This is a genomic window from Winogradskyella aurantia (assembly GCF_002266855.1).
In the GTDB taxonomy this organism is placed as follows: domain Bacteria; phylum Bacteroidota; class Bacteroidia; order Flavobacteriales; family Flavobacteriaceae; genus Winogradskyella; species Winogradskyella aurantia.
Window position 1 is genome coordinate 230687 of sequence record NZ_NGJN01000005.1, and the last position, 57671, is coordinate 288357.

General features: G+C 38.2%; 51 protein-coding genes (2 of these 51 running past the window's edge). 20 read left to right on the forward strand and 31 right to left on the reverse strand.

The window, feature by feature from the left end; all coding sequences use genetic code 11:
* Together CA834_RS10710 and CA834_RS10715 are read right to left on the reverse strand one after the other, a co-directional pair.
* Window positions 1–686 carry the 5' portion of a glycosyltransferase family 2 protein gene (locus CA834_RS10710; RefSeq protein WP_094968693.1) on the reverse strand. 265 nt of this gene lie to the left of the window's left edge, so the window shows 686 of its 951 coding nt (coding positions 1–686); the start codon lies at window positions 684–686; the stop codon falls past the left edge of the window.
* A gap of 44 nt (window positions 687–730) precedes the next feature.
* Window positions 731–1261 (reverse strand): DUF4199 domain-containing protein, encoded by a 531-nt coding sequence (locus CA834_RS10715; protein WP_094968694.1) that lies wholly within the window; start codon window positions 1259–1261, stop codon window positions 731–733.
* 158 nt (window positions 1262–1419) lie between these two features.
* Between CA834_RS10715 and CA834_RS10720 the strand changes: the two genes are divergently transcribed.
* Complete coding sequence (locus tag CA834_RS10720; RefSeq protein WP_094968695.1) at window positions 1420–1671, forward strand: type B 50S ribosomal protein L31; 252 nt, start codon at window positions 1420–1422, stop codon at window positions 1669–1671.
* 104 nt (window positions 1672–1775) lie between these two features.
* Window positions 1776–2951, forward strand: coding sequence for a GlmU family protein (locus CA834_RS10725; protein ID WP_094968696.1), 1176 nt, complete (start codon window positions 1776–1778; stop codon window positions 2949–2951).
* A 43-nt stretch (window positions 2952–2994) separates the two neighbouring features.
* Here the strand turns inward: CA834_RS10725 and CA834_RS10730 are convergent, their stop codons facing one another.
* Complete coding sequence (locus CA834_RS10730) at window positions 2995–4623, reverse strand: ABC transporter substrate-binding protein (RefSeq protein ID WP_094968697.1); 1629 nt, start codon at window positions 4621–4623, stop codon at window positions 2995–2997.
* Between the two features lie 45 nt (window positions 4624–4668).
* On the opposite strand from CA834_RS10730, the gene mtaB reads away from it, so the two are divergent.
* Complete coding sequence (mtaB, locus tag CA834_RS10735) at window positions 4669–6015, forward strand: tRNA (N(6)-L-threonylcarbamoyladenosine(37)-C(2))-methylthiotransferase MtaB (protein ID WP_094968698.1); 1347 nt, start codon at window positions 4669–4671, stop codon at window positions 6013–6015.
* 59 nt (window positions 6016–6074) lie between these two features.
* On the opposite strand, the gene CA834_RS10740 is transcribed toward mtaB, so the two are convergent.
* Entirely contained in the window at window positions 6075–6371 is a 297-nt protein-coding gene (locus CA834_RS10740) for an N-acetyltransferase (RefSeq protein ID WP_094968699.1), read from the reverse strand.
* A 184-nt stretch (window positions 6372–6555) separates the two neighbouring features.
* Here CA834_RS10740 and CA834_RS10745 point away from each other — a divergent pair, with 184 nt between their 5' ends.
* From CA834_RS10745 to cls, 3 genes are read left to right on the forward strand one after another with little or no spacing between them, the layout of a single operon-like run.
* Window positions 6556–7224, forward strand: coding sequence for an alpha/beta hydrolase family protein (locus tag CA834_RS10745; protein WP_094968700.1), 669 nt, complete (start codon window positions 6556–6558; stop codon window positions 7222–7224).
* 42 nt (window positions 7225–7266) lie between these two features.
* A complete protein-coding gene (locus tag CA834_RS10750; protein WP_094968701.1) occupies window positions 7267–8202 on the forward strand; it encodes a lytic transglycosylase domain-containing protein in 936 nt (311 codons plus the stop codon).
* Between the two features lie 4 nt (window positions 8203–8206).
* Window positions 8207–9655, forward strand: coding sequence for a cardiolipin synthase (cls, locus tag CA834_RS10755; RefSeq protein ID WP_094968702.1), 1449 nt, complete (start codon window positions 8207–8209; stop codon window positions 9653–9655).
* 9 nt (window positions 9656–9664) lie between these two features.
* On the opposite strand, the gene CA834_RS10760 is transcribed toward cls, so the two are convergent.
* Window positions 9665–10243 carry a tetratricopeptide repeat protein gene (locus CA834_RS10760; RefSeq protein WP_094968703.1) on the reverse strand — a complete coding sequence of 193 codons (579 nt, stop codon included), beginning with the start codon at window positions 10241–10243 and terminating at the stop codon, window positions 9665–9667.
* A gap of 155 nt (window positions 10244–10398) precedes the next feature.
* Between CA834_RS10760 and rpmH the strand changes: the two genes are divergently transcribed.
* The 3 genes from rpmH to CA834_RS10775 all read left to right on the forward strand — a co-directional run bounded on the left by rpmH (window position 10399) and on the right by CA834_RS10775 (window position 14454).
* Window positions 10399–10560, forward strand: a complete 162-nt coding sequence (gene rpmH / locus CA834_RS10765) for a 50S ribosomal protein L34 (protein ID WP_094968704.1) — start codon at window positions 10399–10401, stop codon at window positions 10558–10560.
* 97 nt (window positions 10561–10657) lie between these two features.
* The gene (gene carB / locus CA834_RS10770; protein ID WP_094968705.1) at window positions 10658–13510 is read left to right on the forward strand and encodes a carbamoyl-phosphate synthase large subunit; all 2853 of its coding nucleotides are present in this window, start codon (window positions 10658–10660) and stop codon (window positions 13508–13510) included.
* A 71-nt stretch (window positions 13511–13581) separates the two neighbouring features.
* Window positions 13582–14454, forward strand: coding sequence for a T9SS type A sorting domain-containing protein (locus CA834_RS10775; RefSeq protein ID WP_094968706.1), 873 nt, complete (start codon window positions 13582–13584; stop codon window positions 14452–14454).
* A 52-nt stretch (window positions 14455–14506) separates the two neighbouring features.
* On the opposite strand, the gene CA834_RS10780 is transcribed toward CA834_RS10775, so the two are convergent.
* The 8 genes from CA834_RS10780 to CA834_RS10815 form a co-directional block, all read right to left on the reverse strand.
* Entirely contained in the window at window positions 14507–15043 is a 537-nt protein-coding gene (locus tag CA834_RS10780; protein ID WP_094968707.1) for an acyl-CoA thioesterase, read from the reverse strand.
* On the reverse strand, window positions 15036–15752 hold the full coding sequence (locus CA834_RS10785; protein WP_094968708.1) for a DUF3307 domain-containing protein: 717 nt from the start codon (window positions 15750–15752) through the stop codon (window positions 15036–15038). The genes CA834_RS10780 and CA834_RS10785 overlap by 8 nt, the downstream gene beginning before the upstream one ends.
* A complete protein-coding gene (locus CA834_RS10790; protein ID WP_094968709.1) occupies window positions 15749–16381 on the reverse strand; it encodes a SatD family protein in 633 nt (210 codons plus the stop codon). Before CA834_RS10790 ends, CA834_RS10785 begins: the two co-directional genes overlap by 4 nt.
* Before the next feature lie 103 nt (window positions 16382–16484).
* Window positions 16485–17804, reverse strand: a complete 1320-nt coding sequence (rmuC, locus tag CA834_RS10795) for a DNA recombination protein RmuC (RefSeq protein ID WP_094968710.1) — start codon at window positions 17802–17804, stop codon at window positions 16485–16487.
* 76 nt (window positions 17805–17880) lie between these two features.
* Complete coding sequence (locus CA834_RS10800) at window positions 17881–18675, reverse strand: ABC transporter ATP-binding protein (protein ID WP_094968711.1); 795 nt, start codon at window positions 18673–18675, stop codon at window positions 17881–17883.
* Window positions 18675–19703: a FecCD family ABC transporter permease gene (locus CA834_RS10805; RefSeq protein ID WP_094968712.1), complete on the reverse strand. Its 1029-nt coding sequence runs from the start codon at window positions 19701–19703 to the stop codon at window positions 18675–18677. Before CA834_RS10805 ends, CA834_RS10800 begins: the two co-directional genes overlap by 1 nt.
* A complete protein-coding gene (locus CA834_RS10810) occupies window positions 19704–20840 on the reverse strand; it encodes an ABC transporter substrate-binding protein (protein WP_094968713.1) in 1137 nt (378 codons plus the stop codon). It lies immediately after the preceding gene.
* A gap of 380 nt (window positions 20841–21220) precedes the next feature.
* Window positions 21221–22642 (reverse strand): S41 family peptidase, encoded by a 1422-nt coding sequence (locus CA834_RS10815; protein WP_094968714.1) that lies wholly within the window; start codon window positions 22640–22642, stop codon window positions 21221–21223.
* A 158-nt stretch (window positions 22643–22800) separates the two neighbouring features.
* Here CA834_RS10815 and CA834_RS10820 point away from each other — a divergent pair, with 158 nt between their 5' ends.
* The 4 genes from CA834_RS10820 to CA834_RS10835 are packed head-to-tail and all read left to right on the forward strand — an operon-like array spanning window position 22801 to window position 24951.
* Window positions 22801–23310, forward strand: coding sequence for an RNA polymerase sigma factor (locus CA834_RS10820; RefSeq protein ID WP_094968715.1), 510 nt, complete (start codon window positions 22801–22803; stop codon window positions 23308–23310).
* A complete protein-coding gene (locus CA834_RS10825) occupies window positions 23297–23785 on the forward strand; it encodes a hypothetical protein (RefSeq protein WP_094968716.1) in 489 nt (162 codons plus the stop codon). Before CA834_RS10820 ends, CA834_RS10825 begins: the two co-directional genes overlap by 14 nt.
* A gap of 28 nt (window positions 23786–23813) precedes the next feature.
* Window positions 23814–24389 carry a DUF4252 domain-containing protein gene (locus CA834_RS10830; RefSeq protein ID WP_094968717.1) on the forward strand — a complete coding sequence of 192 codons (576 nt, stop codon included), beginning with the start codon at window positions 23814–23816 and terminating at the stop codon, window positions 24387–24389.
* 16 nt (window positions 24390–24405) lie between these two features.
* A complete protein-coding gene (locus CA834_RS10835) occupies window positions 24406–24951 on the forward strand; it encodes a DUF4252 domain-containing protein (protein ID WP_094968718.1) in 546 nt (181 codons plus the stop codon).
* Between the two features lie 20 nt (window positions 24952–24971).
* Here CA834_RS10835 and CA834_RS10840 read toward each other — a convergent pair whose 3' ends face one another.
* From CA834_RS10840 to CA834_RS10850, 3 genes are all read right to left on the reverse strand, one after another.
* The gene (locus CA834_RS10840; RefSeq protein ID WP_206186871.1) at window positions 24972–25190 is read right to left on the reverse strand and encodes a hypothetical protein; all 219 of its coding nucleotides are present in this window, start codon (window positions 25188–25190) and stop codon (window positions 24972–24974) included.
* A 5-nt stretch (window positions 25191–25195) separates the two neighbouring features.
* Entirely contained in the window at window positions 25196–26539 is a 1344-nt protein-coding gene (gene purB, locus CA834_RS10845) for an adenylosuccinate lyase (RefSeq protein WP_094968720.1), read from the reverse strand.
* Between the two features lie 97 nt (window positions 26540–26636).
* Complete coding sequence (locus CA834_RS10850; RefSeq protein ID WP_094968721.1) at window positions 26637–27197, reverse strand: adenylosuccinate lyase; 561 nt, start codon at window positions 27195–27197, stop codon at window positions 26637–26639.
* 42 nt (window positions 27198–27239) lie between these two features.
* Here CA834_RS10850 and CA834_RS10855 point away from each other — a divergent pair, with 42 nt between their 5' ends.
* From CA834_RS10855 to CA834_RS10870, 4 genes are all read left to right on the forward strand, one after another.
* The gene (locus CA834_RS10855) at window positions 27240–27719 is read left to right on the forward strand and encodes a heme-binding domain-containing protein (RefSeq protein ID WP_094968722.1); all 480 of its coding nucleotides are present in this window, start codon (window positions 27240–27242) and stop codon (window positions 27717–27719) included.
* Window positions 27720–27811: 92 nt separating this feature from the next.
* On the forward strand, window positions 27812–29041 hold the full coding sequence (locus CA834_RS10860) for a glycosyltransferase family 4 protein (protein ID WP_094968723.1): 1230 nt from the start codon (window positions 27812–27814) through the stop codon (window positions 29039–29041).
* Window positions 29042–29142: 101 nt separating this feature from the next.
* Window positions 29143–29592 carry a hypothetical protein gene (locus tag CA834_RS10865; RefSeq protein ID WP_133085491.1) on the forward strand — a complete coding sequence of 150 codons (450 nt, stop codon included), beginning with the start codon at window positions 29143–29145 and terminating at the stop codon, window positions 29590–29592.
* On the forward strand, window positions 29592–29795 hold the full coding sequence (locus CA834_RS10870; protein ID WP_094968725.1) for a helix-turn-helix transcriptional regulator: 204 nt from the start codon (window positions 29592–29594) through the stop codon (window positions 29793–29795). The genes CA834_RS10865 and CA834_RS10870 overlap by 1 nt, the downstream gene beginning before the upstream one ends.
* An 8-nt stretch (window positions 29796–29803) precedes the next feature.
* Here CA834_RS10870 and CA834_RS10875 read toward each other — a convergent pair whose 3' ends face one another.
* Window positions 29804–30475 carry an SIR2 family NAD-dependent protein deacylase gene (locus CA834_RS10875; protein WP_094968726.1) on the reverse strand — a complete coding sequence of 224 codons (672 nt, stop codon included), beginning with the start codon at window positions 30473–30475 and terminating at the stop codon, window positions 29804–29806.
* A gap of 124 nt (window positions 30476–30599) precedes the next feature.
* On the opposite strand from CA834_RS10875, the gene CA834_RS10880 reads away from it, so the two are divergent.
* Window positions 30600–31256 (forward strand): TrmH family RNA methyltransferase, encoded by a 657-nt coding sequence (locus CA834_RS10880; RefSeq protein WP_094968727.1) that lies wholly within the window; start codon window positions 30600–30602, stop codon window positions 31254–31256.
* A 75-nt stretch (window positions 31257–31331) separates the two neighbouring features.
* Here CA834_RS10880 and CA834_RS10885 read toward each other — a convergent pair whose 3' ends face one another.
* Together CA834_RS10885 and CA834_RS10890 are read right to left on the reverse strand one after the other, a co-directional pair.
* The gene (locus CA834_RS10885) at window positions 31332–32129 is read right to left on the reverse strand and encodes a carboxypeptidase-like regulatory domain-containing protein (RefSeq protein WP_094968728.1); all 798 of its coding nucleotides are present in this window, start codon (window positions 32127–32129) and stop codon (window positions 31332–31334) included.
* A 122-nt stretch (window positions 32130–32251) separates the two neighbouring features.
* The gene (locus CA834_RS10890) at window positions 32252–34000 is read right to left on the reverse strand and encodes a DEAD/DEAH box helicase (RefSeq protein WP_094968729.1); all 1749 of its coding nucleotides are present in this window, start codon (window positions 33998–34000) and stop codon (window positions 32252–32254) included.
* A gap of 368 nt (window positions 34001–34368) precedes the next feature.
* Here CA834_RS10890 and katG point away from each other — a divergent pair, with 368 nt between their 5' ends.
* Entirely contained in the window at window positions 34369–36627 is a 2259-nt protein-coding gene (katG, locus tag CA834_RS10895) for a catalase/peroxidase HPI (RefSeq protein ID WP_094968730.1), read from the forward strand.
* Window positions 36628–37282: 655 nt separating this feature from the next.
* Entirely contained in the window at window positions 37283–42769 is a 5487-nt protein-coding gene (locus tag CA834_RS10900; RefSeq protein ID WP_094968731.1) for a T9SS type A sorting domain-containing protein, read from the forward strand.
* A gap of 241 nt (window positions 42770–43010) precedes the next feature.
* Here CA834_RS10900 and CA834_RS10905 read toward each other — a convergent pair whose 3' ends face one another.
* From CA834_RS10905 to CA834_RS10960, 12 genes are all read right to left on the reverse strand, one after another.
* Window positions 43011–46148 (reverse strand): WD40/YVTN/BNR-like repeat-containing protein, encoded by a 3138-nt coding sequence (locus CA834_RS10905; RefSeq protein WP_094968732.1) that lies wholly within the window; start codon window positions 46146–46148, stop codon window positions 43011–43013.
* Between the two features lie 123 nt (window positions 46149–46271).
* Window positions 46272–48467 carry a heavy metal translocating P-type ATPase gene (locus CA834_RS10910; protein ID WP_094968733.1) on the reverse strand — a complete coding sequence of 732 codons (2196 nt, stop codon included), beginning with the start codon at window positions 48465–48467 and terminating at the stop codon, window positions 46272–46274.
* Between the two features lie 276 nt (window positions 48468–48743).
* The gene (locus CA834_RS10915) at window positions 48744–49418 is read right to left on the reverse strand and encodes a hypothetical protein (RefSeq protein WP_094968734.1); all 675 of its coding nucleotides are present in this window, start codon (window positions 49416–49418) and stop codon (window positions 48744–48746) included.
* A gap of 290 nt (window positions 49419–49708) precedes the next feature.
* Complete coding sequence (locus tag CA834_RS10920) at window positions 49709–50836, reverse strand: DUF6920 family protein (RefSeq protein ID WP_094968735.1); 1128 nt, start codon at window positions 50834–50836, stop codon at window positions 49709–49711.
* A gap of 336 nt (window positions 50837–51172) precedes the next feature.
* Window positions 51173–52204: an acetamidase/formamidase family protein gene (locus CA834_RS10925; RefSeq protein ID WP_094968736.1), complete on the reverse strand. Its 1032-nt coding sequence runs from the start codon at window positions 52202–52204 to the stop codon at window positions 51173–51175.
* A complete protein-coding gene (locus tag CA834_RS10930; protein WP_094968737.1) occupies window positions 52201–52632 on the reverse strand; it encodes a lipocalin-like domain-containing protein in 432 nt (143 codons plus the stop codon). Before CA834_RS10930 ends, CA834_RS10925 begins: the two co-directional genes overlap by 4 nt.
* Window positions 52633–52845: 213 nt before the next feature.
* Complete coding sequence (locus tag CA834_RS10935) at window positions 52846–53556, reverse strand: membrane or secreted protein (RefSeq protein ID WP_094968738.1); 711 nt, start codon at window positions 53554–53556, stop codon at window positions 52846–52848.
* Window positions 53557–53617: 61 nt separating this feature from the next.
* Window positions 53618–54091: a DUF2306 domain-containing protein gene (locus CA834_RS10940; protein ID WP_094968739.1), complete on the reverse strand. Its 474-nt coding sequence runs from the start codon at window positions 54089–54091 to the stop codon at window positions 53618–53620.
* Between the two features lie 190 nt (window positions 54092–54281).
* Window positions 54282–55043, reverse strand: coding sequence for an SDR family NAD(P)-dependent oxidoreductase (locus CA834_RS10945; RefSeq protein WP_094968740.1), 762 nt, complete (start codon window positions 55041–55043; stop codon window positions 54282–54284).
* A 277-nt stretch (window positions 55044–55320) separates the two neighbouring features.
* Window positions 55321–55749, reverse strand: a complete 429-nt coding sequence (locus tag CA834_RS10950) for a hypothetical protein (RefSeq protein WP_094968741.1) — start codon at window positions 55747–55749, stop codon at window positions 55321–55323.
* Window positions 55750–56023: 274 nt separating this feature from the next.
* The gene (locus tag CA834_RS10955) at window positions 56024–57004 is read right to left on the reverse strand and encodes a glycosyl hydrolase 53 family protein (protein ID WP_094968742.1); all 981 of its coding nucleotides are present in this window, start codon (window positions 57002–57004) and stop codon (window positions 56024–56026) included.
* A 307-nt stretch (window positions 57005–57311) separates the two neighbouring features.
* A protein-coding gene (locus CA834_RS10960; RefSeq protein WP_094968743.1) for an N-formylglutamate amidohydrolase crosses the window boundary here: on the reverse strand, window positions 57312–57671 show its 3' portion. The gene runs 318 nt beyond the window's last position; 360 of the gene's 678 nt are visible here — the last part of the coding sequence; the start codon falls outside the window, past its right edge — the gene reads right to left on this strand; its stop codon occupies window positions 57312–57314.

The following is a 57671-nucleotide window of genomic DNA, read 5'->3' on the forward strand; positions in this document are numbered from 1 at the left end:
CCAAATCTTGATACGAACCAAATGGTAATCAAATCGAGGAAACCATTTAAAAAGCGATTCATCCCAAATTTAGTTTTACCATATTTTCGGGCTTGATGCTGTACCACTTTTTCAGTAATCTTCGTAAATCCTGCATTCTTCGCAAGAACAGGTAGGTAACGGTGCATTTCGCCATATACATCTATATGCTTAACTACAGTACTGTTATATGCTTTTAATCCGCAGTTAAAGTCGTGTAATTTAACTCCAGAAGTACGTCTTGCTGCCCAATTGAATAGTTTGGAGGGCAGATTTTTTGTTATTATTGAATCGTAGCGCTTTTTTTTCCAACCCGAAACTAAATCATAGTCCTCTTTGGTAATCATTTCGTAAAGTTCAGGGATTTCCTCAGGATTATCCTGTAAGTCGGCATCCATAGTAATTATAACATTACCTGTTGCTTGAGCAAAACCAGCATGTAAGGCTTGGGATTTTCCAAAGTTTTTTAAAAACCGAATACCTTTAACTTTAGGGTCTTTTTTAGAGAGTGCTTCAATGATATCCCATGAATTATCCGTGCTTCCATCATCTATAAAAATAATCTCATAGGAAAACGAATGAGATTGCATCACAGATACAATCCAATGGTGTAGTTCCTTTAAAGATTCGTCTTCGTTGAGTAGTGGTATAACTACTGATATATCCATAGCGGTGCCATCCTGATAGTTGATGTCAAAAATAACTAAATTATTTAAGCCGCATCAGGATCCTTTTTTTTCATAATAAGGGCAATTAAAAGTCCAACAATAGCGTAAAACAAAAACTGCCAAGCAAGGGATTTTAATAAGTTGACAACCGCAAACTGATTTGTGTTTTCCATTTCGGTTATCGCCATATCAATGGTTTCCTGCGGGGTTCCAAAATTCTCCATCATTGATACAGTGGCTTCTATGCTGGCCTGTTTTACAAGTTCTGCAGCTTCAGGGTCAACCACATTAAAAATCAAAATACTCACAACAGTGCTAATTAGTATGCCAACAACAATGGTTGTAAACCAAGCTGTGAAGGCTTCTTTAAATGAAATAAAACCATTTAGAATACTCTTGGCCTTAGCCGTTGATACAATGCCAATGACAATGATTAGTATAAATAATATGATTCCCAACCACCATTTTGTCAGGATTTCAATATTAACAGCATAGCCAATGATGGTGAAAGAGGAGAGGATGAGCCCAAGATAGAGACCGTATTGTATAGCAGATGATTTTAAGCTATTTTCCATTTTTATTTGATTTTTGGTTAGATCTAGTAAGTTAGTAATTAAAGATAATTAATTGTTACAGATATTAGGAAAATAATTAATACTAAATAATTGCAATTTTCATAAAAATACTTAAATTTGCACCTCGAAAAAATCGAATTTTATTAAAGCATTTAGTGATGAAAGCAGGAATACATCCAGAAAATTTTAGAGTAGTGGCGTTCAAGGATATGTCTAATGATGATGTATTTTTATCTAAATCTACTGCAGAGACAGGCGAAACCATTGAGGTTGATGGTGTGGAGTACCCCTTAGTAAAACTTGAAATTTCCAGAACGTCTCATCCTTATTATACAGGTAAATCTAAATTGGTTGATACCGCTGGTCGTATCGATAAATTTAAAAACAAATACGCTAAGTTTAAGAAATAATCGAACTTACAACGCAATTAAAAAGCCTTTCTCTTACCAGAAAGGCTTTTTTGTTTTAGGCTTTTAACCTACTTTTGATGGTGTAATTATATCTTCTTGCTCTTATGAATTATATCTTATTTGATGGTCCCTATCGCAATAACCTGTTACCTTTCACCTTTACAAGGCCTGTTGCAGACATAAGGGTCGGTATCCTCACTATTCGGCAAAAGTGGGAATCTCATCTTGAACTGACTACAACGACAGTGACAGAGGATTATTTGTCAGAAAAGTTTCCCATGGTTGAAATGGAAGAAAATATAATGATTAACGCTTGTTTCCTTCCTAATTTAGAGGTGGTGGCACAGCTTAAAATCCTTAAACAAAATCAAGCCTTGTTTAAAGATGAGGACGTGATTGCATTTTATGTGAAAGAAGGTGAAGAGGTCAGTGATTTTTCAACTTTTGAAGCTATAGAGTTCGAGGGTGATATTCTTAAAATAGAGCATACCTGGGATATTTTCGCAAAGAATGGAGAAGCTATTGCCGAAGACTTCGATTTAATTACAGCAGGCAGAACTTCGGAACCGATTCCTACTTCCGTTAATGTTCTCAATGCTGAAAATATTTTTATTGAGAAAGGTGCACAATTGAATTTTGCGACCTTAAATGCCAGTAACGGGCCAATTTATATAGGTAAAAATGCTGAAATAATGGAAGGGTCTGTTGTAAGAGGACCATTTGCCCTTTGTGATAGTGCCGTTTTAAAACTTGCTACTAAAATTTATGGCCCAACCACAGTAGGACCTTTCAGTAAAGTTGGCGGTGAGGTCAATAACGCCGTTATTTTTGGCTATTCCAATAAAGGGCATGACGGTTTTCTTGGAAATTCTGTTATAGGCGAGTGGTGTAATCTTGGTGCCGACACTAATAATAGTAATCTTAAAAACAATTATGCCGAAGTGCGTTTGTGGGATTATGACACGCAAGGTTTTGCTAAAACAGGTTTGCAGTTTTGTGGCCTTATGATGGGAGATCACAGCAAGTGTGGTATCAATACCATGTTTAATACAGGTACGGTTGTAGGGGTCAGTGCAAATATCTTTGGAAGTGGTTTTCCTAGGAATTTTGTACCTAGCTTTTCGTGGGGTGGCAGCAAAGGGTTTGTAACCTATAAAACCAGCAAGGCCTTTGAGGTCGCAGAGGTCGTTATGTCTAGGCGTCATGAAGTATTTACTGACCAGGACAAAGCCATTTTAGAACAGGTTTTTGAAGACACAAAATCCTTTAGGAGAGAATAAAGATTCTGAAATGAGATACAACTAAAAACTCGTCTCTCCTGGTTTATTTCTCCATTTTAGATTTAGTCACCGATTTTAATTCTAGAAGATTTGTGGCGTTTATACCTAAGCCGTTCACATTATTTCTAGTAAATCTCACCACCTCATCATAAAATAGCGGTACAATAGGAGCTGAAGTCATTACCAAAGAATCCATTTTCATATACAATTTAGCACGTATGTCTGGGTCGGTGACCAAATAGGAGGCTTTATATAAAGAGTCAAATACTTGATTTTTGTAATGTGTGTAATTTGGACCATTAGGTGCAAAATTCTTACTGTAGTACAGCGATAAATAGTTTTCTGCATCAGGATAATCCGCAACCCAACTCGCACGGAAAAAGTCCAACTGGCCGTTGGCTTTGGCGTCCTTTAAACTTGAAGCGGGAATGACATCTACATTAACCTTTAGCCCTATCTTTTGAAGCTCCCTTTGAATAAACTCGCAAAAGCTCAAATAATTGCTTGTAGTTGTCAAGGTTATTTCGGGCGTTTCTATCCCTGTTTCCATTTTAAAATCACTAATTAAGGCCTTGGCCTTTTCTGGGTGATACTTGTATCCAATAGAGTCTTTAAACCCAGGTAATCCTTTTGGAATAAAGCCACCGTTAGCAGGTATTCCAATGCCATTTCGTAAATAAGTCATCATTTTCAAACGGTCAAACCCCATGTTTATAGCTTGTCTAAGTTTAAGGGACTGAAGTTCATTTATATCAGTTTCCATAAAAAAGCCAAGATATTCCGTATTGAGATATGGGCCGCGTATCATGCGCACATCTTTACTGTAAAGCGGTCTCAACTTCCCATTTGCCGTGAGAATCTCATCTTTATAAGAAGCATCTAAACCTGAAACAAAATCAATGTTTCCTTGGGCAAACTGTAAAAACTCACTTTGCTTATCGGGTAAAAATGTTACGGATACAGCCTCCAAATACGGAAGAGCGTGTCCATTTTGGTCTTCTTCAAAATAGTTGTGATGTCGTCTAAAAACTAGTTTAATATTTTCCTCCCATCTTTTGAATTTAAAAGGACCCGTTCCTATGGGATTTGACCTAAAATTATTACCGTAATGCTCAACTATCTCCTTTGGCACCACTGAACAATATTTCATAGTCAATAAACCTAAAAATGCGGGAAATGGTTGTTTTAATTTTATCTGAAACGTAGAGTCATTTAAGGCTGAATAACGATTTACCTTATTCAACACCCAACTTCCCGGTGAAGCTAACTTTTTATCCCTTAGGCGATTAAAGCTATACACAAAATCTGAGGCCTTAACCTGTCTAGTAGAATCCTTTCCGAATAGGTGATGTTCATGAAAAAAAACATCCTTCCGCAACTTGAATGTATAGGTTGTCGCACTATCTGATATGGACCAACTTTTGGCTATACAAGGTCGAACCTTAAGTGCGGTATCCATTTGTACCAAGCCATTAAATAGCTGATGAGTCGCCCAAATATCTGCTAAATCTTTAGAAAAAGCAGGATCTAATGAGCTAATGTTTTTATGTTCGTTGTACCTAAAGACTAAATGGTCTTTTTCACTCTTGGACTTTGAGCTACACGATGCTATTAGAAGTAGGCCAATACACCCAATTACTAATCTGATTGATACATCAATAGGTTTTCGCATATAACGAATATGTTGTAAATTTGCCACCTTGGTAAAAATACAAGAATGGAGCCAACAAAAAAAGTCGCATTTTATACCTTAGGTTGCAAGCTTAACTTCTCCGAAACTTCCACTATAGCACGAGGGTTTGAGACTGAGGGTTTTAATCGTGTGGACTTTAAGGACAGGGCTGATATATACGTTATAAATACGTGCTCTGTTACCGAAAATGCGGATAAGCGCTTTAAGACCATAGTAAAGCAAGCCCAAAGAAATAATCCGAATGCCATTGTCGCGGCTATAGGCTGTTATGCTCAGCTTAAGCCTCAAGATCTGGCAGATGTTCATGGAGTTGATTTAGTTTTAGGTGCTACAGAGAAATTCAATGTCAATTATTATATCAATGAGCTTTTAAATACTCCTGATCGGAATACTAGTGGTGGAAAGGTTCATTCTTGTTCTATTGAAGATGCCGATTTCTATGTGGGCAGTTATTCTATAGGTGACAGAACAAGGGCATTTTTAAAAGTCCAGGATGGATGCGATTATAAGTGCACGTATTGCACTATACCTTTAGCAAGGGGTATTTCACGAAGTGATACCATGGAAAACGTGTTGACCAATGCACGAGAGATTTCTGAAAAGGGTATTAAGGAAATAGTACTTACCGGTGTTAATATTGGCGATTACGGGAAAGGCGAGTTCGGAAATAAAAAGCATGAGCACACTTTTTCAGACTTAGTGACTGAATTAGATAAGGTTGAAGGTATTGAGCGCTTGCGAATTTCATCAATTGAACCCAATCTTCTCAAGAATGAGACGATAGAATTGGTTGCTCAATCACGTGCCTTTGTTCCACATTTTCACATACCCTTACAAAGTGGCAGTAACTATATCCTTAGAAAGATGAAACGGCGTTATAGGCGTGAATTATATGTGGATCGCGTTACTAAAATCAAGGAGGTCATGCCTCACGCTTGTATTGGCGTGGATGTTATAGTTGGCTTTCCAGGGGAAACAGATGAATTATTCTTGGAAACGTACAACTTTTTGAATGCTTTAGATATTTCCTATCTGCATGTTTTTACTTATTCAGAGCGCGACAATACCGAAGCTGCGGAAATGGACGGGATTGTGCCCAAAGCCGTTAGGGCTAAACGGAGTAAAATGCTGCGAGGACTCTCAGCTAAAAAAAGACGGGCTTTTTATGAGAAGCAATTAAATACGACTCGCAGGGTTCTTTTTGAAGGCGAAAATAAGGGAGGTTATATTCACGGATTTACAGAGAATTACGTGAAAGTAAAAACGCCTTGGAATCCAGAACTGGTCAATACGCTTCATACAATAACCTTAAGCACTATTGATGATGACGGTTTGGTGAGGTTCGACTTTAGAAAAAAAATGGTCTCCTAAAAATAAAAAACCCGTAATCCTCTGGGTTACGGGTTTCAAAATTCTATTTCCTTTTCAAATTATATTCTTATACCTACAGGTAACATTCTTTTATACTTTCTATTGCTTCGTACAAATTTGGCTATTTGAGGACTCGTTGGGACTACACTTATATTCCTTTCTTTTATATTATCAAAAACCATAGCTAAAAATTCTTTTTCAAAATCCTCAGACTGTATAGTATCTGGAATGACCATTTTTGTTAGAAAAATTTTACGCTCTTGTAGAGAATATTCTATGACGGCCATATCATTGTCAACCTTTAATTCAAATTGTCTTAAAAAATCATTGTCAATCAATTCAGCTGTTTCTGTCATAATTTATAGTTTTAATACGTTAAGGGATGGCGTGTAGATACTGCGTTTTACAGATTAGCGCTTTGCAAAGGTACAAAAAAATAAGCAAACAGCTTGTTTACAAGTGTTAAAACCTGTTGGTATTGCTCGGTTATCCCTTATCTTTACCTCAAATTACGAGAGCTTAAAGCATTTCTTTTTTAAAATGGAAAATGAAATCACCCATGTTTATTTAATGCCGGGTATGGCCGCTAATCCATCTATTTTTGAATATATACATTTGCCAGAAGACCGCTATAAAATTCATTGGTTGGAATGGCAAATCCCAAAAAAAAATGAAAGTTTCAGGGCCTATGCGAAACGGATGTGTTTATGTATTGAGTTTGAACAAGTGGTTTTATTAGGGGTTTCATTTGGAGGTATGCTAGTGCAAGAGATGTCAAAATATTTAACGGTCAAAAAACTTATTGTTGTTTCGAGTGTCAAATCCTATCACGAGTTACCTAAGCGACTAAAACTATTGAAATATACCAAAGCCTATAAAATACTCCCTACCCAATGGGTCGCAAATATTGACTTACTCGCTAAATACGCGTTTGGGGAAACCATTAAAAAGCGTGTTGATCTTTATAAAAAGTATCTCTCGGTAACGGACAAAACGTATTTAGATTGGGCCATAGAGCAGATCGTGTGTTGGGAGCAGGATAAGCCTATACCAGGTGCAATTTACATCCATGGCGATAAGGATTTGGTTTTTCCGAACTCTTGTGAAGGCAACTGTATTGTTATAAAGGGAGGTACGCACATTATGATACTTAATAAGTATAAATGGTTCAATGAAAATTTACCCAAGTTAATAGAATCCTCAATTTGAAAGAATTAATAAGATTACTTACATTTAAAAAAAATTAAAGCCATGCAAGCATTAAAGAATATATTAGCAATTGTAGGTCTGATTTCTATTTCAGGTCTATTCATTTTCTCTGTTCAAAAAGCACCATCAGATGAAACTTTAGGAAAGGAGAAGCCTTTGGTTAACGATTACAACGTCTATGCCTTAGAGATGCCTGAAGGGCTTAATTTTGCAGGTGAATCAGTGCCTGTAAAAGATCCTGATATCTATGAGCGTATGGACAGGGAGTTACTTGTAAATACCTACTGGCAGTCAAACGGACTTTTAATGTTTAAGCGCGCCCAGAAATACTTTCCGATTATTGAGCCTATTTTAAAGGAAAATGGTGTTCCAGATGATTTTAAATATTTGGCGGTTATTGAAAGTGGTTTAACGAATGCTGTTTCACCAGCCGGGGCTCGAGGGTTTTGGCAAATAATGAAAGCAACAGGTAGGGAAAATGGACTTGAAATAAATGATAACGTAGATGAGCGTTATAATTTGGAAATGGCAACGAAAGTAGCTTGTGACTATTTAAAGGGAGCTAAAGAAAAATTTGGAAGCTGGACCCTTGCTGCAGCTTCCTATAATGCTGGTGTAGCCGGTATTTCCAATCGACTGGAGGACCAAAACGTCAGTGATTATTACGATTTATTGTTGGGAGAGGAGACCGGTCGCTATATTTTTAGAATTGTAGCACTTAAGGAAATACTTTCTAACCCTTCTAAATATGGCTTTAATTTTAATAAAGATCATTTGTATCAACCCATCCCATCTTTCAAAGTTGAAGTGGATTCAGCGGTTACTGACTTTTCGCAATTTGCAGAGCATTTTGGCATCAACTACAAGATACTAAAACTACACAATCCGTGGTTGCGCGAAAAACACCTTAACAATAAGTCTCAAAAGGAATATATTATAGAAATCCCGAAAAAGGGATACTACTCTACAGCGCCATAGTCTATTGGAATACATCAAAACCCACATTTGGACGTTGCTGGTCGCCATTAACTACGCTCTGGCGATAGCTCTAATTGTTTTTATTCTTTTCAAACAGTTGAACCCCAGTAAGACCATTAGTTATATTTTGGTTTTGATGGTTTTTCCCTTTCTTGGCCTAATTGTTTATGTCTTATTCGGGCAAGATTATCGCAAAACAAAGATTTTTGATCGCAAGAATATTTTAGATCAACAAATTGTTAAAGAGCTTCTAGATAAATTAAAGTTAAAAAAGAGTCAGGAAGACCAGGTCGAAGAGATCCTTCAGGAAAAATCTAAGTTATTTAAACTCATATACAACGGAGAAAAATCCAAGTTAACTACGTACAACCATGTTCGTGTTTTAATTAACGCAGAGGAAAAGTTTGAAGTTCTGTTTTCAGACTTAAAAAAAGCAAAACATCATATTCATCTGGAGTACTATATTTTTAACGACGATGTAATTGGGACAAAACTTATAGATCTATTGTGTAAAAAGGCACAGGAAGGTGTTGAGGTAAGGTTTGTGTATGACGATGTAGGGAGTAAAATCTCATCTAAAAACAAACGTCGTTTAACCGAGGCTGGCGTTTTGCACTTTCCGTTTATGCCAGTACTTTTTTCTGGCTTGACAGGAAAAATGAACTATCGCGACCACCGTAAAATTATAGTTATTGATGGCGAAATAGGGTATCTAGGTGGTATTAATATTGCTGATCATTACATTAACAGTGGTAAGACTGACTATTGGCGGGATACACATATAAGAATTGATGGAGAAGCGGTTAAACCTTTACAAATTTTATTTTTTACTACATGGGACTTTGTTCAAGATGGTGGCATAAAACTTTCAGCGTCTTACTTTCCTGAGTATCGACCCAATAATAGATCTGGTGTTCAAATTATATCGAGTGGACCGGATACTGATTGGCCAAATATTATGGAGGCCATTTTTGCCGCAATCACGGCGGCTAGGTCCTTTATTTATATAACAACGCCATATTTTATTCCAAATGATGAAATTTTAGCCGCACTTCAAATTGCAGCACGCAGCGGTGTTGAGGTCAAACTTTTAATACCATATACTTCGGACTCTTGGATATCAGGTTCAGCAACAAACTCTTACTTACAGGTGATGTTAGAAGCTGGGGTTGAAGTATACCGTTATAAAAGAGGATTTATTCATGCCAAGACTATGGTTTTAGACGATGAGGTATGTTCCGTGGGTACAGCAAATATGGACTATCGCAGCTTTGAAATCAATTTTGAAGTCAATGCTTTTATTTACGATAAGGAAATCAGCAAACAATTGAGAATGCAATTTCTAGCGGATTTGGAGGATGCTGAAGTGCTAAGTTTAGACACCTGGGAAAAACGCCCACTAGGGAGAAAACTGATAGAATCGCTTTCTAAATTATTAGCACCTTTACTTTAAGGTTTAAACCTATCTTCTGCTTCTTCTGTTTTGTCTAGACGAGGTTGGCTGCCCGTAATGTTGTTTGGGAATGGACGCTTTTTTCATTTGCTGCTTCATCATTTTTATTTGTTCGGCTAACATATCGCGCTTATCGAGTTTTTCTGCTTCAGATAATAATTTTTTGGCCTCTTGTTTTCTTCGCTTCGAAAATGCTATTCCCGCCAGATTTAACTTTGCCATAGCCAAGTCATGGTCCATGGAGAGCCCCAAATCTATAGCTTTTTTAAAATATTTTTCAGCTTCAATCATATTGGTTTGCGATACCATAATGCCGTTGAGGTAATTGAGGTAACCTTGCTGCTTTTTAACCAAGGCCCCTTTGGGATTCTTAATTTTGTCAAGCCACTTCTTTGCCCCTTCAAAATCTTGTTTACGCAGCCTTAAAAAGGCAAGAAGAATAAATTCGTTCTTGAAGTATAAAAATATGAATACGGTGGAAAGTAAAATATACATTATGCCATTGCCAATGTATCCCTCAGTAAATTGATAGATGGCATAGGCTATAATTAATGCGGCAATGACTAGTTTTATATTTTTGTTGAACATGTGTCTTTTGTTTTTTGCGGTGCGCAAAGTTATGAAAAACAATTAAAATTTATTTATTAGCCCTCTTGTTTAAGTAAAAAGTTGTTGTATATTTGCACGCAGTTTTGAGATAGCCCAGTAAAAGGGAAATAAAAGTATTTTAAAGATATAGTACAATGAGTAAAAGAACGTTTCAACCGTCTAAAAGAAAGAGAAGGAACAAACACGGTTTCAGAGAGAGAATGGCTTCTGTTAACGGAAGAAAAGTCTTAGCCCGTAGAAGAGCTAAAGGAAGAAAAAGATTGTCTGTATCTTCAGAAGCAAGACATAAAAAATAATGATTAACAATTGTTAATATTTAAAGGTGTTACTTAGGTGTAACGCCTTTTTTTGTACCCTATTGATAACTATTTTTACACACCAAAAAATAACTTCATGCCAAAGAATAAAAACTTAAAATCTATACTTCTAATTGGTTCTGGTCCAATAATCATAGGTCAGGCTTGTGAATTTGATTATTCAGGATCCCAAGCCCTACGTTCATTGCGCGAAGATGGAATTGAAACTATTCTTATCAATTCTAATCCCGCCACTATTATGACGGACCCAACAATGGCAGACCATGTATACCTGTTGCCATTAACCACTAAATCAATTATAAAAATCTTAAAAGAGCATCCGCACATAGATGCTGTTTTGCCTACAATGGGAGGTCAAACGGCTTTAAATCTTTGTATAGAGGCTGATGAGAAAGGCATTTGGGAAGATTTTGGTGTAGAAATCATTGGTGTAGATATAGATGCTATCAATATTACGGAAGATAGGGAAAAGTTTAGGGATTTAATGGGTAAGATTGGTGTTGGTATGGCACCACAGGCAACGGCAACATCATATTTAAAAGGAAAGGAAATTGCTCAAGAGTTTGGCTTTCCTTTGTGTATAAGGGCATCATTTACACTTGGTGGAGCAGGAGCTTCAATTGTGTATAATGAAGAGGAATTTGACGAATCCTTGACACGAGGACTAGAAATTTCCCCAATACATGAAGTAATGATTGATAAAGCTCTTTTGGGCTGGAAAGAATACGAATTAGAACTGTTGCGCGATAAAAATGACAACGTAGTTATCATTTGTACCATTGAAAATATGGATCCCATGGGTATTCATACAGGTGATTCCATTACCGTTGCGCCTGCTATGACCTTATCGGATAAAACATTCCAAAAGATGCGAGATATGGCCATTCATATGATGCGCAGTATCGGAGATTTCGCTGGTGGTTGTAATGTTCAGTTTGCTGTTAGTCCTGATGAAGAAGAAGACATCATTGCTATTGAAATTAATCCAAGGGTATCTAGATCCTCAGCCTTGGCAAGTAAAGCTACAGGTTATCCAATTGCCAAAATTGCAGCCAAGTTGGCCTTAGGCTATACGTTAGATGAATTAAGCAACCAAATTACAAAATCAACCTCCGCTTTATTTGAGCCAACACTAGATTACGTCATAGTAAAAATTCCACGTTGGAATTTTGATAAGTTTGAAGGTTCCGACAGAACTTTGGGGTTACAAATGAAAGCGGTAGGAGAGGTTATGGCCATTGGGCGATGTTTCCAAGAGGCGCTTCATAAAGCAACCCAATCACTGGAAATAAAGCGTAATGGTCTTGGTGCAGACGGAAAAGGCTATACCAACTACGACCAAATCATTGAAAAACTAACCTTTGCAAGTTGGGACCGCGTCTTTGTAATTTATGATGCTATCGCTATGGGAATACCACTAAGCCGCATCCATGAGATTACCAAGATAGATATGTGGTTCTTAAAGCAATACGAAGAACTATTTCATTTAGAAAAAGAAATCTCTAAATATAAAATTGAGACCATTGAGCGCGAATTACTTCTAGAAGCCAAGCAAAAAGGTTATGGGGATAGACAGATTGCGCATATGCTAGATTGCTTGGAGAGTCAGGTATATAATAAACGGCGCGAATTTAAGATTAATCGTGTGTATAAACTAGTTGACACTTGTGCTGCGGAATTTAAAGCACAAACGCCCTATTATTATTCAACATTTGAAAGTGAGGTTGAATATGCCGATGGAACCGTTACGGTTGATAACGAGAGTATTGTCACTGACAGAAAGAAAATCATTGTTTTAGGTTCAGGCCCAAATAGAATTGGTCAAGGTATTGAGTTTGATTATTGTTGTGTTCACGGTGTTTTGGCAGCGGCAGAATGCGGCTATGAGACTATCATGATAAATTGTAATCCCGAAACTGTATCAACCGATTTTGATATTGCTGATAAACTCTATTTTGAGCCTGTATTCTGGGAACATATTTACGATATCATCCAGCACGAAAAACCTGAGGGTGTCATTGTTCAATTAGGTGGTCAGACCGCATTGAAATTAGCAGAAAAATTAGAGCGTTATGGTATAAAAATAATGGGGACAAGTTTTCAGTCCTTGGATCTAGCTGAGGATAGAGGGAGTTTCTCAAATATTTTGAAAGATAATAATATTCCATATCCACAATTTGATGTAGCCCAAACCGCTGATGAAGCATTGGCAATAGCCGAGGTTTTGGATTTCCCAATTTTAGTGAGACCCTCCTATGTGCTAGGAGGTCAAGGGATGAAAATTGTAATCAACAAAAAAGAGCTTGAAGAGCATGTTATTGATTTACTTAAATCAATTCCTGGAAATAAGCTATTGTTAGATCATTATTTAGATGGTGCTATAGAAGCCGAGGCAGATGCTATCTGCGATGGTGAGAACGTTTATATTATTGGTATCATGGAGCATATTGAGCCTTGTGGTATTCATTCAGGCGACAGTAATGCCATATTGCCACCATTTACCTTAGGTGAACTGGTCATGCAACAAATAAAAGACCATACCAAGAAGATTGCCTTGGCACTAAACACGGTCGGACTGATAAATATTCAGTTTGCTATTAAGGATGACGTTGTATATATCATAGAAGCCAATCCAAGAGCGTCGCGTACAGTGCCTTTTATCGCAAAGGCCTACAAGGAACCTTATGTAAATTATGCGACCAAGGTCATGTTGGGAGAGAAAAAGGTTACGGATTTTGACTTCAATCCACAATTGGATGGTTTCGCTATTAAGCAACCTGTATTTTCATTTAATAAATTCCCTAACGTGAATAAAAAACTGGGTCCTGAAATGAAAAGTACAGGAGAAAGTATTTTATTTATCGAAGGCTTAAATGATGATCAGTTCTACGATTTATACTCTAGGCGTAAAATGTACTTGAGTAAGTAGATTCATTCTTTACATTTTTTTTAGATTTTTATAAAGTTATAATTAGTACTTTCGTAGCATAAATTGTTTGTATGAAAAGAACTTTACTTTACGCATTAGCTTTTTTTGTTACTCATTTTGCGATGTCCCAAGTTAGTCTAAATCAGGTTGATGACTTTGAGGACGGCTCTACAGAAAATTGGGTTGAGGCAGCTAGTTCAGCGGCTCAGGCAGAGAATATATCCAGTGATGGACCTGCAGGCGTAAACGACAATTATTTAAGAGACTACACCACACAAGCTCCAGGCGGCCCAGGCTCGCGAATGATTATCAGAAACTTAACACAATGGTCAGGTAATTTTACAGCGGCCGGTGTTGAGTCTGTTACTATGGACGTGCGAGCCTTAAATGTGGATGTAACTGTTCGTGTTTCTATAACAGGTCCAGGAGGAAAATTTTCATCCTCAACCGGTATAGTTGTAACGGCGGGTTCTGGTTGGACTCAAGTCTCTATTCCAATTGCCGGGTCAGATATGGTTTCAGTATCAGATGGAAATGATGGTGGTTCCCCAGGAACCGATATTAATGCAACTCTATCTGGTGTTACGGAGTTTAGAATATTGAGTAATCCATCCCCTTCTTGGATAGGCGAAGTTACCGATGCGGAAATGCATTTAGATAATATTACAGCGTCTGGTTCATTAAGCGTGGTTGATTTTGAGAATCAGCAGTTAGGCTTTAGCATTTCACCAAACCCTGGAAAAAATAAATTAAATATCAGGTTTTTAGATACCCATAATGATTTAACGGTTGAGGTTTTTGATGTTTTGGGAAAGCGAATCTATAAATCTGCACTCACACGTTTAGAGTCATCCATTAACGTCTCTAATTGGAAGAGTGGTGTGTATTTGGTTAAGGTTTCGGATAATGAATCAACCAAGACAAAACGTTTTATCAAGCAATAGATTAGAAAAATATTTTATGTAAAAGCCATTCCAATTTCGGATTGGCTTTTTTTTAGAAGTCTATTTTAATGCGGTAATCCTGTAGATGTTCTAAATAGTCATCAACATTTTTATAAACGAGACTTAAGGCCTCATTTTTACTAGTTTCACTTTCTCGCCTTTTAATTGCTTTTATAAAACGCTTCGCATCGATTTTATTCTTTAGTATTAATCCGGGAACGTTAACGGTATTGCCAGAATTATCTATAGCTACCATGGTAAAATAGGAGGAATTGCAGTGTTTTTTGGTTCCTGTTTGGATGTTTTCGGATACGACACGTATGCCAACAACCATGGACGATGTGCCAACATAATTTATGGATGCCTTCATCGTTACCAATTCTCCAACCTCAATGGCATTTAAAAAATCCACTTTATCAACTGAGGCAGTGACACAATAACTTCCAGAGTGCTTGGAAGCACAGGCAAATGCTATTTGGTCCATTAAGCCCAAAATAAAACCACCGTGAATCTTACCTCCAAAATTTGTATTTGAAGGAAGCATAAGTTGGGAAATTTCTATTCTGGATTCTTCAACTGTTTTATACATAAGAAAGGAGATATAAATATAACAAGCTTATCACAATGGCAATTCCAAAACTAATCAAGGTACCTATTAAGATATATTCGGTCAGCTTGCGTTCTTTGGCAGCGGTTAAGTCCCCAAATCGGAATACTGACTTAGCTGTTATTAAAAAGCCAACAGCTTCCCAATGGTTAACCAGTATAAATATAAAAACTAAAAGGCGTTCTAAGATGCCGATATATTTTCCAGCATCCTTTAGTGACTCGCTATTCTTGGTAAGTTTTGAGATGTTCCACTTGTTAAAAATAGTTTTCATAATGATTGATGTGGGCATGGTAAGAAAGACTGAGCAAGTAATTAACAGCAAATATTTAGATGTCAATCCCCAGTTTAAAGTAATAGATTCTCCAGTTATAATAATTACTGCGGCAATAATGGAAATTATGTGAAGTAGTTGGTCAATAAAGAATAATAGTCGTTCAGTCCTCTTTGTTTGAAGTATGAGTTTCAAAGTATCAATGACAAAGTGTGCGGTGCCAATTACAACTACAAGTTTCCAAAGCGATAAGTCCCACAGAAATAGGAGCATTAAAATAACGTGGATAAGAATATGCACATATAGCCATATTGACTTTAATTTGTGCTTGGCTTTATCTTTAACCCATTTTCGCGGTTGAAGGAAAAAGTCTCCAATCAAATGGGCAAGAATAAGTTTAAGTATTATTGCTGTCATAGTGCATTGGTTTGTTTGGCAAATGCAGATATTTTAGTCCTGAATAAGGCGTCAAGTTCCAATATTTCATCGAGATGTGCTCTTTTTTGGCGTTTGCTCACTGCATCTTGGCTTATATTAACGAGCTTAGCCAGTTCAGATTGAATCACATTTGGGTGTTCTAAACTCAGTTTAACTATTTCGGCTGAGTTTACTGTCCAACGGTCCATAGCTATGAGAGCAAGCTTAAAATATAGATTGAGCTCCTCATTCAGTTGATTTGATTTAGTTCTTATTTTTAAGTTTTGCTTTTCTTTTTTTAAGGTCTCAAAGGTCTCCCCTGAAAACTGAAAGGCCTCACCATTAGATTCGCTTACAGAGTTGCCACTATAGGTCTTGTTGCCTATGCCTATAGACAGTCTTACATCTAAACCTTTAATGGTCTTTATACAGGCTTTGATATAAACGGCGGCTTCGAAACTTTTAGGATATTGGGGGTATTCTAATTGAAAGCTATCACCGCGATATATTTCGTATTGTGATGCATCCAAACTTAGCGTCTTTAAAGCATACTTGAGTTCATCTAGCCATATACTTTGGTTTTTTACTGCTCTAGACTTTATGATATCACCTGTAATTACACTGGTCATGCTTATGCATTTTCAGTAAAAGTATGCCTTTTTTATGGAATAAACAAAATTATGCCTTTTTAGTGGAATATTTAAAATTATGCTTATTATCAGAAACGTGTAATCACTCCTCGTCAGTTGCGCGTTTAATGATACTTTCAGGTAATGATTTTTTCGCTTTGGCTCCCATTTTTTTGATTTTTTCAACGCGTGAAATCAGGTTGCCCTTGCCCTCAACCAACTTATTCATAGCAGCTGAATAGTCGTTTTTTGCAGCATCTATTTTTTTACCTACACCGGTTAAATCCTGAACAAGACCTTCAAACTTATCATATAAAGCACCTGCTTGTTTGGCAATTTCAATGGCATTTTGTTGTTGCTTTTCATTATTCCACATGGAATCGATAGTACGGAGCGTGGCTAATAGGGTGGAAGGTGTTACGATAACGATATTTTGTTCAAAGGCTTTATTGTATAAGCTATTATCTTCATTAATAGCAACGGCAAAGGCAGGTTCAATGGGTATAAACATCAACACAAAATCAGGTGATTCAATATCGTATAAATCCTGATAGTTTTTAGCCGAAAGCTGATCTACATGCTTCTTGATGGAATTGACATGTGCTCTTAGGTGTACTCCACGTTCATCGTCATCGGCATTCACTAAGCGTTCATAATCCGTCAACGATACTTTAGAGTCAATAATCATTTTCTTAGAATCAGGTAGATGTAGCACCACATCTGGCATAACCCTAGTACCATCTTCGCGCTGAAAACTTTGTTGTACAAAATATTCACGGTCTTTTTCCAATCCCGATTTTTCAAGAACACGCTCTAGAACCAATTCGCCCCAATTTCCTTGGGTTTTGCTATCACCTTTCAAGGCTTTGGTAAGATTAGTGGCCTCCTTGGCCATTTGAAGATTAAGGTCTTTTAAACCCAGTAACTGTTCCTTTAAGGCAGAATGCATACTAATGCTTTCTTTTTGTGTGTCCTCAACTTTTTTCTCAAAGGTTTTTATCTTTTCCTCGAGAGGATTCAATATGTTCTTTATATTTTCCCTATTCTGAAGCGTAAATTTTTCCGATTTTTCATCAAGAATTTTTGAGGCCATTAATTCAAAATCCTTGCGCAATTGCTCTTGTTGTTTTACGAGCTCTTCGTCGCGCCTAAGGTTCTGCTCTTGAAGATGTTCAAATTCAGTATTTCGACGGGATAATTCCTTACTCAAAAAATCTTTTTCTTTTCTGATATCTTCGCGCTCGGTCTCCACTTTTTCAATCGTCTCTTTGAGATCAGAAATAGTCGCATTCATTTGAAGTTGGCGTTCTTCCAAAGCGCTTTTATCACCTTTGCTTTTAAGTTGGGCGAACCTTAGACCAAAAAAAGCACCGATTCCTGTTGAAACGACAATGGCAAAAAAGAGAATAAGGGTATCATTCATTGTTGAAATATCTGTGTTCTCAAATATAAATCTTAATGTTTAAAAACATAAACGAATAGTTTCAAAGAAATAAACTTTATTTTGAAACTCTAAAACTTCCTGTTTTATTATCAAAGGATATCAGGTCCTCGGGAAAAAGCGTTTCAAAGACTCCTTTTGAAATAAGACGACACGGTTGATCATAAATTACCTTGTCATGACGCATCACAATCATGGTGTCACATAGCTGAATAGCCAGGTCGATTTCATGAGAAGAAAATAGTATTGTTTTGTTTGTTTCCTTTGTAAGCCGTTGCAATAATTTTAAGATATAGGCTTTGTGGTACATATCTAGATGGGTTGTAGGCTCATCTAAAATAATGATGTCCGTATCTTGGGCCAGTGCACGCGCAATCATTACTTTTTGTAATTGGCCGTCACTTAATTCATAGCATTTTCGGTCTTTGAGGTCTTTTATGTTTACGGACTCTAGCGCCTTGTTTACAATTCTGTAGTCGGCATCAGTAAAATTACCAATCCAATTGGTGTAAGGGTAACGCCCTAAGGCCACTAGCTCCTGTACGGACAGGTTCTTCGATGTTATTTGCTCAGTTAAGACTATGCTCAATTGCTGTGCTAGCTCTACTGAAGCTATATCTTCTAGTTTTTGGTCGTTCAACAGAACGTTACCGGCAAGTGGAGGTTGTACCTTTATCAAGGTGCGAAGTAGCGTTGACTTTCCAATTCCGTTAGCACCGACCAAACCAATAAGCTCACCCTTTTCTAGTTGAAAATTAATGTTAGAAGCCACTACAGTACTAGATGTCCTAGACTTATAACCAATAGATAGGTTTTCTACTTTTAGGATGCTATGTCTGTGTCTATCTTCCATTAAAACATCATTTTACGTTGTCTTACCAATAACCAAATAACTACAGGTGCACCTACCAAAGCTGTAATAGCATTGATAGGAAGGGTGTAATCTGTCGTTGGGACCTGGGCAATACTATCGCAAATAAGCATCACCACAGCGCCTAACAAGAACACTGCCGGTAGTAAAACTTTATGGTTCGAGGTTTTAAAAATTTGCCTTGTCAAGTGCGGTATGGCCAAACCTATAAAAGCAATGGGTCCTGCAAATGCTGTAATGGTACCTGCAATTAAGCTTGTTGATAGTATAATGACAAATCTACTTTGCTTTAAATTTAATCCTAAACTTTTGGCATAGTTGTCGCCAAGTAACAAACTGTTTAAACCTTTAATGGATGCTATGCTCAAGATAATTCCAACGGCATAGATACCAAAGAAAATCAATATTTCATTCCAAGATAAGTTGCTTAAGCTACCAAAGCCCCAGAATATGTATTGTTGAAGTTGTTCGGCAGAACTAAAATACGATAATACACTTACCACAGCGGCAGTGATGCTGCCAAACATTAATCCTATAATTAGTATAGCCATGGTATCCCTCACCTTGTTTGATACGGCCAAAACAGCTAGGAGCACTAAAAAACTCCCCAAACTTGAGGCCATTACAATACTCCATTTTGAAACTAAAGTGGCAGCCACTATACCACCAAATAATCCTGAACCAAGAATAACAAAGGCGACACCTAAACTCGCTCCAGAACTTATACCTAGGACAAACGGTCCGGCTAATGGATTTTTAAATAGGGTTTGCATCAATAGGCCGGAAATTCCTAAACCAGAACCGACGAGTATCGCTGTTATTGCTTTAGGTAGCCTGTAATTGGTTATTATCACATCCCATGTGGAATTATCAGTCGAGCCAAAGAAACTTCCGAAGATACTTTTAATAGGAATATGTACCGACCCTAAACTAAGATTAAGTAAAAAACAGAGTACAACAGCTAATACCAAAACTAAAAATTGAATACGATATGTGTTTTGGGTTTTCAATTAGTTTAAGGGCTCAAAGAAATAAGGTTCATAATCCTCTAACAATTGCGGATGACAAATTTTTATCAAATCCTTGAGAACTAAATCTGGTCTTGTGGTCCCCATTTCATAATAAAGCACACCTCCGGTTGTACCTTTCTTGTGGCTAAAGCTATACACCTTTCTAGTTTCAAACGCTTTAAAATTGGCATAAAGGCTATTCGCTTCCATCAACTGATTTAAACTGGTATAATAAGATGGACTCAACCAAATATCGGCATTTTTGGCTTTTTCAAATACCACCTCAAAACTCAGGGCCAAGCTTCCGTTTCCTTTAGAATCTTCCCAAAGGTAATGCAGATTGGCATCACGCATAAATTGAGCCTCTGGACTTGAGCCATTAGGTAAATACCAAACGTCTTTATGCATAGCGCCACTGAGTACCGTTGGTTGCGATTTGGCTTTTTTTGCTATGGCTTTTGCCTCTAAATAGTGACTTTCGATAGTATTGAAAATAGAATCAGCTTCCTTTTCCTTATTAAATAAAACTCCAAAGAATTTTATCCATTCTGCTTTAGCTAAAGGAGAGCCTTCTACCCAATCTCCATTATAAATAACGGGAATGCCTGCTTTTTTAATGGTTTCAAATGTTTTATTGACGCCATCTACCCCAAAACCGATAACAACATCCGGATTGAGTTCTAATAAGACTTCAGTATTAATACTTTCATTTTTACCTAAATCACGAATTGCACCATCGTCAATTAAAGCCCTGGTTTTTTTCGAAGAGATATAGTCTGTGCCAGGAAAGCCAATTAGGGTATGTTCTACGCCAAGAAGTTCTAAAGCTGGTATGTGGGTTGTTGATGTCACAACGAGTTTGGTGATAGGAGTAAGATGAATAAGGTCAAGATTATCCGATTTTATCCACTTCTTGGAGGCACTACGTTCTAGCACATAGCTGTATTGTTTCTGGGTCTCTGGCCAGGGTTTTGTTATAGTTAAAATTTTATAGGTCTCGTAGTCTACGATTTTGAAGCCTTCAGCATATTTAAGTTGCAATTCAGTTCCCGGACTGTTCTCTAAAGTGACTTTGGCTTGGTCATTCTTACACGAAACGAAAAGTGAATACAGTAATAAAAATTGAATAAATCTCATGTGTAACGTTTGTAACCTTTTGCCTTTGGAAAGATAATTATCTTTATGAAAATTACTTTTTATGCAATCAAATTCAAATTTAACACTATATATCGTTGCTGGAATCATCTTACTTCATTTTTTAGTCGGATTTATCTATTTGGCTTATAAAATGCAAAATAAAAAGGAGGACTAATTCCCTAGTAATTCAAAAATAGTTAAAGCATATTCGATTCAACATTTTATTCGCTGGACGCGTCAATGACGTATTTATATATAGGAATAAGCCCTACAATAAAGCAATAGTTGCTATTATTCGTTTTAAAGGATTTCTTAATACAGAAAAGCCCTCAAAAGGGAGCGCTTTTCTGTATTATCCGAAGAGGATGATTTTAATAAAATCAGTCGATATACATTTCCATATCTAGTGGACCTAAAAATTTCTGCACACTAAGTGGTTCTAATGCTTCTGTAACTAGTTGTGAATAGCGTCCTGTACCTGTAATATTTGCGATGGCCGCTGCTAAAAGAGGCTCATTTACATCCCCCAAAGTCCCAAGATTGTAAGATACTTCACTTAAGAAAATATCTGGTATTAATCCATCAGGTGGCACTAAAGCGTCATTTACATTTACAGAATTAGCTACTAATGGACGTAGGGCATAAGTATGTGTCGGGTTTACATTTTCTAATGTAGTGAGTCCGGGCGAATCAAATAATAGGATAGAAGCTTGTGTCTTGCCAACGGTATTTTCGCCTACCACCACTACGTCAATATAAGGCCTGAGGCTATTGATGACCAGTTCGCTTGCAGAAGCTGTTCTCAGATTGGTGGTAAGGACATAGACCCGCGACAAATTAAGGCTATTAATAGCACCACCGCCCTCAATTGATGTAGAGAATAAATAATCTACATTATTGTTTTGTAAATTTTCATTATAAAATAGCCTAGAAAACACCTCACCTGAAAATTGACCGGTTACCATACTTCCTAAATTGACAGCTGTTTGAACAGAACCACCCCCATTATAACGCAGATCCAATACCAATTCGTCAACACCAGCTGCCGCAAATTCAGCGAAAGCAGCATTCAGTTGATTTTCAAAATTATTATTAAACCCATTGTACATTAAATAGCCAATACTCATATTGGCTACTTGAATAACTTCTGTCTTATGAACCGGATTTTCAGTGTACTGCTGTCCCGATAAGGCAGCGGTTTCGCCGTTTAAGGCAATGGTGTCATCTGCAATGGTTTCGGTCCCATTGGTATCGTAATCAGCAAATCCCAGCGTATAGGAATTTTGACTGAGTAATTCCACAAAATTACTCCTGGTTAGCGTAATGCCATCTACACTTTTGAAGAGTTGTCCACGTTGTAAACCTAAATTGTCGGCAACGCTGTTATTCAAGACTAGTGTAATAGCGCCGAAAATTTCAGTTTCACTACCCGGAACCGGATAGAGATTAAATTCTAAACCATCTGTAATCGAATTGCCTTCTTGGGCATTTAGGACGTCAAAATAATTGTTAAAAATGACACTGAACCTATCTACTGTTTCAGGTAAATATTTTAATGACTCAAAGATGCTTTCAGGAGATGAGAACGAATTTAGGTAATTTCTATACTCATCGTCTGAAGTAAAACGGTCATTCGCTAAATCAGGTATGTCAGATTTATACAGGTAGGTGGCATTCATTGCTTTCCAAACAAAGTCATTGATATTTTGTGTGGTAGAAGCATTGTCATCTAAGTCTTCATAACAGCTATTAGTTACTAAGAATAGGATAAAAAGGGGCAGAAGTATTTTAATCTTTTTCATTGTCATTTTTTTAATTCCTACAGATTCTGTAGTCTTAATAACCCTAAAATTACAGACAATATTGTAATAATAAAAAAGTTTGTAACAAATTGTATGTTGTATCGTCGTAATAATGAAGGCGAATAAAAAGAGCTTTTCGCAACCAATCAAAAATAGTAATGAAACAGGCAGAATTTGTAAGCTTAGTCATGCCTTTTAAGGATAAGGTCTTTCGTTTGGCAAAGCGATTGCTGGTCTCTAGAGAGGAAGCTGAAGATGCTACTCAAGAAATACTGTTAAAATTGTGGAATAATAAGGCTAAGATTGAAGAGTATAAAAATGTTGAGGCGTTCTCAATGACAATGACTAAGAATTTTTGTCTGGATAGATTAAAATCTAGGCAAGCGCAAAATCTAAAAATTGTTCATAGTAATTATACAGATGGTAATGCCTCATTGCAAAGACAACTAGAAGTAAGAGATAGCATGGATTGGGTCTCTCGAATAATAGAAGACCTGCCAGAACAACAAAAAATAATAGTGCAGTTAAGAGACATAGAACAATACGAATACGCTGAGATATCAAAAATGTTAGATATGAATGAGACAGCCATACGTGTAGCCCTATCACGAGCACGAAAAACTATAAGAGAAAAATTAACTAATACACATCGTTATGGTATTAAATAATATAGAGAAACTATTAGAAAAGTATAACAATGCTGAAACCACACTTAAGGAAGAAGCCCAACTAAGGGCTTATTTTGAAAGTGATACGGTAGCACCACATTTAGAGCAATATAAACCATTGTTCAAATACTTTTCAAAATCGCAAGAAGAGCAGTACACCAAAGACGTTCCATTAAAACCTAAGAAGACTATACGATTATATCAGTGGATTTCTGTCGCAGCGGTTACTGTTTTAATGCTCGGATTAATGATACCGCGTATCATGGGTCCAACCGAAGAAGAGAAAGAAGAAGCTCTTCTTGCTTATAATCAAACCATGGAGGCCTTAAGTTTGGTATCCTTGGGTATTAATGAAGGTAAAGAACAACTAGGCGCTTTAACGCTGGTCGGTGAAAATTTAGATCAAGGCATGGCGGGTGTAAGTAGACTCGATGAATTTACCAAAGCTAAAAACAGAATATTTAAAAACAAGTAAAAACGTAACACACAAAAATTAAGGAATTATGAAAAATTTTATTGTAATAATCGCGCTTCTATTGGCGCCAGTAGCGGCAGGAGCACAAAGTATCTTCGATAAATTCGAAAGTAATCCAGAGGTGGCATCCATGATCATAAATCAAAAGATGTTCTCTATGATTGCCAGTATAGATATTGATATGGATAATCCTGAAGACCAACAATTTATGGAAATGGTAAAAAAGATATCTGGTCTTAAAGTATTTACAACTGGAGACGAAAAAGTTTCAGCAGAAATGAAAGCCACTGTGGATAAGTACTTAAAGTCATCAACTCTAGAAGAATTAATGCGCATAAAGGACGGTGGACAAACTGTAAAAATGTACGTTAAGGAAGGTAAGGATGAAAACCACGTAATGGAGCTTTTGATGTTTGTTAGTGGTTTAAAGGAAATGACCGAAGGTCAAGATATCACGATTAATGGTAAAAAACGAGAGTTTGAAACGGTATTGTTGACCCTTACAGGTGATATTGACCTTAGGCAAATATCAAAATTGACTAAGCAGATGGATATCCCTGCAGGAGAGCAGCTAGAGAAAGCTGGTGAAAAGAAAAAAGGTTAAGATAAACCCTATAATTATGAGACAATCAATCAAAATAGTAACAGTCGTAGTATGCTTGGTTATGGTTTTAACAAGCTGTAACCAAGGTCCTACACTGCAAACATATTATGTAGATAGTGAAATGCAGCCTGGTTTTGTATCCTACGATGTACCAAGGAGTTTTATAAACGTGGAAGGGGTGGACCTTACAGATAAGCAGCGAGAAGCCTACGAGTCTGTTGATAAACTGAATATTTTAGCTTATCGGGTGGATGAATCAAATCTTGAAGAATTTAATTCGGAGCTAGCAAAAATTCAGGACATCCTGGATGATGCTAAATATGAGGAATTGATGCGAGGCGGAAATAGCACCGATGGGAAATTTGTAGTAAAATTTTTAGGTGATGTTGATAAAATTGACGAATTAATTTTATTCGGTAATGCCAATGATAAAGGCTTTTTGATAGCTCGGATATTAGGAGATGATATGAATGCAGGAAAATTGATGTCCTTACAGTCCGTAATACAGAACGCTAATTTTGACGACTCACGACTCGAAGAATTGACCTCCTTTTTTAAATAAACCTATTTTTATTTAAAATGTTAATAGGAATCGTCCTGTAGTTTATCTTCAGGGCGATTTTTTTTTGAGTCATTTTTAATGCCGTAGCCGATAGCAACGGCAATTAATACTGTAAACCCTCCGAATAGCAGAACTTTCACTATAAAGTAGTCCAGTACCTTCGTCATACCAGCTATAAAAAATCCAATACCGATTATCGTTACAAGAATCAGGGCAATGGAATTGTTATTTATGGGCATCAACTTCATATTCCTGTGTAGTTACTCGGTTTGATTGCTTTTAATTCTACCTTGATTTCCTCCGTTATATCTAGGTGGTCAATAAACTCGGCGATAGACTTTTGGGTGATGGCTTCGTTGGTTCTGGTAAGGCCCTTTAGAGCTTCATAGGGGTTAGGATAATTTTCGCGCCTTAAAATAGTTTGTATGGCCTCGGCCACAACAGCCCAATTCATTTCCAAATCGGCTTCAAACTTCGGTTTGTTTAATAATAATTTTCCAAGACCCTTCAAGGTAGATTTAAACGCTATTATGGTATGTGCAAATGGTACGCCGACATTTCTTAAAACCGTACTATCTGTAAGGTCTCGCTGTAATCTTGAGACAGGAAGTTTTGCAGATAAATGTTCAAATATGGCATTGGCAATCCCTAGATTACCCTCACTATTTTCAAAATCAATGGGATTAACTTTATGTGGCATTGCAGAACTACCGACTTCGCCTTTCTTTATTTTTTGTTTAAAGTAGTCCATAGATACATAGGTCCATATATCACGATCTAAATCTATGAGAATGGTATTGATGCGTTTTAAAGCATCAAAAAGTGCTGCCATATGGTCGTAATGCTCAATTTGTGTGGTTGGGAAAGAGTGCTGTAACCCCAATCGTTCTTGAACGAATTGTGTTCCAAAGGCTTTCCAATCAATGTTAGGATAGGCGACCTTATGGGCATTAAAATTTCCTGTGGCACCACCAAATTTTGCTGCACTGGGGACATCGTTCAGCAAATTGAATTGTTCCTTTAAGCGAACAGCAAAAACTTTCAGTTCCTTCCCTAACCGTGTTGGCGAAGCTGGTTGTCCGTGGGTTCTTGCCAGCATTGGCACGTCAGCCCATTCCTTGGCCAAACTTTCAATTTTGTCTAGTAAGGTTAAATATTCAGGAACGTATACATCGTTCATGGCTTCCTTAATGCTTAGTGGAATTGCGGTATTGTTGATATCTTGTGAGGTTAGCCCAAAATGGATAAATTCCTTGTATGTCGTAAGTCCTAAGGCATCAAATTTCTCCTTTATGAAATACTCAACAGCCTTTACATCGTGATTGGTGACTTTTTCTATTTCTTTAATGGCAGAGGCATCAAGAGCCGTAAAGTTTTTATATAAAGCTCTTAGGTCTTTATAGACACTTGTAGAAACACCCTTTAATTGAGGTAATGGTAGTTCGCATAAAGCGATGAAATATTCTATTTCAACAAGTACCCTGTATTTAATTAGCGCTTCTTCTGAAAAATAGTTGGCCAAGTCTTCAACCTTGGACCTATATCTACCGTCTATTGGGGAAATGGCATTCAGTGCGGATACTATCATTGGAATAGAAAATTTTTAAGCCCCAAAGATAGGGAAGTAAGTGCTAAGATGGAAGTTTGCATCTCGAAGATTAGACGAAAATGTAGTACAAAAACGACTAGGTTAGTTTTTGCATAATATGTCTAGCTTTAGCTTTAAACCCGGCACTTTGGCTACTAAAATCTTTTTCTAATATCGAAACTAGTTCCGAATGCACCCATTGGAGCTCTTTCCCTAAAAGAAATAAAGATGTCATGGCATAAACTTTCGGAGCTACTTTTTGATCACTTATCATCCAATTGAAACAGGCCTCTATAATCTGTGCCTTGTGCGAACTTGTAAGATTGCTTTTTATACTGTTTTCTGTCTTAGAAAAGTAAGCCTCAACAATGAATAGACAAACCTTTGACACAGGCCTAACGGCAGAATCTAAATGCACCTTGGTTATGTTTTCGCTGAAGTAATTTAATTGCGGTATGATAAGGGCTAACTGTTCAGCGCATACAAATTCAAATACCCATGCCGCTTTGCAAGATGTTTTATCATTTACCATAAATAATATCTCCATAAGAGGTCGAAAGAGATCTGGCTCATTTAGAACAAGGGTAGCGTATTGATGCCTGCATGCCCTGGTGGCATTTACCTCATTTAATTTCCTGTAAAGTTGGTCTTTTGTCAAAAGGTTTATTATTTTTAACCCTTCTAAATTAGTTAAATTCCGATGATAAAAAAACTCTTGAAAAACCTTGTGTTGGCTATACTTATTGTGCTTGTATTAGCACAATTCTTTGGGCCCGAAAAGAACGATGGTGATATATCTAGTGTAGATGCGTTTTTAGCGGACACCAATCCACCAGAGGATGTAAAGGCAATTTTGAAAAGCAGCTGTTTCGACTGTCATAGTGACCATTCCCGTTATCCTTGGTACAACACTATTACACCGGTCAACTACTGGTTGAATGACCATATAGTTGAAGGGAAGGAGCATTTTAATGCGTCCCAATGGGAAGCTTATTCAGATAAAAAGAAAGACCACAAACTCGAGGAGCTGGCAGAAGAAGTGGAAGAAAAAGAAATGCCATTGCCAAGTTATACATGGACGCATAGAGAGGCTGACCTTTCTCAAGAGCAGATTGATGCTATCGTTTCATGGGTGAATATGGCCCGCATTAAATATGCATTTCTAAAGGAGGCTGAGTAGGGCAAATGCATTAAACCAACGAATTTAAGTTTCTAAATAACATATTAGATTTAGACCATTGAATTTCGGGATTTGGCAATTATAATTTTTTGATGAAGAAAAAATTATTGATTATTGGTTTTGTCTGGCCAGAACCAAAGAGTTCTGCAGCAGGAAGCCGGATGCTTCAACTTATAGATCTGTTCCAAGCACAACACTACGATATTACATTTGCCTCTGCCGCTAATAGTTCGGACAGAAGTTTTGATTTGTCCGGGCTTGGAATAAAAGTAAAGACGATTGAGCTTAATCATTCTTCCTTTGATGCGTTTATTAAAGACTTAAATCCAGAGTTGGTACTCTTTGATCGTTTTATGACGGTTGAACAATATGGCTGGCGGGTTGCTAAAAATTGTCCTGATGCCCTAAGGATTTTAGATATGGAAGACTTTCACGGTTTGCGAAAAGCTAGAGAGTTGGCCATGAAGGAAAATAGGGCTGTTGAGATTTCGTATTTACAGAACCCAATAAGTAAACGCGAAATAGCAAGTATGTACTGTTGTGATTTGAATCTCGTTATCTCAGAGTCTGAGATGGAAATCTTAACTCATGATTTTGGTTTTCCTAAAGAGCAACTGTATTATTTGCCCTTTTTAATAGATTTAACCCATAAATCGAAAATCGAAGAAAATACCTTTGAGTCGCGAGAGAACTTTATATCTATTGGCAATTTCTTACACGCACCTAACTATGATGCCGCACTGTATTTAAAATCAGAAATCTGGCCAAAAATCAGAAAGAAAATGCCAAACGCTGAGCTACATGTCTATGGCGCCTATAGCTCTCAAAAAATATTAGACCTAAATGATTATAACCAAGGCTTTGTCATCAAAGGCTTTACAAACGATGTTAACCGCACCATGAGTGGGTATCGAGTTTGCCTAGCGCCTTTGCGTTTTGGAGCAGGTTTAAAGGGCAAACTTATTGATGCTATGGTTAATGGTACACCTTGTATTATGTCTAGTATAGCAGAAGAAGGTATGTTTGGTGAATTTGAGCCAAATGGTTTTGTTGAGGATGATTCAGACATATTCGCAGAGAAAGCGGTTCAACTGTATAAAACAGAAGAATTGTGGAAGCAAAAGCAAGAATTTGGAACAAAAATTCTTAAACAACGTTTCGATAAATCTCAATTCACGGTCCCTTTTTCAGAGGTCATCGCACACGTTAAGCAACATCTGAAAACTTATCGTCAACATAATTTTATTGGTCAGATATTACAGCTGCAAGGGTTTCAGGGCACTAAGTACTTAAGTAAATGGATTGAACTTAAAAACTCCTAAAGTAGATTTTAGTGTCTGCTATTTGGCAGTGTCATTAATGTAAAGTATATTTGTCATAATGTAAAATAAATAAGACTAAAAAGAAAGTAAACTTGTCAATTATGAATACTGAAAAACGAATAGACTGTGAGCGTAAAGGCCTTTTAAAAATTTCTAACTTTAGACTGCCGCATCATTTTATGACTGTTGGCTTGGCCATAGCCTTGTTATCTGTGCTTATGATGTTTATAAGGGCATTTGTCTTGGACGGCGAATTAGAATGGTTAAAACTTTTATTACAAAAGACTTTACTAGTAGGCATGCTCATCATGTCCTTGTCTAAAGATAAAATAGAAGATGAAATGACTATGGGCTTGAGATCCCAGTCTTACGCTATAGCTTTTATTGTAGGTGTAATCTATAGCTTGGTGATGCCTTATGTAGAGTATGGTGTTTCTAATGTTGTGCACTCTGGAGGTGAAGTTTATAAGGATTTGGGTGATTTTCAAGTCCTCTTGTTTATGCTCATGATTCAGCTCATGTTTTATCACACCTTAAAGCGCTATAGGTAATGGAGAATACAATTAAAGTAGAACGTGCCATTTTAAACTTAACTCAAGATGATTTGGCAAAGAAAATAGGTGTGTCACGCCAAACAATAAATTCCATAGAGGCTAATCGCTATGTGCCTTCTACAGTTTTAGCTTTAAAGCTTTCAAATGTTTTCGATAAACCGGTCAATGAGTTTTTTACTCTCAGCGAGGATGATTACTAGTGTTCATTCTAAAGTTTTGCCATAAAATCCTTAATGCCTTCGGTTGCCGTTTTGGCAATAACCGTTAGGTGGGTATTGGAGGATAGTGCTGGCCTTGGGTCAATATAGAATTTAGGAATGGTTTCAGGCACATAATGCATTAAACTAGCGGCGGGATAGACTTGCATACTTGTTCCAATAATTACTAAAACATCTGCAGTATTACAGATTTCAACGGCTTGTTCTATCATGGGTACATCCTCTCCAAACCAAACAATATGGGGACGCAACTGATATCCTTGTGCACAAGTGTCACCAAGGACTAAGTCTTCCGTCCATGTTTTAAGGTCCGTTGGGTTACCCGTACTGCGCACTTTGTTCAGTTCGCCATGCAAATGAATAACTGAAGTACTGCCGGCGCGTTCGTGCAAGTCATCCACATTTTGGGTTATAATGGTCACCTTATGTTCTTGTTCTAGTTTGGCTAAGGCTATGTGGGCAGCATTGGGCTGAACCTCTTTAAGTTGGCGTCGTCTTTGGTTGTAAAAATCTAATACCAGCTCTGGATTCGCCCTAAAACCTTCCGGAGAAGCAACCTGCATAACATCATGGCCTTCCCAAAGTCCATCGTGGTCCCTGAAGGTTTTAACACCACTTTCAGCACTCATTCCTGCACCTGTAAGTACAACGATATGTTTCATACAATAAAAGTACTAAAAGTGATTTCAAGTAGCAATAGTACCTTTAGGTCTTTTATAGCTTCGGTCTGATGGTGCATTTGATTTACCTAATGATAATTGTGTATATATTTTATATTTTTGACCTATGCAGGATCTAAAACTCCTTCAGTATTTGGAAGGTTACCTCACAGAAAATCGACGACAGCGATTTCAATCCGTTTTGTCTCAGCGCACGAAGCATTTTACAGTGGCGATTGAGGATGTGTATCAATTGCACAATACCAGTGCCGTTATCCGCTCGTGTGATGTATTTGGGGTACAGGAAGTTAATATTATTGAAGAGGTCAACAGCAAACGTATTGACCGAGAAATTGCCATGGGCGCACAAAAATGGGTAGATTTAAAACGCTATAACACGGTTAGGGACTGTCTTAAAAACTTAAAACAAGAAGGCTATCAGATTGTTGCCACGTCACCTCATGCCGAAGGGTGTAATTTAGGAGCTTTTGATATTTCAAAAAAATCGTGTTTTTTCTTTGGTCGCGAAACTGAAGGGCTCTCCCAGCAGGTCATGGATAACGCGGATTGTTTCTTAAATATACCTATGGTAGGTTTTACGGAAAGTCTCAATATTTCTGTTTCTGCTGCTATAATTCTTCAACATGTGACCTCCCAATTACGCCAATCTGATTTAAATTGGCATTTGAGCGAAGCAGAATTGATTGAAAAGCGTTTCGATTGGGTAAGGAAAACTATCAAGGACTATGAGGCCATTGTAGAGCGCTATTTAGCAGACACTTAAATTTTTAAATTACATACTACATTATGGGGACCTTATAAGGTAGTATTTTGTGCAGTGCTTTAAGGCACAACTCGGTTATCTAGTTTTTTTTTTACGGTCTTTATTACGGCTAATCACTTTGTACTCTTCATAACATTGACTAATTGCGTCTAATATTTGAAGGTCATTAGCGGTATTGATAAAATCCCTGGAGTAGTTGCATTGATTTACAATTTCATCTAAATCGAACTTGTTGACCTGTAACAATACCATTAGCATTTCGCGGTCGTAGCGTTTGGACAGCTGATTTCGAATCTCGTCGTCTTCTTTCATTTTTCGCAGCTTACGCATTTCCTGTGGTTTTTTACCAAACATATTGTATAGAAAATCCGCTGGATTGAAAATTGCCCCGAGAACTTTGGTTGCTATGTTTGGTCTTCTGGCTTCATAGCCCTGACCTGGTAAACCTGAAATACGGTAGCGCTCATTGGACTGAATAGGGACCTGTGCCATATCCACTTCTAGATAACCTGTAAGTTCCAGTTGTTTAACCGTAACCTCTTCTAGGGCTAGTGCTAATTCGGTCATTTCAATTTTGGTGTTACCAAACTTTATCCAGTCATTTGTGACACGAACCTTAATAGATTTATACCCTAAATAGGAGAGGTGCAGAGTGTCATTGGCATTAGCCTTAATCTCAAACTCACCCTCATCGTTGGTGGATGTACCAATAACTTGATTAATATTTACAATATTAACTTCACTCAAAGGGCCATTGGTTGTGGTACTGATAATGGTACCTCTGACCCGAGTTGGTTCCTTTTGTCCATCATTTTCCTGGCTATAGCTATAAACTGTAGTTAAGCAAAGTAGGAAAAGCAGTAAATATCGCATGCACACTAATTACGTGTTAAAGGTAATAAACTTACTGTATTTAAAGGAATATCTAAAACAGATTTGACTTAATATTAACATCGCAAAGTACCCTGAATTGAATAATTAGAGCGTTCCAAACCCTAGCGTCGTCTCGAGCGTCTAGGACGCTCTGAACCGGCATTGGAACGTTTACGTCTATCCCCTCGAGGTTGCTCTGGTTTGCGTCGGCGACTATCACCTTGTCTTCTGTCGTTCTTTTTGAAGTTATCACGTCTTCCTGAACGACTCTTACCTTTATTTTCGGTGATTTCAACATTGACAAAACGACCTTCGTGTTTAAAGTCCGTAAAGAAAGACAGCACTTTGTCTTCTATGGACTTATCCGTATTGAAAAATGAAAAACTATCCTTTACGTCCACTTTAAAGACGTCATCCTTACCAAGATCTAACATGTCTTTCAGAAAATCTTTAAGCGACATCCAGTCAAAACCGTCTTTACGGCCTACATTGATGAAAAAGCGCGTTTCGTCTGAGCTAATTTTGCTACTCCTGTCACTGCCAGAATCAGACACGGCTAAATCCTTGGCCTTTTTGTAATAATCATAAAATCGTGTAAATTCTACGGAAAAGAATTTTTTTATCAACTCGTCTTTGTCGTTATCTTCAAATAAGGCATTAATTTGATCCAAGAAGGGATCGATTTCGTGGTTGATTTTCGTATTGTGTATTTTATTGGCCAAACTCATCAATTGCACCTCGCAGATTTTCATACCTGAGGGTATCTCTTTCTTTTCGAATTCTTTTTTGATGATGCGCTCTATACTTTTTATTTTTCGCACTTCACTTTTTGCCACGATAACCATAGAGACCCCAGTTTTTCCTGCACGTCCCGTACGTCCTGAACGGTGGGTATAGGTCTCAATTTCATCTGGTAGTTGATAGTTTATAACATGGGTAATATCATCCACATCAATACCTCGCGCAGCAACATCGGTTGCTACTAACATCTGAATCTGTTTGTTTCTAAAGGACTTCATCACCAAATCACGCTGATTCTGGCTAAGGTCGCCATGCAGGGCACCCGCGCTATAGCCATCTTCTATCAATTTTTCTGCTACTTTTTGCGTATCGCGTTTGGTTCTACAGAATATTACGGAGAAAATATCAGGATTAGCATCGGCTAATCGTTTTAAGGCTAAGTAGCGATCGCGTCCATTGACCATATAATATTCATGGGAGACTTGGCTCGTACTTTCATTTTTATTACCCACTGTAATTTCAACGGGGTTATGCATAAAATCCTTGGCAATCTTAGCAACTTCTTTTGGCATCGTCGCCGAAAATAACCATGTGCTTTTATCCTTTGGGGTATGAGATAAAATATCGGTTATATCTTCATAGAAACCCATATTAAGCATTTCATCTGCTTCGTCTAAGACGCTGAAGGTAATTTTTGAAATATCAACCAAGTTCCGACTTATCATATCTTTCATCCGTCCCGGAGTCGCCACTATGATTTGTGCACCCTTTTTGATTTGTTTGGCTTGATCAGTAATGCTCGCTCCACCATATATCGCTACTACATTAAGACCTTTACAGTATTTACCGTAGAGCTTCATCTCATTGGTAATCTGCAGGCAGAGCTCACGTGTAGGGGAGAGGATTAAACCTTGCGTGGTTCTACTATCGATAATTATTTGTTGTAGCATAGGAAAACCAAAGGCAGCAGTTTTTCCTGTACCTGTTTGCGCCAACGCCACGAGGTCGCGGTCTTCTTCTAATAAAACTGGAATGGCTTTTTGCTGTACCTCGCTAGGTTCTGTAAATCCTAAATCTGAAATGGCTTGTAGCAGGTCTTCGTTAAGACCTAAATCTTTAAATGTACTCATTGTTTATGTTACGTATGCGATTATATGTTGTAGTGTTACATAAGAAGCGAATCGACATACAAAAACCTAAACTTCTGGTAACACGGCCTCACCTTGAGGCAATTCTTAAGTCAAATTTCTGACTTTCAGCTGGCAAAGATAGGCTTTTATTTAAAAGCTTTGGTTTTTTGAGCGTTTATTAACTAAAGATAATGATTGTTTAGTGTTCTATGTTTCATACACCATTAAAGCAGTGCTCGTATCAAGGCAATATACCAGGCCATCACTTTCAATGGTTTTCAATGACAAAAGTCATTTTTTACCGGTTTTACTTGTTATATATTAGGCTATTACTAAACTCACACAGTATAAATCAAAATTTTAGGTATATGAAAAAAATTATTTTAGGTGGCTTTTTAATGGCCATTGCTGTACTATTTATGGCATGTCAGGAAAATAAGGAACCTGTAGATGCATATTCTGGGGCAACCCAAAAAAGTATTTCCAATATGAAAGCTACCAGTAATAGCGATTGGTGGCCTAATCAGTTAAACCTTAGCATGCTTCGTCAAAATGCTGCCTTGTCCAACCCCATGGGAGAAGACTACAATTATATCGAAGAATTTAATAGCCTTGACTATGAGGCACTCAAAAATGACATTCGTAAAGTCTTAACCGAGTCACAAGATTGGTGGCCTGCGGATTATGGAAACTATGGTGGTTTGTTTATTAGAATGGCATGGCACAGCGCTGGTACGTATCGCACTGGCGATGGTCGTGGTGGTTCACGTTCTGGGCAGCAACGTTTTGCACCTCTTAATAGCTGGCCAGACAATGTGAATTTGGATAAAGCAAGACGACTTATTTGGCCTATTAAACAAAAGTATGGCGATAAAATTTCTTGGGCTGACTTAATGATTCTTACTGGTAATGTGGCTCTTGAATCGATGGGCTTTGAAACTATCGGTTTTGCTGGTGGTAGAGAGGATGTTTATGAACCTAATATGGACGTTTATTGGGGTAAGGAAACCAAGTGGTTAGATGATGAGCGCTATAAAGGCGACCGTGAACTTGAAAATCCGTTGGCTGCTGTGCAAATGGGATTGATTTATGTGAATCCCGAAGGACCTAACGGTAACCCTGATCCTGTTCTTGCGGCTATAGATATTCGCGAAACTTTCGGCAGAATGGGAATGAACGATGAAGAAACTGTTGCCCTTATTGCTGGTGGACACACTTTGGGGAAAACCCATGGTGCCGGACCTGCGTCCTATGTTGGACCTGAACCTGAGGCGGCCGATATTGAGGAACAAGGGTTTGGATGGAAAAGCACTTATAAATCAGGTAAAGGCGCTGATGCTATTAGTTCTGGACTCGAAGTTATTTGGACGGCTACGCCTACGCAATGGAGCCATTTGTTCTTTTTTAATTTATTTGAAAATGAATGGGAGCTGACCAAAAGTCCGGCAGGCGCACATCAATGGGAAGCTAAAGACCCCAAAATGATGGTACCCGATGCTTTTGATCCGGAAAAAATGCATAAACCTACCATGCTAACCACGGATTTATCGTTGCGTTTTGACCCTGTTTACGAAAAAATCTCAAGGGACTTTTATGAAAACCCTGATAAATTTGACAAGGCCTTTGCACGTGCTTGGTTCAAGCTAACCCACAGGGACATGGGTCCAAAGACTACTTATTTAGGACCAGAGGCACCAACAGAAGATATGATTTGGCAAGATCCTATACCTGCTGTAAATCATGAACTCATTACTGCCAAGGACATTGCAGATTTGAAAGCATCGGTTTTAAATTCAGGTTTATCCATCAGCGAATTGGTTTCTACAGCCTGGGCTTCAGCTTCCACATACCGCGGTTCAGATAGAAGAGGTGGTGCCAATGGCGCAAGAATACGCTTGGCGCCCCAAAAGGATTGGGATGTAAATAACCCAGAACAATTGGCGAAAGTATTGAAAGTGCTCGAAAATATTCAAAGTAATTTCAATGCTAAAGCGGGCACTAAGAAAGTATCCTTAGCGGATTTAATTGTGTTAGCGGGTAATGCAGCAGTTGAAAAAGCAGCAGCAAATGCAGGCTATACCATAGAGGTTCCATTTACACCTGGACGTATGGATGCTACGCAAGAGCAGACAGACATAGCTTCTTTTGAATTATTAGAGCCTATGGCAGATGGTTTTCGGAATTATTTGAAAACTCCATATAAAATATCTACCGAAGAATTATTGCTTGACAAAGCCCAATTGCTAACACTAACACCTCCTGAAATGACAGTTTTAGTGGGTGGTATGCGCGCTCTTAATGCTAATTACGACGGATCCAAACACGGCATATTTTCAACGCGAAAGGATCAATTAAATAATGATTTCTTTGTTAATCTATTAGATATGAGTACGGAGTGGAAAGCGACGTCAGACACAAAAGAAGAATTTGAAGGTAAAGACAGAATAACAGGAGAAGTTAAGTACACTGCTACTCGGGCCGACTTAATCTTTGGTTCAAATTCAGAATTGCGTGCTTTGGCTGAAGTTTACGCCAGTAATAATGCCGAAGAGAAGTTTATAAAAGATTTTGTCGCGGCATGGGAGAAAGTTATGAAACTCGATCGCTTCGACTTAATCTATAAATAGGCTTTTGGTTTAATAATATGTATAACGGTCGTATATAAACAAAAATTCTTTTTTCAATACTAAAACCAGTCTAACTAGACTGGTTTTAGTAGTTATACATAAAGGTGAAAATTAATGGATTTGAGCTGAACGAATTTAGCCAGGCCCTTTGAAATCGATAGGCTTTGCTTTTTTAAGTTGATAATGGCCTTGTTTAACCTTCAACCGTTGTACCTTTAGTTAAGTACTATACTAGGTTCTAGTTTTGGGCCTAGCGACCAAGACTAGTGTTGTAGGATTTCTTTAGATTTTAGTTTTAGCAACGTAACTTATGAAGGGTATCTTCACCTTGTCTGATATTTTAGCTATTGGACGAATATGAAATTATAAAGAGTCGAATTCGTTATTTTTTTACTTATGTTTAGAGGCTGTTAATCAACAATATAAATGTAATCGTGACTGGTAAACATCCAATTTATTGGTTCTATTGAGGATTTTTATTGACAAAAAAGTTGAATTCATTTAGTTTCTTTTCATAGTCATTTCCTAGTATATTTTGTGGTTACGGCAGGTCACTTATGATTGTCCCAAAATAATCTGCTAGACTTTATTCACCTCGGCATTCGTGTTATGGTTTAGATAATATTAAATTAATTATACTAGTCTTAATCATATCATGAAGAAGTTAAATCCCTATTTTTATTTAATAGTACTTTTTTTGGCATTAACCCTTATGTCATTCCATACGGTTCAAGCACAAACCTCGCCAGTTATTGATATATGGTATGGTGACACCCAGAAATTCGGAAATATTGGCGAACCACAAGTTTGGTGTAATATACTGGGTAATATCATGGATGATGGCACGATTACATCGTTTACATATAGTCTCAATGGCGGAACACCCGTTGACTTAAACATAGGTCCAGATAATAGGCGTTTAGAAAACTCAGGAGATTTTAATATCGATATCGCGGCGACGGATTTGCTCCCTGGTTCTAATACGGTGTTGATTACCGCAATCGATGATCAGCTTAATACAAGCACCAAAACAGTGACTATTAATTACACCGATGGCAATGTCTGGCCCATACCTTACGATATCGATTGGAGCTCTCTTAATAACGATATCACCCAGATCAACGATGTTAGCCATGTTGTAGATGGCAAGTTTTTGCTTACGCCTGATGGTGTAAGAACAGATGAACCTGGCTACGATCGATTGATTGCCTTGGGTGATAAAACGTCAACCAATTATGAGGTTTTGGTTCCCATTACTATACATAGTATGGAGAGTGATGGTGGTGTTGGGGTTCTTTTACGCTGGAAAGGTCACACAAGTACTCCAGTATCCTGTACACAACCCCAATGTGGCTATTTTCCATTAGGCGCAATTTCTTGGTTTCGGTCTAACAGGCTTGAGTTTTATCAGGGAAATAGTGTTGGCTTTACTCGACAGCTAGAGGTTACCTATATGTTCCGTACTTCTGTAGAGACTGATGCTGTTTCGGGCAACACCAATTACCGTATAAAATTTTGGGAGCAGGGTACTGCAGAACCTGATGCTTGGAATTTGGAACAAACGGAGGGTACTTCCGACTTACAGGAAGGCTCATTAATGTTAATTGCACATAAGACGGATGTCACCTTTGGCGACGTTATAGTGACCCCTGGCTCACTTTCCATTAGCAATGTGCAAACCCAATTATCAAATAATAATACGGAGGCCACGATCACTTGGAACACCAATCAACCTGCATCCAGTCGCGTCGATTATGGACCTACAGCCGTCTTTGAAGACGGTTTTGTAGAGGATACAAACTTGGTAACAACCCATTCAATTACCTTGACAGGTCTTACAGCTGATACTATTTATCAGTACAAAATTTCAGGGTCTAACAGTGTGGAAAGTGTGGAAAGAACAGATTTAATTCTATCGACTTTTACCTCAGGCATAAAATCAGACGATTTCTGTGGAAATACTTTAGATGCTGTTTGGACTTTTGATAATCCGCTGAACGATGCCAATTTTGCTCTTACGGGATCTGGGACCAATGATGCATTTTTGGAAATTGCTGTACCAGCTGGCCCTGAACACCAAATTTTCACTTCTGGCATCAATGCGCCCAACCTAATGCAAACGATAAACAACAGTGATTTTGAAGTTGAAGTAAAATTCGAATCTGGTGTGATTTCACCACAGTATCAACAACAAGGGATATTAGTTAAGGAAAGTGACACACGCTACTTGCGCTTTGAGTTCTATAGTAAAGATGACGAAAAGACCTATCTCTACGCGCAAGCATTTAGCCTAACAGGAGCTCAGGCCGCCTTCGTCAATGACGATATTTTCTCGGAAGGTGCAGCACCATTATATATGCGTGTGAAAAGGGTCGGCAATCAATGGACCTTGAGTTATTCAGAAAATGGTACTGATTTTATAATTGGTGCAACCTTTTTTAACGATATGGTCCCCACACAAATTGGGCCATATGCGGGTAATGCCACTGGAAATAGTTCACCTGCACATACGGCTAAGATTGATTACTTCCTAAATATAGACGATCCGATTAGTGCTGAAGATGGCTGTGATGCACCACAGCCTCCAGTGTTGGCAGCTATCGGAAATCAATTGGTAGACGAAGAAAGTAGTTTGCAACTAACATTAACGGCCACAGATGGCGATGGTGATGATGCCAGTATTGTGTTTTCAGAATTAGGTTTGCCGAGTTTCTGCTTACTAACCGACAATAATGACGGAACAGCCACACTCAGCATTGATCCACAACTGGGAGATGCTGGAACGTTTACCACGACCATTACAGTTACAGATGCTGATGGTCTTACGGATAGTGAAGCATTTGATATCGTTGTAAATTCTATAGCGCCTTCCAATCTTGTCTCGGATGATTTTTGCGACAATACACTCAACTCCATTTGGACCTTTAATGACCCCTTGGTCGATGCTGATTTTGAGCTAACGGGGTCCGGAACTAATAATGCTCTACTAGAAATTTCAGTACCTGGAGGCCTTGAGCATCAATTATGGGAAGATGGGATTTTAGCACCTCATGTTTTACAAGCGTCAAACAATACCGATTTTGAGTTGGAAGTGAAAATGGATTCACCCGTTAACGCACCACAGTACCAACAGCAAGGTATTATAGTTAAGCAAGATGATAACAATTTTCTGCGTTTTGAGATGTATAGCAGTAACTCAAATACGCAATTGTTGGCAGCAATATTGGAAGGGACGGGTCCTCCATTGACGTCAGCTCTTCCTATAGTTAATATAAATATCGGAGATCTCAATACAACAGCACCTGTCTATATGAGGGTGACAAGAGTAGGAAATCTATGGACACAATCCTATTCGTTCGATGGTGCCACATGGGAAACAGCGGGTAGCTTCAATCATACACTAGTAGTGAGTGGCGTAGGCCTTTATAGTGGGAATGCTTTAGGTGCAAGCTCGCCTGGGCATACCGCAAAGTTTGATTACTTCTTGAATTCGGTAGACCCTATTAGTGACGAGGATGGATGTGATGCGCCGCAATCACCTGTATTGGCAGCAATCGGTGACCAATCCGTTCAAGAGGGAAGTACTTTACCGCTAACCTTAATGGCTACAGATGCAGACGGAAATGATGTCGATATCGTATTTTCAGAAACAGGACTCCCAAGTTTTGCGTCACTAACCAACAATAATGACGGTACGGCTACAATAGATATTAACCCGCAACTCGGAGATGCAGGTACGTATCCCGTGACTATCACCGTGACCGACAACGAGGGCTTTACTGATGAAGAAACCTTTGACATAATTGTAAGTTCTGGAACTGTCTCAAGTTTGGTTTCTGATGATTTTTGCGATGATGAACTTAACCCTGCATGGACTTTCATTGATCCTCAATCAGATGGGTCATTTGCACTTACTGGATCAGGTACTTCAAATGCTTATTTAGAAATTTCTGTACCAGCAGATTCGTCGCATGAAATGTGGACATCGGGCATACAGGCCCCACATGTGTTGCAGACTTGTAACAATACCGATTTTGAGATAGAGGTTAAACTAGACTCTGGTGTAACGTCACCACAATTTCAAGAACAGGGCATTTTAATAAAACAAGATGAATTCAATTTTTTACGATTTGAATTTTTTAGTACTGACAGTAATACAAGAATTTTTGCGTCAATATTGCAGTCACCATCAAATACTTTGCCTCTAAATTCAAATAATAAAGTAAACGCTGATGTACTGCTTTTAAATACGGCTCCATTATACATGCGTATTAAACGAGAGGGTGATTTATGGACACAATGGTATTCCACGGATGGCTCAACTTGGGAAGAAGCTGTTAACTTTACCCATGCCCTAGTTGTAAGTGGTATAGGCCTTTACAGCGGTAATGCTGGTACACATCCAGCACATACGGCCCAATTCGATTATTTTAAAAATTTGGCAGATCCTATTACTAATGAAGACAACTGTTGCATTACAACAACAGCTGCAACTTGGAACGGTTCAGTATCTTCAAATTGGGATGATATAAATAACTGGACACCTAACGAAGTTCCAACAGAATGTTCAGTAATCACCATTCCACTAACCGCTAATCCACCAACAATTACAGGTACTACAGTTGTAAAAGATGTAAATATAGATGCTGGCTCTAATATGGTAGTGCCTTCTGGAGCAAGCTTAACTATCAGCGGTGATTTAAATATGTTTTCGGGATCGAATAGTTATTCAGGGTTAGTTGTAAATGGAGACGTCATTGTTGAAGGTACTGCCAAATATCACCGTTATACCAACGCTAACCTAAATCGTAATGATTTAATAGCGCCGCCCCTTGCCGGACAAACATGGAGCTCTTTCTTAACCAGTGACGGCAACTATAATGCAAATATCCTTTTTAATGACGGTGTGGCAATACCAAATACGCAATATTTATTTGGACCTTTTGAAAAGGGTACTACAGACGATTATGTGATTTATAACTATAATGATGTTGAAACGTTGACCCTAGGCAGAGGTTACCGCGCAGCAACGAATACTCCTGAAATTGATGGTAATGGCGAGCCTCTGATTTTTACTGGAGAATTATTTAATAGCGAGGTTGAAGTTGGCATTTCTGATGATATTTCTGGCGCTTTCCATGAGTGGAATTTAATAGGCAATCCTTATCCAGCTTACCTAGATGTAGATGCCTTTTTAAATCATGTTGGAACCGTTTCTGGGGTAACAAATCTTAGTTTGTTAGCTGAGACTACAGCTGCGATTTATGGTTATAACGCAGATACCTCTGTAAGTATTTGGACCATAACCAACTTAGTGGAAGGACCCGAACTCATTGCGCCAGGCCAAGGCTTTTTTGTATCGTCAAAGAATCCATCGGCATCACTAGAGTTTACCAAGGATATGCAGGTGTTAGGAAATTCTGATGATTTTATTCTAGGCAGAGAAGCAAATGATACTAATTTCATCAAATTAAAAGCGATGTCAACAGATGAGATTTCGTCTATATCTGTTTATTTTCATGATAATGGGAGTACAGGTTTGGATATAGGTTATGATGCTGCCGTTTTTGGAGGTAGTATCCCCGAGTTTTCGTTGTTTTCGCATTTGGTTGAAGACAATGAAGGAGTCCCAATGGTGATTCAAACCTTACATTCCGATGATATTAATGATGTCATTATCCCTTTAAGTTTCCATGCGAATCAAGGGCAACAAATAACATTCAGTTTAGATAGTTACGATTTACCGTCCTCCGTTGAGGTTTATCTGGAAGATAACGTTAACAATACATACACCTTATTGAATACATCTAGTTACGTCTTCACATCAGGCATAGCGATAAATGGGTCAGGACGATTCTTCTTGCACTTTACATCTGATGCCTTGTCTGTTGGAGAAGCAAGTCTCAATGCTTTAAATATTTACACCAATCAAGAAAACCGAAACATTGTAATAGAAGGTAACTTATTGGGTCTTACGAAGGCTTCAGTTTTTGATCTACTTGGTAGAAGGGTTTTATTACAGGAATTAGATACATCTCTGAATAAAAATAGTTTAGATGCAAATACATTGAGTTCAGGTGTCTATGTTGTTAAATTACAAGACGGTAATCAGCAATTGACCAAAAAAGTAATCCTAAAATAACAGGATTTAATTTGAGGGATTTTGTAGGTAAATTAAGATTGAATTAAGGGGTGGAGCAGTAGCTGTATGAAGCTTTTTTTAGCGGCATATAGTTACTGCTGCCTTCATTTCCTTCAATAAATTATTGTCGCACCAGATTATCTTACTATAGTTGTGTTTTGATATGACATGGTGTTTAAAATAATTAGTTAAAAATGTCCTGAAAACTGTTCACCTTCCTGCGTGGCATCTCAGCTACTTATCATTTTATGTTGAGCGCTCCAATACCATGATTCCAAAGCAGCTTATTATAGGCAGGTATAGCCTCCTTGATGAGTTCCTCGGAGATACGCTTTAGACCTTCCCATTGCTTATCTAGTTCAGCTCGTCTGTCTCTAGATGCTTGGTTGACTTTGGGCAAGCTACTTTCGTTTTGGTTAATCAGAAAAAGATATTCGGCCGTGAATTTATTTGGAAAATTCTCTACATCATCATAGGCCTTAGATTTGCGCTGTACCATATCCTCATCCCAAGATTTGAGTTTTTGAAGTAGTGCTTCACCTTCGGATTTTACCTGACTGTACTTTTCTTCTTTTGGTAAATCCCTTAAAATTTTTACTACCTGGTCTTGTACAGTCTTTAATTTATTCACTCTTAGGTGCATCTCCGTAAAACTGGCCTCCGCTTGGGTCTGGAAATCGTGAAACTCCTTATACGTCTCTTGAGTTGTGTCATATAAAGGGTTGGGCAATATGTTGAAAGTGACACTAGATAATTTATCGTCCTGTTTTAGGCTAGCTGTATAGGCATTTGGAATGGCCTTATGACCTCTGAACGAGCCCTCAATATAAGCCGTGGGTGCTCCAGGTAAACTTGTATGTCTCATGTCCCAAACAAAACGGTTCAGCCCAGCTTTAGTTGAAAGTACAGGCTCTGGAGAAGGACCACCTGGATATTCTATAAAATCGGAATCTGTCTTGGAGCTAAAGGTCCTCACTACATTACCGTCTTTATCCTTGATGACTAAAGTCAGGACCTCATCCTTTAGGTCTGCAGGTAAAAAATAGTACAATACCACACCATTTGCAGGATTAACCCCTTGGGAGTCATCTGTCCCCACAAAACGCTCTGAATTACTATTTAATTGACTTCCCCAATTGCCGATGATGGCATCTTCAGGTTGTAATAGTGTAAAGGCTTTTGCAGTCCCTTCAAACTGCCGCAATAATCCTATATCATCCAAAATCCAAAACGATCTACCCATGGTGGCCACACTTAAGTCGTCATGGCTAACCTTCAAGTCTGTAATAGGCGTTACAGGTAAATTTAATTGGAATGATTGCCATTCTTTACCACCGTTCCAAGAGATGTACATCCCTAATTCCGTACCCGCAAACAGCAGGTCTTTTCGCTTTGTGTCTTCGCGCACTACCCGTGTATAAGCACCTTGTGGTATACCGGAACTTATATTGGTCCATGATTTACCATAATTGGTTGTTTTATAAATGGCCGGTGTATAGTCATTAAATTTGAATCTTGTGGTCGCAATATAAGCCGTCGCCTTATCGTGAGGCGATACCTCAATAGCATTGATTAGCGTCTCTGGAAGCCCTTTAGGAGTCACATTATCCCAAGTTTCACCACCATTTTTAGTCAATTGCAAAACACCATCATCCGTTGCAGCCCAGATAATTCCTTTCTCATGAGGGGACTCAACAACATAAGCTAAGGTTCCATAATTCTCAGCACCAACAGCCTCATTGGTATAAGGGCCACCACCTTTTCCTTGCTTTTCCTTTTCATTATTAGATAAGTCGGGAGAAACTTCTTCCCAGGTAATACCGTTGTCTCTAGTCCTCAATAAAACTTGTGCCCCGTGATAGTAAGTATTGGGCTCATGCTGTGACTTAATAATTGGTGCATTCCAATTGTATCTGTATTTCATATCCTTGCCATCCCTTCCCAAATACTGTATGGGTGCAGCCATAATCTGAGTACTGGCTTTGGCTTTTGTATCTAGGATTTCAATAGTACCTAAGTAACTACCACCCATCACGTATCGTGGATTGTCAGGGTCGAAGGCTAAAAAGGCGCTTTCCCCACCTGCAGAAGGGGACCAATTATGTACATCGATTCCACCGCTTCCTAGAGCAAGGCTACTAATCTTTACGGATGTATTGTCTTGTTGGCCGCCATACAGATTATAGGGAAATAAATTATCGGTATTCACCCTGTAAAACTGTGCGGTAGCCATTCTGTTTTGAGGGGACCATGTCTTTGCGTAATTATAAGATACGGCAGCACCACCATCATTAGCAATTACCATGTTATTGCTATTGTCTGGGTTGATCCAAAGATCGTGGTAATCACCATGTGTACCCGTTATCGTCGACCAGGTTTTTCCGCCATCGATAGAACGTTGTGCACTGGCATTGAGTACATAAACCTTCTCCTCATCATTAGGGTCTATAAACAATTCGATATAGTACCATGCTCTTTGAATGAGGCTATGGTCTGAGGATACTTTAGACCACTGTTCTCCTGCGTTATTGGATACGAATAACCCACCCAATTCTTTATCGGAATCACTCTCTACTAAGGCATAGACCTTATCTGAATTTGAGCGACTTACGGCAATGGCCATCTTGCCTTTCTCTTTAGGTAAACCTTCGTGAATTTTGTTCCAGGTTTCTCCACCGTCTGTAGTTTTATAAAGTCCGCTTCCGGCACCTCCACTAATGACTTTCCACGGTAAGCGCTGATGTTCCCACATGGCGGCATACATGACCAAAGGATTGTTGTGGTCCATGGATAATTCCGCACAACCTGTAAGATCGTTTACATAAAGTACTTTTGTCCAAGTAGCTCCGCCATCGACTGACTTAAACACACCGCGATCAGTATTAGGGCCGTACAGGGCACCTTGAGCGGCAACAAAAAGAATGTCAGGATTTTTAGGATGAATCACTATTCTCGATATATGCTGTGTGGCTTTTAACCCCACATGACGCCATGTTTTACCTGCATCATTAGATTTATAGACACCATCGCCATAGGAGGTCATAACAGCTCTAGGGGCGTGCTCGCCCATACCTACATAGACGATATTTGAATCACTTTCAGAAACTGCTATGGCACCAACGGAACTGGTTTTAAAATAACCATCGGAAATATTGGTCCAGAGCTGACCACCATCTTCCGTTTTCCAAAGTCCTCCGCCTGTATTTCCCATGTAATAGGTCATGGGATTGCCAACAACGCCAGATGCAGCCACTGATCGACCACCTCTAAACGGACCGATATTTCTGTATTTCACTGATTTAAAAATGGAATCTAGGGATTGCGCAAAAGTTGCGCCAACCATAAGGATACATAGTAAAGTGAAGGTAATTTTTTTCATTTTCAAAATTTACATTTAAATAAATATTAGCAAAACAATTCTGTAGTTTGTCATTTTATAAGTGGCGTACAATGCACTATGTTTTATGGACGTGCCATTTTAATTACAAGATAAGGTTTTATTTTAGTTCTCATACTTCAACAACCTCAAAGCATTCATAACAACCACTAAAGTTGAGCCTTCATGGCCTACTACGGCGGGTCCGATGGCTATGGTTCCCATAATAGTTAAAGGCACTAAAAGTGCTACCATGCTCAAGCTGATGATTAAGTTTTGTTTTATAATGCGTTTTGCCTTTCTGCTTAGTCCAATGGCAAAAGGAAGATTATCCAGTTTATCAGCCATCAAGGCAATATCTGCGGTTTCTAAAGCCACGTCTGAACCTGCAGCACCCATGGCAATGCCAACTGTGCTTTTTGCCATTGCAGGCGCGTCATTAACGCCATCGCCTACCATGGCCACACTTCCTTCTTCTTGTTTAAGTTGTTCTATGGCATTTACTTTATCTTCTGGAAGTAAATTCCCAATGGGGTCTGTTATACCAATATTTTTAGCGATGGCATCAGCTACTTTTTGATGATCTCCGGTGAGCATTATCATTCGTTTGATCCCCATTTTTTTTAAGGCAGATAAGGTGGCGATACTTTCAGGACGTGCTACATCCATGGCAGAAATAATGCCCAAGTATTGATTGTCTTGGTGCACAATCATAGCTGTATGGCCACTTGATTCGAGTTCAGACATTTTTAGGTCTATTTCTAAGGGGACCGACTCTCCCGTTAGATCTTCAAAAAGTCTGCGGTTTCCAATATGAACAAGACTTCCGTTCCAATTAGCCTGGATACCTCTTGCGGTTAAGGCTTTTAAGTTTTCTGCTTTAGGAAAATCAATATTTTCCAGTTCTTTTGTCCCGCCTTTAACAATAGCTGCGGCTAAAGGATGGTCGCTTAATGCTTCTACAGCAACAGCAATTTTTAATAGATGTGTTTTGGTAATAGACCCAAATGGAATAGCGTGGGTTAAAATTGGTCTACCGTTGGTAAGCGTTCCTGTTTTGTCAAAAGCAATAGCCTTTATTCCACCCAATTCTTCAAGTGGACGGCCGCCTTTAATTAAAACACCTTGGCGTGCGGCTCTTGCAATTCCCGCCAATACAGCGCTTGGTGTAGAAATAGCTAAGGCACAAGGCGATGCCGCAATGAGTACGGACATGGCCCTATAAAAACTCTGTTCGAAGGGTTCATTGATAACGAGGTAAGCAAACAATAAGACTATCACCAAGACCAAAACAGAAGGCACATAATATTTTTCAAACTTATCAGTGAGATGTTGGGTGGGGGATTTTTGTGCTTCAGCTTCCTTGACTAAAGCAATTATTTGTGAAATGGTGCTGTCCTTAGCTTCCTTTAACACTTTAATTTCAAGGGCTCCGCTACCATTCATTGTTCCTGCAAAAACTCGATGTTCATTAAGTATTTTTTCAACATTGTTTTCTTTTTGCCAATTCAGACTTGGAAGTTTATCAACAGGTATACTTTCCCCTGTGATTGAGGCTTGGTTGACAGGACTCATCCCTTTTGTGACCACACCATCCGCAGCTATTTTTGAGTTGGGTTTTACAACAATGATATCACCCAATTTAAGTTCTTCAATAGGCACTTCTGTTAATTCACCATTGTACTTGACAAATGCCATGGGTGGGGCTAAATCAGAAAGAGCAGCAATGGATTTCCGCGCTCTTCTCATGGCATAATGCTCTAGTGCATGGCCTAAACTAAATAAAAAAAGCAGCAACGCACTTTCCCCCCATTTTCCTAACGCTGCGGCACCTATAGCAGCAAAGAGCATTAGGAAATCAATTTCAAACTTTCCTCTACGTAAATCCTTCAGTGTTGTTAAGAGCGTAAAAACACCTCCAAAAATAGCGCTGAGAACAAATAGAGTAGTAGCCGTAACTTGGTTTACACTAGAACTAAACGAAAAAAAAACGCCTATAAGCCAAAATGTACCGCTAACTGTTGCGAAATAGAGCTCTGTGTTTTCTCCTAAAATATTGAAAGATGTATGACTATGCTCACTATGGTCTTGAGATGACTGCTCCGAATCAATTGTTACATGGACAACCTTTAAGCCTAATTGTTTAATTGATTTAATAATCTCAGATGGATTTGTTTGGTCAGCGCTCCATTCCACATGCACCATGCCTGAAGCAGAAACAGACACAGCGTTTATCCCCTTTTTTTTAACTAAAATTTGTTCAATCCTTCGAGCTTTGCGCGTATGTTGATGTTTTCCTATTTCAACCTGAAGTTTGTTCATTTTTGGCTTATCTGCAATCTGAATAATCTCAAATATATGCTTTAAGGATAACGAGCGTGGGGTAAATAATTAGTCGTGTATTCTAACTACTAATTTAACAAACAAATCAGACATAGACTCAAAAAGAAGCTAGTTTTAAGTAAGGTCAGCTATACATTATTTCCTTGCTTTGCAATGAGCAAAAACCAGCTCTCAGCGTAGCAATATCGTTCTTGCTATTTGTTTAGCATTCAGAGCGTTTACGCAAATACTAAGCGCTATTAGTTAAAGCTATGTTCATTCTTCTGGTAAGGGTGAAATCATAATGTGCGCTCTATGGGTTCCCGGGTTCATAATCCAAGGATGGTTTGCGGCTACGGGAACTTCTGGTAAACCAGTGGATTCTGAAGTGGCCCAAGGTAAATATACCACATAGCGGATCTGAGCACCTTCAACTTTTGAGGTTTCCGGGTCGTACATTGAATTTGGTCCATAGTATACATGCAGTGTGGAACCAGGATTTATTTTTAATAGACCTGCTTTCATTTCTGCTTCACGAATATCAAAGATCTCTTGGGTTCGTTTTCCTTCTGCCTTCAAGGCTCTTCCTCTTGCCATAAATGGTTCAAGGTCTTTGTGATAACACGCGGCATTAAATCCCTCCTGTTTGGGATTATCCACCAAAACTATTAACTCATTATCACCTTCTCTTAGGGTGACAAACTCACCTGCCATATTATACCCAATAACCTTGCATCCCGACCGACTGGCTCTGGGAGCAGCCATTAATGCAGTTGCAATTAATGCTTCATCAGTATCAATAGGTATTAAGGTCTTTGCCATTTCATTCGAAGTACTGTCCGTTACAGTTTCCGCGGTGATGTCTTCCTTATTATCGTTTTTTGTTTTGTCGGTTGAATTACAAGACATCAAAAGTCCTGAAAATACAAGTGCGGTAATAATGCGTTTCATGGTTTATTTATGTTTTAGTGTAGGCATATGGTATAGTAGAGGGTTTTTAGGGCTTCGTTTTTATTGTTAAGATTATTTGAATCTTTTTTAGGTTCTGTATCACAGCATTTAAGCGCTTTAATCCCTGTTTTGATTTTCTCCATCAAGCCAAATCCTAAATGGAGGAATAATGTAATCAATTTTTATGTCTTACAAAAGTGAAACCTTATTGGCTGATTGTATTGAAGCGTAAATCTTTTGGTCAATTTCAAGATTTAATGCAGGCCAAAAGCTGTCTGTTTACAAACAGTTCATTTATTTTTTGTTTTAGGGTTAGTCACTGGCATTTCTTTCACATTGTATTGAATGTCCGTTATTTTTAATTTTAACCAAGTCCAATCGCCCTTCTCCAATGCCCAACTTGCTTCGCAGGCTACAGGTATTTTTATGCCATTTCGTTCTTCTATCTTTGTCGCAGAGACGGTCCATTTGGTAGGTTCTATAGCATTTGCATCTTGATAACGCATGGCAACGAATTTTTTAAAATTTCCTTCAGCATCAAAGTGAAATTCGCCCGAACCTAAAATTCCGTTTTGTTCCATTGTTGCTTTTGCTGAATAGTCGCTCAAGGTCTCCCACTTGATATACGGGCTTAAAGACGCTGAAGGAAACCAAACTATTTCTGCCAAATACCTCTGTAAGGTCGCTTGGTGCACTTTGCTGTGATTTTTGGAATGAGCTACTGGTATAAGTGAACACAATTTAATCATCATTTCACCTTTGCCATTTTCAAATTTATCACGACCAACAATACTTAAAAATGCATTCATCTGGGTGGCAATGCTCCAATTAAAAGCAGGTGGTTGAACCGTAAAATATTGTTCGGCTCTAGCGGCGTTCCATTCGGATTGTTCGGGTTTCATTTTGAGTTGCAAGTCCTGCATCAAATAAACGTTGGAGGTAAGGGGCTTACCAATCGCTCCGCTGTTAGTTAACCATTTTTGGACAATTGGCGGTACATCGGATATCAATTCTTCGGTCACGATGTTTTGGCTTAGGTATTGGGAGTTTTCAAAGAGACTTGCGCGTTCTGCTTCAATTTTATTCTTAAAACTGAAACTAGAATAGGCCAATATTATACCCAAGAGAATAATTAGGTTAGCGATAGTGCCAAATTTTGCATCGCTCCAAAAGTTTATGATTAAAAACTGCGAAATAACAACGCCAATAATTGCAATAACCCACCAATAATGATGTTGAATAAGTAAAAGCACTGTCGCTGATGTAAATAAAATAAAACCCAGTAACCAGGTGATTCCGATAGGTTTGGAAATCGGTTGTGAAATCGCATTAAATTCAGATATGCCAAAGGCCTTAAGAAATCCGAATAAATGGATTATGCCGTGTATGCCAATTAATAGGGCTAAAGCTATTCGCATAGGAGTTTTTATTCAATTGTACTTAACTGGAGGGTTAAATGAGGTCTGGATTTGGAAAGTAAAAGATAATAAATTCTTTAGGAATATTTGGAGTAAAGCGTCTTCCTAACATTTAAATTATCAACATTTAATGCATATTTTATAGGACGCAAGCTATGCAAATAAGGTTGAACTCATATATAAAAGGCACATATCCCATAACACTGTTTTCACCGGTTGTTGCTAGGCTCGGTTCGGTAATTAAAAGTATTTCGTTCAGCTCATACCATTTGATTGTTTCATGTTACGAGAAGTGTTCCATAATACAGGCTTGTACATGGTCTTTATTGGAAGTTCTTATGGTTTATTTTTAAAAATATGTTTAGGAATGTGCATAGTAACTAACATATTTGGTTCGTCTACGACTTCTGCTATTTTTAAGTCTCCTACAAGCGAGCATAGCATATAAGCTTCATCCCATGGCATATTGTAGGTCTCTGATATATGGTCTATCATATACCGTGTTGCTTTTTTTGCAGCTTCGTCTACAGTAGTTGCAAAGCCTGTGGTTGCATAATAATCTTCAGATTCATATTGGGGTTCTGGTATGGTGCGATTTTTAATGACGCGTAATCGAAACCTCACTCTCATATCGCATTCCACTGCTGTTCCAACCACTTCACCGAGGCCTTGCACAGCGTGGGTGTCGCCAATGGAAAATAGCGCACCTTTTACAAAAACTGGAAAGTACACGGTGACACCTTTTATCATATGAGGGTCATCCATATTGCCTCCATTTTCCCGAGGCGGGAAGGTGGTTAACATGTCTTCTGTTTTTGGTGCTACACCCATTACGCCTGGAAATGGTTTCAAGGGAATACTTACGTTTTCAGAAAAGTGCACGAGATTATTCGCCTTATCTAATTCGTAGGTTTTGAATAATTCCGATTCGTGCTCACCGGTTAAAAACCCAAATTCCGGTTCCATTGCGGTCCATCCCCAATCGCCTGGTTCAAGGTCTAGAAGATCAACCGCCAAGACATCACCTTCTTCTGCGCCTTCAACGTAAATGGGCCCGGTCAACGTGTGCACCTTGTCCATATCTACCCTTTTAAGGTCTTCTATGGTGGAGTTGATATTCAATTGCCCTCCAGTGGCTTCCTGGGTAAATGCTTCTATGATACTGCCATCCGTGACAATTAACACCGGTGGAATTTTACTGCTGAATTTATTATGGGTCTTTTCACTGGTGGTGATTGTAAAGTCAGGTTCAGGAATCGTTTCTGTTGGCGTCTCAGTTGACTGATTAACGTCTATCTGATTTGCCTTAGCGTCGTTTTTGCAACTTAAACAAATGCTGAGGCTTATTAAAACTAATAAATACTTCATTTTTCGAATTTAAAAATTTCTTGTTGTTCTTGTGGCACAGCGTTGCCATTCGTTTCAACCACAACGATTTGTAGTTCGGTGTCGGTTAAACTCAATATTTCGTTGATAAATATTCCTTCTTCAGGCACTGTTATAATCAATTCGTTGTCGTCCCTTGTCCAAGTAAACGGTAGTGTGATAAATGCACAAGTTGTGGCATCGTAATCTTCAGGAAAATACTCGCTTCCCGTATTGTCACCATTAAAAGTTGTAGTTTGATTAACTCCGCAACCGAATACAGGCACGTCGTTGCCTTGATTTTCTACCGATCTTAAATTCCAAACAGCAATAAGTTCATCTTGATTTGTTGTATTTGGGTTATCATCAGAAGAGCAGGCCATTATGGTGATTCCGATTAAAATTCCTAGGAGTAAGTTAAGTTTGTTCATTAGTAAAGTTTGGTTTTTATTTTTTTGTGTCACCTATGGTTAGGGTATATTCTGGATTATCGGATATGGATTCTAGAGTCGTCGTCGTTTGTTAGTATTTCTAGAAGGCGCGTTTTATGAGTTCTGGAAACTATTGAAACTACATTCACTAAATGTCGATTAGACATTATTCATCTTAATTTATTGCTTTAATTACGGCTCTATAGCTAACGTTTACGGTCTAATACTCCAAATTTCATGAATGGGCTCTCCTTTACTAGATAAACCTTTATGATGCCAATTACCATCAATCAATTCATAATTAAAGGTTAAGCTGAGCCCTACTTTAGAATCATCTCGCGAAAAGAATTCAATATTCTCAACATATTCTCCATTATTGGTCGTATAAGTTCCACCACCTGTTCCCATAAATTGTTTTGTTTCTGTATTGTAGGCAATCCATTGAAAGCGAGTCCCCGACAATATCTTCATGGTCTTTCGTGGTCTATCGGTGTCGCGCATTTGTGTGACACCATCCCTAATCCTCCCGGACATCAACCAGGCCCCTTTTAGCTCACCCGGTGAGCCATCATCTAAACGTTTTAATTTTAAGGGACGGTCAACGATTTCAATTTCATTAGCTGTAATACGCACTTTAAAGCTTACTTCAGTGCCAACAAGTTCAGGGTTGTCCGTATGAAACTCAATTTTTTCAGTCATTGTATCACCATCCAATTTCCATGTGCCACCGTTGGTATGAATAAACTTGCCGGTAGTCGCATCATATGTGGTCAATACTTGATAGCCCTCTGCAAAAATTACCACACTTTTTAGTTGGTCTCCATTTTTAGTTGTCGAACTGGTTTCCCAGGCACCAATAATGTCTTGTGGATAAAACACTAATGAACAGGATATACAGATAAGAAATGGAATTATTTTTTTCATGAATTTATAGGGTATCAAAATTTATGGTGCTCACTAAAATACGGTATTAGATAGTCAACGGCTAATTTTTGTTTTTCAAATTACTGATAGCCTTTTTTACGGCTTCGTTTTTGTTCTTAAAAATAAGTATGCTGCCCAGAACGTAAGGAAAAACCCAAAAAGCTACAACCCGCAGCCAACTTGGCCAATCGGGAAATACCCCAAATAGGTGGGAGCCACCTGCCATTACCAAACCGACGTAGCTATAGCCCATCCATATGGAATGCTGAACAACCCAGTGTTTATTATGTCTAGCAAAAAGTGGAAAATATAGTGCAATAATAAGGGTTATAAAACTAACTATTGAAAGTACGTGGTAAACACCGAAACCTCCCCATATATTGAATAATCCGAAAGATGTCACGACACATATTAGCATACTGATTGTATAGAGGTAGCCCATTTTTTTGTGTTTTTCGGTGCCCTTAGGAAGGAGAAAAATGATTCCTGCTAGAAGTGCTACTACGGAAAATGTAGTGTGAATAATTAAAATCATAAAATCAAGTATGGAGTTTTTAAATTGGTTTTTATAATTTATGTTTTAAGGTTTAGTCATTTTTAAATTAGAATTACGAAGCGAGCCCAGTCATAGTTATGGCCTTTTGCAATTTAAATTAGAAGGTTTTTACGAACGACTTTTACAGAGTAATTGGTTCTACCGAGAGATAGCTAGTTTTGAACCTAAACTAGCGCATGCCGCGATGTTGAGCCCCATCTACAGAAATACATTCCCCGGTTACCCAATTGGCTCGTGGGGAGGCTAGAAATACAGCAACATCAGCCACTTCTTCCGGAGTTCCTAAACGGCCGGAAGGAATACCAGTCCTGGCCATCTCATATAATTCTGGCTGTGTCTCCTTGATGTTTGCCCAAACACCGCCTGGAAATTCAATTGATCCCGGTGCAATAGCGTTTGCCCTTATACCCTGTGGGGCATGCAAAACGGCCAACTTTTTGGCGTGGGCAATCAATGCTGCCTTGGCTGCGGTATATCCGAAATCAGGCATCGGGTCGGACTCCAAACCTGATGTAGAAGACACAAATACAATAGATCCGCCTCCAGCCTCCGTCATCCATGGAATAACGGTATTACAGGCATGCACTGCACCCATAAGGTCTACGTCTATACTGGACTTCCAATCTTCTAAGCTAGGACCCACGGCTAGGGCGGATGCATTATGAACCAATACATCAACACTTCCTAAGGCATCCTTTGCAGCGCTCAAAAATGAACCTAGGGCTGCGGGGTCAGCTATATCACAACTGTGTGAATAAGCTTTCACGTTATTTTTGACTAGCTCACGCTCTACGTCCCGCAGCGCCTCCATGCCACGAGCACATATAGCCACATTAGCACCTTCTTTTGCAAATGCCAAGGCAATCCTTTTTCCTATGCCTTTACTACCTCCCGTGATAATTACATTTTTTCCTTTTAATTCTAAATCCATATTATAGTGATTAGTGATTAGTGTAGTGCTGGCATCCTATGCATTTGGTAATAGATGTTTACTCTACATCTCCTAATATAAAAAAACAAAAATCAGATAGCAAACACAAAGTGATTTCCTATAAGACATTAGCAGAGTGAAACGCCCCATTCGGGCGGCTTGTTGATCGAAGCAATTTCAGCTAAAAATGAACTATAAGCATTGTTAGTTGTAGTGCTATTAAAAAAGGCTACCTAATTAAAGACAGCCTTCTTATTGATTTATGAGTAAACTATGATTAGTTTCCAGCACTTAATGAGTAGCTTCCATTTCCGTTAAAGGATTCCAAGATAATAGTTACAGTCCAATTACCAGGTTCGCCAGTATCAGTTACGCCACCAATAGTGTCTGGTTCAGTTCCTCCGTTAATACTTCTATCAAGTACCACAGTTCCATCAGCATCAGCAATTAAAATCTGAAATGTCCCTGAAGATGAACTCGTTATATCAGCATTATAATCGGCTGTAGCTAAGTTGTTCACCCAATTGATAGTTCTTGAGCCATTTCCACCATCTCCGGTAAAATCGCCACCTATATCGCCATTAGGCCCTTCATTTACGGTTATGTTTACGCTTGGGCCATCGTCATCTGAACACGAGGTAAATGTACCGATGAATAGGGTCATGGCGACTAAAATTGTAAGTAGTTTAAAATTTGAGGTTTTCATTTAGTTTAAATGTTTATGATTAAAATCTGTTATATAACAACTGAGTCTGTAAAACTCCTTTTTTTTATCAAGTTTTTTTAGATTCATTACATATTTAGATGGAAAGAGAAAAACTACAACGGCCTTTAAAAAGAGCCTAATTGAATGTTTGTAAAACTATCAGTTAATGATTATTAGACCTTCGTTTTATGAGGTGAATGGACTAGAGCTTTTCAAAGCTTGTCGAAGGACGGGTAAGAAGGGTGTCTTAAATTATATTTGTTTCTAGCGGTGGTTATTCTTCAAAAATAGTGTTCCAAGTATTATAAGATAATCTTTCATTTCCATCTTGATCGAGCAAACCTGTGTCCCTCCATAATTTTCCCAGGTCCTTAATTTCATCTGGGAATGTTTCCCAAAGGGCATCATAATCTCTATGTGCCCACCAAATTATAAATTCATAGTCGTGCTCCTGTGCATTTGTTAATAGGGTTTCTAGGTAACTATTTTGTTCTATTTCGTTCCCGGCAATAGCTATATTTAGGTTTGGTACTGATAAATTTTCTGCAAGATGACTCGTTTCTACAAATGCAATGGGCTTAGTTATTCTGCTATGTAAAAAATCAAAGGTTTGTTGAAATTCCTCTGGCGTGCTTTGATTTTTAAAAAAGGGATAAAAACTGATAGATGCAAAATCCATTTGGTTTATATGATTTACAATGTCATCTATATAATCTATCGGGTTTGGAGCATCTGGTTGGTATAAATTGTGCAATGAAATGGACTCTGAAATCCGTAAGCCAGGATGCAATTGTTTAATTCGCGTTTTTACATTTTGAATTAACAATGTATAGGCCTCCCATTTACTTTCCGCTCTTAACCTCAATTCGTTGACTTCAATCGCTATAACTAAATAATTTGGAGAAAATTGATTCACCAAATAATTGATATGCTTAAAATACGCCTCTTCAATTTCTATATCATTTAGTTGTGTGTATGAAGGAATAGACCCATCAAAATCTTCGGCAAGTTCATCTCTGTTTGAATTTAAAAGGCTAACAGAAAGTAATAATGGCTTATCAATAATTCTTCTGTTAGCTTTACCTATCACTTCATTTGTAAACTCCACAGGTAATACCAGATCATTTATCCAGGCATTCCAAGGAATTTTATTATCGATATGCTCGGTATAAATATCTGAATTGTTTTCGATGAATGAATAGGTATCATTTACGTCTTGTTCGTTGGGTCCAAAACTCCAAGTTGTAAATCCCATCCTAAAATTCCTGTTGCTAGTATTTAAGTGCCTATTTTCATCTTTAGTGTCACAACTTACTAAAGAGAAAAAAAGACAAATTAAAATTATGTGAGTTTTGTATGACATTTCTGCTTTAAGAAAATAATTTGCGACGATTTTAATTACGAATTGCCTCCAGCGTTCCTTTCTTGCAGTACTTTACCTTGTTGTATAAACCAGTGGCTTCATCATCCTATCACAAACAAAGATAGCAAACATCTAGGGAATTGACGAAAGTCAAAAAGCCAACCTTAAAGGCTTTTTATAAGAGAATTATGCGAGTAGTTTAAAGCACATGATGCAGGGCTTTAAAAACAGCTTGTGATATTGCTGAGTCCATTGTATTGTTTAAAACGTATTTCTGGTTAACTTCAATCTCAAGGCCTAAATAGTTCGTTTTAAATTGCTTTCTTAAATAGGTCGTAAAGCCGTCTGCTTTCCCCAAGTAGGGGTAATTAAATCTTATTTTTATATGGCTGTTTTGTTTTAAAATTTCAGATTTTAACGCTCTACAAAAACGCTGTTCTAGCGTATTAGCAGAATCATATAACAAACCTATATCACAATTTCTGGTTTTTCCATCAAGTTTTGGTGTAAAACTATGAATGGATAGATGAAGTACATTTTCGCCCTGATCAATAAAACG

What these genes read in the sequence shown, in the direction of transcription:
- CA834_RS10820 (WP_094968715.1), top strand. Translation starts at nt 22,801, where the DNA reads ATGAAACAGGCAGAATTTGTAAGCTTAGTCATGCCTTTTAAGGATAAG.
- CA834_RS10810 (WP_094968713.1), bottom strand. Translation starts at nt 20,840, where the DNA reads ATGAGATTTATTCAATTTTTATTACTGTATTCACTTTTCGTTTCGTGT.
- CA834_RS10720 (WP_094968695.1), top strand. Translation starts at nt 1,420, where the DNA reads ATGAAAGCAGGAATACATCCAGAAAATTTTAGAGTAGTGGCGTTCAAG.
- rpmH (WP_094968704.1), top strand. Translation starts at nt 10,399, where the DNA reads ATGAGTAAAAGAACGTTTCAACCGTCTAAAAGAAAGAGAAGGAACAAA.
- CA834_RS10860 (WP_094968723.1), top strand. Translation starts at nt 27,812, where the DNA reads ATGAAGAAAAAATTATTGATTATTGGTTTTGTCTGGCCAGAACCAAAG.
- CA834_RS10875 (WP_094968726.1), bottom strand. Translation starts at nt 30,475, where the DNA reads ATGAAACATATCGTTGTACTTACAGGTGCAGGAATGAGTGCTGAAAGT.
- CA834_RS10870 (WP_094968725.1), top strand. Translation starts at nt 29,592, where the DNA reads ATGGAGAATACAATTAAAGTAGAACGTGCCATTTTAAACTTAACTCAA.
- CA834_RS10910 (WP_094968733.1), bottom strand. Translation starts at nt 48,467, where the DNA reads ATGAACAAACTTCAGGTTGAAATAGGAAAACATCAACATACGCGCAAA.
- CA834_RS10745 (WP_094968700.1), top strand. Translation starts at nt 6,556, where the DNA reads ATGGAAAATGAAATCACCCATGTTTATTTAATGCCGGGTATGGCCGCT.
- CA834_RS10945 (WP_094968740.1), bottom strand. Translation starts at nt 55,043, where the DNA reads ATGGATTTAGAATTAAAAGGAAAAAATGTAATTATCACGGGAGGTAGT.
- CA834_RS10885 (WP_094968728.1), bottom strand. Translation starts at nt 32,129, where the DNA reads ATGCGATATTTACTGCTTTTCCTACTTTGCTTAACTACAGTTTATAGC.
- CA834_RS10760 (WP_094968703.1), bottom strand. Translation starts at nt 10,243, where the DNA reads ATGTTCAACAAAAATATAAAACTAGTCATTGCCGCATTAATTATAGCC.
- CA834_RS10880 (WP_094968727.1), top strand. Translation starts at nt 30,600, where the DNA reads ATGCAGGATCTAAAACTCCTTCAGTATTTGGAAGGTTACCTCACAGAA.
- CA834_RS10900 (WP_094968731.1), top strand. Translation starts at nt 37,283, where the DNA reads ATGAAGAAGTTAAATCCCTATTTTTATTTAATAGTACTTTTTTTGGCA.
- CA834_RS10915 (WP_094968734.1), bottom strand. Translation starts at nt 49,418, where the DNA reads ATGAAACGCATTATTACCGCACTTGTATTTTCAGGACTTTTGATGTCT.
- CA834_RS10715 (WP_094968694.1), bottom strand. Translation starts at nt 1,261, where the DNA reads ATGGAAAATAGCTTAAAATCATCTGCTATACAATACGGTCTCTATCTT.
- CA834_RS10830 (WP_094968717.1), top strand. Translation starts at nt 23,814, where the DNA reads ATGAAAAATTTTATTGTAATAATCGCGCTTCTATTGGCGCCAGTAGCG.
- CA834_RS10740 (WP_094968699.1), bottom strand. Translation starts at nt 6,371, where the DNA reads ATGACAGAAACAGCTGAATTGATTGACAATGATTTTTTAAGACAATTT.
- CA834_RS10785 (WP_094968708.1), bottom strand. Translation starts at nt 15,752, where the DNA reads ATGACAGCAATAATACTTAAACTTATTCTTGCCCATTTGATTGGAGAC.
- katG (WP_094968730.1), top strand. Translation starts at nt 34,369, where the DNA reads ATGAAAAAAATTATTTTAGGTGGCTTTTTAATGGCCATTGCTGTACTA.
- CA834_RS10905 (WP_094968732.1), bottom strand. Translation starts at nt 46,148, where the DNA reads ATGAAAAAAATTACCTTCACTTTACTATGTATCCTTATGGTTGGCGCA.
- CA834_RS10815 (WP_094968714.1), bottom strand. Translation starts at nt 22,642, where the DNA reads ATGAAAAAGATTAAAATACTTCTGCCCCTTTTTATCCTATTCTTAGTA.
- CA834_RS10890 (WP_094968729.1), bottom strand. Translation starts at nt 34,000, where the DNA reads ATGAGTACATTTAAAGATTTAGGTCTTAACGAAGACCTGCTACAAGCC.
- CA834_RS10730 (WP_094968697.1), bottom strand. Translation starts at nt 4,623, where the DNA reads ATGCGAAAACCTATTGATGTATCAATCAGATTAGTAATTGGGTGTATT.
- CA834_RS10920 (WP_094968735.1), bottom strand. Translation starts at nt 50,836, where the DNA reads ATGCGAATAGCTTTAGCCCTATTAATTGGCATACACGGCATAATCCAT.
- CA834_RS10855 (WP_094968722.1), top strand. Translation starts at nt 27,240, where the DNA reads ATGATAAAAAAACTCTTGAAAAACCTTGTGTTGGCTATACTTATTGTG.
- CA834_RS10935 (WP_094968738.1), bottom strand. Translation starts at nt 53,556, where the DNA reads ATGAAAAAAATAATTCCATTTCTTATCTGTATATCCTGTTCATTAGTG.
- mtaB (WP_094968698.1), top strand. Translation starts at nt 4,669, where the DNA reads ATGGAGCCAACAAAAAAAGTCGCATTTTATACCTTAGGTTGCAAGCTT.
- CA834_RS10750 (WP_094968701.1), top strand. Translation starts at nt 7,267, where the DNA reads ATGCAAGCATTAAAGAATATATTAGCAATTGTAGGTCTGATTTCTATT.
- CA834_RS10835 (WP_094968718.1), top strand. Translation starts at nt 24,406, where the DNA reads ATGAGACAATCAATCAAAATAGTAACAGTCGTAGTATGCTTGGTTATG.
- CA834_RS10930 (WP_094968737.1), bottom strand. Translation starts at nt 52,632, where the DNA reads ATGAACAAACTTAACTTACTCCTAGGAATTTTAATCGGAATCACCATA.
- CA834_RS10950 (WP_094968741.1), bottom strand. Translation starts at nt 55,749, where the DNA reads ATGAAAACCTCAAATTTTAAACTACTTACAATTTTAGTCGCCATGACC.
- CA834_RS10840 (WP_206186871.1), bottom strand. Translation starts at nt 25,190, where the DNA reads ATGCCCATAAATAACAATTCCATTGCCCTGATTCTTGTAACGATAATC.
- carB (WP_094968705.1), top strand. Translation starts at nt 10,658, where the DNA reads ATGCCAAAGAATAAAAACTTAAAATCTATACTTCTAATTGGTTCTGGT.
- rmuC (WP_094968710.1), bottom strand. Translation starts at nt 17,804, where the DNA reads ATGAATGATACCCTTATTCTCTTTTTTGCCATTGTCGTTTCAACAGGA.
- CA834_RS10725 (WP_094968696.1), top strand. Translation starts at nt 1,776, where the DNA reads ATGAATTATATCTTATTTGATGGTCCCTATCGCAATAACCTGTTACCT.
- purB (WP_094968720.1), bottom strand. Translation starts at nt 26,539, where the DNA reads ATGATAGTATCCGCACTGAATGCCATTTCCCCAATAGACGGTAGATAT.
- CA834_RS10955 (WP_094968742.1), bottom strand. Translation starts at nt 57,004, where the DNA reads ATGGGATTTACAACTTGGAGTTTTGGACCCAACGAACAAGACGTAAAT.
- CA834_RS10780 (WP_094968707.1), bottom strand. Translation starts at nt 15,043, where the DNA reads ATGTATAAAACAGTTGAAGAATCCAGAATAGAAATTTCCCAACTTATG.
- CA834_RS10790 (WP_094968709.1), bottom strand. Translation starts at nt 16,381, where the DNA reads ATGACCAGTGTAATTACAGGTGATATCATAAAGTCTAGAGCAGTAAAA.
- CA834_RS10800 (WP_094968711.1), bottom strand. Translation starts at nt 18,675, where the DNA reads ATGGAAGATAGACACAGACATAGCATCCTAAAAGTAGAAAACCTATCT.
- CA834_RS10940 (WP_094968739.1), bottom strand. Translation starts at nt 54,091, where the DNA reads ATGATTTTAATTATTCACACTACATTTTCCGTAGTAGCACTTCTAGCA.
- CA834_RS10925 (WP_094968736.1), bottom strand. Translation starts at nt 52,204, where the DNA reads ATGAAGTATTTATTAGTTTTAATAAGCCTCAGCATTTGTTTAAGTTGC.
- CA834_RS10825 (WP_094968716.1), top strand. Translation starts at nt 23,297, where the DNA reads ATGGTATTAAATAATATAGAGAAACTATTAGAAAAGTATAACAATGCT.
- CA834_RS10775 (WP_094968706.1), top strand. Translation starts at nt 13,582, where the DNA reads ATGAAAAGAACTTTACTTTACGCATTAGCTTTTTTTGTTACTCATTTT.
- CA834_RS10865 (WP_133085491.1), top strand. Translation starts at nt 29,143, where the DNA reads ATGAATACTGAAAAACGAATAGACTGTGAGCGTAAAGGCCTTTTAAAA.